Genomic DNA, 57671 nt, shown 5'->3' with positions numbered 1-57671 from the left:
AAGCATAATGAGGAAATGCAAGCATTGCTTGCAAAAGGATATGCAAAAGGCATCCTTGACAAATTCACTATCACATTACATCATTTACAAGCATTTCTCAACTGCAAGTTTAATACGTCTAATGTTGAGTTCTCAGATTTGAATCTTGAATTTGTAAAATATTTTGAATTTTACTTAAGGACGGTTAGAAAGGTTCTGTCGCATTTACCATATAAAAACAGAAAGAAATCGAAGATTTAAAATTATGCAGCTAATTTACAAAATGATTTAAACATAGCTGTTCCGGATCCAATAATTCTTTCTTAGCATATACAAAACTTCAATTCCACTCAAGGTTCCTTTGGCTGATTCAAATTTTTTAAAGCCTAACCCGTTTTGTATCCTCCATTTTATAAATAGATGGTCTTGTTCTACAATATTGTTGAGATGTTTACACTGTCGGATTTTAATCTTCTAGAACGAGCGCTTGTTATAGACTTTGATAGCGGAAGTATTAGAACTACTTTTATCAATATTTATTACTCTTGTCCTGTAGTTATTATTAAATGCTTTAATTAGAAATGACTGCACACTCATTCTCTGTCTTTTTCTGGTCAAAAGAAAGTGTACTGTATTGCCTAATTTATCTACCGCTCGATATAAATAACACCAAAAACCTTTTACTTTGATATTGGTATCATCCAATCTCCAACTCGCCCCTACTATGCCTTTTCTCTTCTTCATCTCTGACTTAACCAAAGGTGTAAACTTATAAACCCAACGCTGAATCGTGGCATGATCCACAAGCACTCCTCTAATCTTCATTATTTCTTCAACATCGCGGTAACTAAGTGTAAATCTTAATTTGAAATATACCACCTGAAGAATTATGTATTTTGGATAAAAATGACCTCTAGCACTCATTTTTGATCGGTTTAAAGTTCTAAGATAAAAGTTATTCCCAGATGCGACAGAACCCACAGTTGAATCTTGGCATGAAGTTATTGCAGAACAAACAATTGCAGATGCAATTTTAGATAGAATCGTTCAAAATGCTCTTCGGATAGAATTAAAAGAAGAATCAATTAGAAAAAAGAAAATAGAAAAACAACCCATAGAGTAAAATAATTTTATATTTTTAAACTACTTTTTATACACCTTTTTGAGTTCATTTATGCTGCTCAATTTCATCCAGAATTAGGTGCTCACTTTGTCCAGTATATCCAGTCAGAGCCTATTGAATACTTCATAACTCCATTATTTGAGTTCTTAAAATAGTACATGGGTTTCCTGAACTCTTATCAGATCATTCTTTGCAGTAATCGAGCAGTATTTGTTATCAATTTTAAAACTTTTTGTATACCAGGTATCACCATCATAAGTTGTATAACTTTTAACTACGTCTATTTCGGTCAGAGGAATAGTCATTCCTTTTCCAATAGCTTTGATAACGGATTCCTTTTTAGTCCAGAATTCATAAAATTTATCTAGTCCCAGGCTATTTATTTCTTCAAATTCTCTGGACGAAAAAACATTTTCGAATAAGGAATAATCGATATCATTGATCTCTTCTATATCGATTCCTATTTGTTGTTTGCTAAAAACACATACCACAGTATTGCCGCTATGAGAAATATTAAAGTTAAAGTTGCTGTCTAGCATAAATGGTTTTCCATATTTGTCCTTTATGATTTTCTCAAACTGAAAGGAATTAGATCCCAATATATAAGATCCCATGTAGACAAGTAGTTTTCCGAAAAGGCAGTTGTATCTGTCATCTAGTTTTCTATACTTAAGAACTTCCTGTTTAAATTTTTGAGGTAAGAATTCCAGATAATATTTTAAAATATCTAGATCGGTATTGCAATCATTAGAATATTGAAATAAGTAATATTCATCGTCTTTTAAATCAATTTTAGGTATCGATTTAAAATCACTAAAAGCTAAGTAATGTCTCGAATTTTGCATGATCGTATTGATGTGTTCTAAAAAATATACAATGAAGTTTCATTCTATATTTAGACTATCGATATTTATAATTTAGATTTCAACAATACAATAAGTACCATTGAATATATGTTTTCAGTATTTTATAATTTCATCAATGGTGATTAACCCATGACAAAACTTTTAACTGTATTATATTCTAACAGAATATAAAAGATCTGATGTAAATAAACGAAGTTTTAAAACCAATGAAACTCGTTAGAACATCTACTCATTTGAATTACAACTTCAGTGAGATTTTATTATCTAAGATGGATTGCTAAATAAAGCGGCCTTTAATGGACAAATTGTCTTATTTTTTACAGCAGCATCTGATACGGATTCTCCTTGTTTCATTATACTTAATTTAAGCGGACATACTACTCCTTTATTAGCACAATTACATTTTGGCTTACGATCTTTCATCTTTCTGGTTTTTTAAGTTATCAATACGTTTTTAAGCCATTGGTTTGCTTCAGTTAGATAAACTGCCACATTAAAGCCTATTGCGCCAGTAGCGTTTTTTATAAATAAAAACGATTTGTCTATATTCAAAGGATAAATAACAGAACTGCTTGTCGGTGTAATTATCAGGGCATCGTCACCGTTTTACAGTCTGTTTTGAGCTATAATTCTTAAGAAGTCAGTGCCTGATTGTTTTTTACAAGTTTTCGATCTGCAACCAGCACTCCAAATTTAAAACCAAAAGCGAAGAGGATGGCTGTATTCAAAGCACTAAATAATGGAAACAACACGTAGATGAATACACTTGATAATCCGAGATTAACAAAGAGACTTTTTACATATACTACACGAGATTCATAGAGTAGAAATACAGCAGTAAATACGATAAGTCCAATAATAAAATGTTTCAAAAAAACTCTTTTACGTTCAATTTTAAAACCAGCCATAAAGCCTATTAAAATTGTAAATATCAATATAATGGTATAGTTATTTATTAAAAATTGTGCTAGCAATACAACTATAAAGGGTAGGTAATTCAGTATCTTTTTCATTAGTTAAATTTTATTACGTTTTTAATTTTTTCTAGTTTACCAGGATTGTTTTCAAATTGCGCTTCTTTGTATTGTCCTTTACTCCACGGTTCAATTTGATCTTTGTAATGTATTGAGTTTATAAGTCCGCTCTGACCTCCGGCCAAAATAGTATGTGCCTGTATTTTTCCGCCTTTCACTTCATACACAGCACGAAAAACAGGGTGAAATGTTTTGGTATTGATGTTGATTGTATTGATGTTTCCACCCGCATTCTCCACTTTTTCTCCAAGTCCGGGAATAAACAATATGTTATTGATATCAAAGTTCGAAATAGTCTTGTAGGTAACACTTTTCCATCCATTACCATATTGTTTGGTTAAAGTGTCCAGTGTTTTTTCGAAAATTCCGTCTACTATTTTTTGCTTGTTGTCTGCAGGAATGGTGTATTTTTTATCGTTCAGGTATTTTATAAAATACTCCAAAGAAGGTTCTTGCTTGACCTGCAGTTTGTTTTTTGCAAATTCCTTTGCTTCGGCTATCGATGCATTTCTTAATGTTTCATAAATCAGGGCCTGATTTTCCTGACCACTCATAGTACCATCCCAGTTTTTTAGCTCTTTGACAATATCGCTGTACTTGCTTTTTAATTTATAATTGTTCATTAAGGTTTTAAAATCTTCAAGCGAAATATCGACAATATCACTTTGCATTTTCTGAATGTCTTTTACAGTCCAGTTTTTATTTTTTTCTAATAAAGAATAAATACGTTTTGCTCTGTAATTGTCTTTAGCACCGTGCGCTCCAAAATAAACATTATTCTGAATAGGCTGTTGGTTGGCGGAGAACAAAAAACCTTTATCGGGATTGTAAGCCGACCAAAAAGAATTTAGGGGTTTTGCCGGTGTGTATTTTTTGGTACCATCAAGCAACTGACCTACATATCCGGAACTTCTTTCTGGTAATTGACCTGCGCATACAATTCCTATATTATTGTTTACATCGCTATAGGCAAAGTTTTGCGGCGGATAACTATACTCCTTTAAGGCTGTCGAAAATCCGTCCCAGTTTTGGCTTTTCATCACTTCGTACATGGCTTTTGTAGAATTGCTTTTTTCTGCAGCATACCAGTGTTGCGCATAGTACTGACCATCCTCTTCCTTAATCACTTTACCGTGAACGGTACTTTTGGATTTTTCGATATAATCAGGTTTTCCTTTTATTCTTATAGTGTAATTTTTGATTGTAAAAGGAATCCATTTTCCTTCATAAAGGTATAAGCTGTCATTTTTTACCTGAAGCTTGTATCGGTCAACCAGATCCCATTCTCCGTTGGTAATTCCCCATGAAATTTTATCATTATGACCGCTTACAATTACCGGGACACCAGGAATTGTAAATCCGTAAACTTTAAAATTATCTGTTGCGAGGTGCGCTTCATAAAATGCTTCGGGAAGCGTTAAGAACAAATGAGGATCATTGGCCAAGATATTCTGCTTGCTTTTTGTTTTTGTATTATTAACCACCCAGTTGTTACTACCAATACCCTGATAAAATTTATGATTTCTCATTAATGCACCGCCTAAATCAAATATAGATTGTTCTTTTTTCTCACTTTTAACAGCAGTAATATTTGAAGAGCGTACTTCTAAATTGGGTGTCCTTAAGCTTGAGGGTACTAAATTAGCCGGCAGAATGGCATTGATTCCATCTGGTCTTAGCGGATAAAAGTAGTTTCTAATTTGCTCCGGCAATTCCTGATAAATTTCCTGCTGATCGATATGATGGTCAAAATAAGTAAGTGTATAGCTCATATACCATGTAGAAAGCAAAGAATATTCTGTTTTCCATTTTCTTGGTGCCGTTCCTAATGCTTTATAGATAGGGTCTGAATTTTCATTATTTTGCAAATAAGCATTTACACCGTCAGAATAAGCCTGAAGATAGGCATAGAACTCCGGGTTTTCTTTTTTATACGTTTTCAGAAGCGCTACCGACTTTTGCTCAAATTCGTATTGTTTCCAAAACTTATCAGACTTTAGTGTTCCTGCCCACAAAAGTTCAGATACTCTTCCTTGCACAATTCTTGAAATCATTTCCATTTGAAAATAACGGTCTTTTGCATGCATATAGCCTAATCCGTATGCTACTGCATTTTTTGATGCAGCATAAATATGAGGAATTCCAGAATCATCAACATATATATCTAATTTTCGATTCGTATGCAGTTCTCGTGTCCCGTTACTTTGTAACGGTACCGATAATAAACCGGTTTTATAAGATGTTAATTCGCCCAGCGAACCAAATGGGCCCAAATTAAATGTCGTTACAAATATCCATGCTAAGAATAATAGTCCAACCAGTACTATTTTAATTCTTTTAATTGTTTTATTTTTTTTCATTATTTCATTTTTTGAGATTATATCTTTACTAATGGATTGGTTTTTATTTCATAACTATGATCTTAAAAAGTACGACGCATCCTTCTCCTTGTACTTTGCCGTAAAAGGACTATCGAATTGCCAATAAAGAAACTGTTAGTTATTTTTGAGTAATGCTAAAAAATGGCGGCCAGTTCTGAAATGTTTGTTTTTTCTAATTTGCCATATTCCATTTTAAGAAGCGTGTCTGCAACATGATAATATCGGTCGTCATGCGTTATGGCTATGATCGTTTTATCATAATCTTCAACCAGTATGGGGATAATTTCTGTGTAGAACTTATGTCTAAAATGCGGATCCTGATCTGCAGCCCATTCATCCAATACAATTATGGGCCTGTCTTCCAGTAAGGTATTGATTAATGCAATCCTTTTCCGTTGCCCGGTTGAGAGATGAATAGTTGAAAAGTAACCATCTTTTATTTGAACTTTTCCTTCCAACTCAAACAATTTCAAGTAGGTGTTTATTTTATCGTAATCAATATTTGAAATTCCATAAAAATCATCAAACAGATAAAAGTCACTAAAAACAGGCGCAAAAAGGTTTTTTATTTTTTCTAATTCTGCTAAAGGAACTAATTCACCGTCTATAAAAGCTTCTCCTTTGTCAAGATTGTAGAGGTTTAAAACCGTGTTGATAAAGGTTGTTTTTCCTTCTCCGTTTCCTCCATAAATAAAAACAACTTCATTTCTTTTAATATCAAAATTAATGGGGCCTACAGAAAATTGATCTTCTCCAAAAGAAAAGGAATAGTCGCGGACTTTTAAATTCGAAAAATTCCTGTATTGTCCTTTGTTCTCAATTTGTGGCAGCTTTTCAAGCCTGGTGAGGTCCTTTCTGAGTCTTTTCATTTTTTTAAGCGATACTACTGCCCTGTTCATCACAGGAATAATAGTCATCACACTTGCAATTGGTCCCATTAAATACAGTAATACAAAGGTAAAACTCACTTTAATGGCAATGGGGGTTTGAAACACAGATTCCGAAAACAACAGTATAAAAGAAATTAATCCGTAGAAGAGTAATTGCCCTATTATTTCACTGTTCAGATATTTTAAAAGTGCATTTACATATTTTATTTCCCCGGTTGCAGCCACTTTTAGAAGCTTTTGATCATAAATCTGGGTTCCTTTATCTGCATTGATATTAATTTCTTTTGCGCCATTTAATATGCTGTTAAAAATACCAACAAATGTTTTTTCTAAATCCCTTACTTCTTTAAGTTGTTTATTACTGGACTTGGATCTCAGGATATAAATTAATACACCAACAGCGATAACCACAGCGCTGACTGCCAGCAATTGTAAAGATAGAAAAGCCATATAAACCAGACATGCCGCTATTAGAATAATTGATGAAAAAAAAGTAATGATCATTAATGAAGCATTCGATATATTGTTGACATCTGTGGTTAATGTGGCATAAACCTCTTCCTTGTATTCCTGAAGTTTTCTGTAAGGTGCTTTAAGAATGAGTTTTATGACATCTTTTCTAATGTCCCAATATATTTTTTGAGACAATCTGATAATGCCTTCTGCCAACCACCTGCGTGAGATGAAAAATATAAAAATCGTCCCTGCAAATAAATAAAGGTAAGTTTGCGTTGATACTGTTTCGACACCCGTAATAGAATTACCTATAATTTTATTAATAATTGTTATAAAGGCAAAACCTGATAATCCTGAAATTATAGCCAGTAGAGAATATCCTATTAAGGGCCGTACAGGTATAAGTTTTGAATTGCTAATTTCTGATGTATTATTTTCCATGTCTATTGGTTTAAAATTAGAATAATCCTCTGCCGCGCTGCGCAGCTTAATTATTATTCGATTGAATTTCAGGCAGGCTTATGCGCTTTGTATGTCGACTAGTGAATAATCGGCGCACTCATTAATAATTTTTGCGAGTGGCTTTACCTGGCGATGAATAAAAAAATGATTTCCGGGAAGAATTGTGTAATCAAATTTTCTGTTGGTGTACTTTCTCCAGTTGGCAATATCGGTAACTGTTTCTTCCTTATCTCCCATTATGGCAAAGATTGGTGTGTTTACGATAAGACCTATTTCTGAATGTTTGTATTTTTCTAAAATTTCAAAATCGGCTCTCATTATCGGACTGAAATAATTGTATAAGTCCGCATCTTCCAGTATTTCTTCGGGCACGCCACCTAAGGATCTGAGTTCTATTTTAAAATCAGAATCGCTTAAGGCATGTCTTTCCTTATCGTTATGAGAAACACCTGGTCCCGGATTACCGGAAACAATTAATATGAGAGGCGGATCAAGATGTTCTTCCATTTTTTGCACAACTGAAAGTCCTAAGGTTGCACCCATGCTATGACCGTAAATCATATAGGGCTGATTCGTATTTCTCAGTTTTTTAATCTGATTGACATAATCCAGTATTGCATCTGCTTTTTTTAAAAGGTGTGCTTCCTGATTTCTTTTGCCTCTCCCCGGAAGTTCTAAGGCGTGACATTCAAAGTTATTTTGAATGTCATTTTTTAGAAAATCAAAAGAGTAACAACTTCCTCCTGCAAAATGCAATAAAAATATTTGTGTTTTTTGATTTGAATGCATAGGCTTATTTTTTAGTATGAAGCATGAAAAATATCATAATATCCTGATTTGAGTTTTAGCAATTAGGTTATTGTCTGTTACTTTGATGTTCCTTTCTGTTTTTTGCTTTATTAAATCTGTAATTAAAGTTAAGATTCCATCGCGCCGCATTGAAGTTGGTCATTTGGTTTACGATAAAATTATTACCAAAAGTTGTTTCTCGTTGTTTTCTGGTATTAAAAACATTACTTACTGCAAATGTGATGGCTCCGTTATTCTTAAATACTGATTTGCCAACTGCCATATTCAGATAATAATAGGATTGAGTTCTTGTCTGTGCATTATTTTGCGGAGCCTGGTATTCGAATTTACTTTGAAACGTAAACTCTTTAAGAAACTTAATCTGGCTTGATAATGTCGCGGTCCAGGTCTCATTAGAATAATCCATATCGACTGTTCCTACATTTCCTTCCTGCTCAAATTTATAGGCATTGATTTCGGCATTTAGGCCCAGCCATTTTACAGGCGCATATTGAGCCGAGATCTCAACACCATAGCGTGTTTCGCTATCCAGATTTACTAAAAAGGTTTCAAAAACACCTTCAGTATTTTGTGTTGTAAAATATTGAAAATTATTTCTGGTTTTTGAGTAGTACACTGAAGGGTTAAGTACTAATCCTTTTCTTTTATTTAAGATACTAAATTCAACACCATCTGTTAAGGAAGGCAATAAATTAATGTTTCCAAAAACACGTGAGTTAAAATCCTGAAGTTCCGGAAAAGGATTTAACTGGTCTAAATTTGGTCTGTTGATGCGCTGGCTGTAATTTAACTGAGCAGTCGTTTTTTCTGTTAAGGGATAACTTAAATTTACAGAGGGAAACAATCTTGTATACGTGCTATCCCTCAGGATTTCTCCTGTATTTTGATCTTTAATCTCAATTTTTGTATATTCTGTACGTAATCCTAATTGATAACTAAATTTCTTGATCTTGTTTCCGTATTGAATATAGGCTCCAAAAATTTGCTCTTTATAATCTAACCCATTATTAAAACCATCTATTGGCTCTACAATTCCATTTGATTCCTCATTGGCAGCAAGGCCAGTTGATACCAGCCGGTTTTCAACCTTAACTCCGGCTTCAAAATTTGCTGTTTCACTTAACGGAGTTACATAATCAGATTGTATCACAATATCATCACTTGATCGGTTTGATCTTGTATTGATAACAGAAAGATTATCTGTGTCTGGAACAATTGTTCTTCTTTGGATAATAAAATCTTTAGCACTATTCCAGAAATCATATTGAAAATCTACTGTAAATTTTCTTTCCGGTTTTTTAAAGGTTTTTGTATAATTGAACTCCAATTGATTATAACTTCTGTTCTCTCTTGATTCTGCAATTGTTTGAATATGTGAATCGTCAATATTTTCTCCTGAAAGTTTATAATTTAAGGTATTTGTATCTAAATCTTTGGTACCATTTCTATAAAATGCAGTCGTAATTGAATTATTATCATTTATAAAATAGTCTAATCCAACATACAGTAATCGTCCATCATCATGTCTGTCCTGATCTTCACGCTGACTTAAATACATATCGCTTCCGTTTAATGTACTGATCTGATCTCTTGTATTAAGCCCAACATAATCTGTGTAGCGAACCCCGAAATTAGAAAACAAATTAAATTTTCCTTTTTTATAATTAATGCTTCCTAATGCCCTGCTATCAAAAGGAACTCCTCCTAACAGAGTTAAACTACCGCTTAGGTCTTCTTTGGTGTTCTTTTTTAGCACGATATTTATAATTCCGGCAGATCCTGCGGCATCATAACGAGATGAAGGGTTTGTAATTACTTCTACCGATTTTATTGTTTCTGCAGGAATCTGTTGTAATCCCTGAATCGACGTTAGTCCTGATTTTCTTCCATTAATAAGAATGAGCACATTGCTGTTACCTCTTAAACTTACCGCGCCCGTAGGTTCTACCCTGACGGAAGGAACGTTATCCAGTACTTGTGTTGCAGATCCTCCTCTTGAGATTAAATCTTTCCCTACATCAAAAACTTTTTTATCCAGTTTTAAGGATACCTGCGATGTTTCTGCTGTAGTAATAACAACTTCGTTAAGAGAGGTTGTATCAGATTTTAACTGAACAGTTCCAAGATTAATATTGGATTTTGAACCGTCTATTTTTAATGGAATACTTTTCTTCTCAAAACCTAAAAATTGAAATTCAATAGTATAATTCCCCACTTTAATTCCCTCAATTTTAAAGTCACCTTTATCATCGGTAATTACAGTTTCTACAACTAGAGCATCGTTTTTTACAACAACTGAAGCATATGCTAATTTTTCGCTTATATTATCTGCAGAAAGCGTTCCTGATATTTGCGTCGGGGACTGGGCGTATATGGTAGACATACATAACGATATTAATGCATATATGAATATTGATTTTATCATGATCTCTTTATTAATTATTAAATTATTGGTTTTTCGACATTAATCTTTTTATAAATGCCTGAATTAATTCCTGCCTATAAAAGGGCAAGTTCATTTTTATATTCGATAATTTTTTCTCCATACAGTCTTTCCGGCGATATATTATTGGCTAAACAATAGTCTAATAATTTATTTGATTCTACGATTGGAATAGATTCATCTGTATATTTTATAGAGCTTATGTATTTCAGCCAAGGTTCCATTCCCATAGCATATACAAAGACTTCACTTGGTTTAAAGACATCGACCAATGCTTTAGCCTGTTCAAAATTACATCCGGCAAGTCGTCTTGATTCGTCTTTGTCTCTGGCTAAGTTTTCTGGCATTAAGGGTCCGTACAACCAGGTTAAGGGCGCTCCCTCGCATTCCATTCCAAGAAAAATAATGTCTATATCTCCCATTACTTTATGGATACGTTCGTATAATTTTGGAGTTACATTGCAAGAGTCTGCTGCAAAAAGCACCTTTAATCCGTCCTGATAAGCTACGTGATGACATAATTTGCTCCGAACATCTAAATCGCAATGTTCGCCCACAAATGGTAATCCAGTAATCGAACAATCGTCAAAATGAATGGTTTCCATTTCTCCCAGTTCTATAATGTTTTTAAATCCTATTCTTTCAAACATTAATTTCAGATTTGGATCTTGTAGGAAACCGCCATTGCTTTTTGGAACGATGATATTTTTAATCTTACGTCTTAACCTCAACAAAGTCTCAAAAAGAATATGATCCTGATGATTGTGTGTTACTAAAACATAGTCTATCGATTCCGGTAAATCATCATAGGAATATCTTGATATATCAGACTCGTAACCGTAACTCACTAAAGGGTCTGCCAATATGGTTGTGCTTTTAGTCTCGGTAAGAATACAGGCGTGCCCAAAATATCTTGTTAGTACGCCATCTCCTGCATATCTTTCGTATTTTTTAGATTTTTCTGTGGTGAAAAACGATTTAAATAAAGGAATGTCTTCCGGTTCTACATCAAATATTCTTGCGATTTCGCCAAATGTTTTAGGATGGTCTTCCATTTCAAACAGCTGGTCAATTTTTTCACTTTTAAAAGGTAAGTTTACTCGCAAGATGCCTTCTCCCGGAAGTTTTGGTGTGCTCAGTACAAAAGATCTTGAATCATCATCATGTACTAAAAACAGGTTGAAACTTTGAAGTGACTCATTATAAAACTCTGTTTCATATAATAAAGATTCAAAAAAACGAAAAGAAGGATTGTTATTGATGTCGTACACCAATTCAACAAGTCCCTGCAAGTTCTCCGGCACCTTATCGTACAATGATGTCAGTGCATATCCTTTAGCTTCATTTTTAAGGATATCATTCAGAGCAAATATATCTTTTCGCAATTCTAAAAGAGGAGCACATTGCTCATTTGTGTTATCGATAAGACCTTTAATTTCATCTACCCTTTTTCCGTCATAATCGATAAAAGGACCGCCCAGCATTTTAGGTGTTTTTACGGCTGCGGCATGAATCATTGGATTCTGAACATACGATGTCATAATTTTCAAATGCCTGTCTTTAATGTTCATTGCAGCAGTTGCCGGTGATACCAGGTGAGGCCAGGCATACCAATTGTCTACTAAAGGCTCGATTGCTAAATTACGCTTGATATAGACAAGATCTTCATTTCTAATTTCCATGATATTGTTATTTTTTGAATTAATTATGATTAAAATTTTGGATGGTTACTAACGATTCTTCTAAGAGCGGATGCAAACAGGAACTAAGAAAAAAATCGAGATCAAACAGTTGTTCTGAAGTTTCTCTGTAGCTAATGGGATAGGTTAAGTCTAACAGTATTCCGTTTTCATAAAGCAAACACTTAAGGTCTAAACCGGTATTGAAATTATTCTTACTGTAAGAAGTAGTGATTACCGCTCCCGAAGTCGTATTCTCTGCTCTTTTGTTCGCAAATACCTGATAATTAAATGTCCCTGCTATCGCCGCTTCTATATCAATTGCTGTCATTTCTTTATAATCCTGTCTTATGATTTCGTAAGGAATGGTCTGATAAAGACGCGATTGGATATAATCCGTATATACCGCAAGGATAAAATCTTTGTTGGATGGATAAACAGAAGGATCTAAAACTCCCAGGGGCAAAAAATTATTAAGGACTCCCAGAATCTGATCCACTTCAATTTCTTGCGAAACCTCTTCTCTTCCGTTGACGATTGTTAGCTGTAAATGTTTATCGCTTTTCTTTACTTTACTTAACAATTTTTGATGTGCCGCAATAAATATTGCTGTCAATGGAAGACCTGCCTTATCTGCTTTTTGTTTTAACTTCTGGAAATCCTCTTCTTTAATGATCACCTTTTGAGTCACACATTCTATAAAGCCGTTCTGAACCTCATTTTGTTTTGTAATGCTAAAACCATCCAAATAATCTGTCCAGTATTCGCGTTGCTCCCTGGCCATTTCTGATTTTAAAAATTGTTTCTGCCATGCGACAAATTCATAATTCGATTTGTATTTATTTTCTATCGTTTTATTAGCATAAAAATTTTGCAGATTTTCATGTACAATCGAGTTCGTGTACATATCCGTAACGGCGTGATGAATGCTTACAAAGAGATAGGCTTTATTAGTGGTATCAGCTATTAAGAACAATCTTATAAGGCTGCTGGTATCAAACAAGTCATATGGCTTTATAAAAAAAGCATCCAGTTCTGCTTCCGTCTTATCTCGATTAGTTTCATGGTAATCCTCAACCATGCGTACCTCCAAATTAACGTCCGCAGCGGATACATATTTTTGAAAAATTAAAGCGTCGGTATCTTTTTTGAATTTGACATTTAAAAAAGGAAAAAGCCCTAAAAATTCTCTGAATGTACCTTCAAACTTATCTTTCGCAAAATCTGAAATAACAATGGGGCCAAACCTTCCATGTGACTGTGGGAATTGCAAAATCCTTTTCTGATTCTCTGATATATCCAGCCATTCCTTTTGAACCAGTAATTGTTCTGATGCTTTATTTTGAAACTCAGATATTGGATTTTTCTTCGGTTTTTTTTCTGATTGTATCAGATCATCTATCGTTTGCTCCAGTTTTGTTTGATACGTTTTTACAAAACGCCTAATTGTTGCTTCTTTATAAACCTTAGAAGAATATCCAACAGTGATTATTAATTGTCCGGATGAAATGATTCCGTTTATGCTTAGTTTTGCATCACTGCCATTTTTCTCGCTAAAAGAAGCTCCTATTGATTCGGTTGAGAAATCAAAAAGGGAAGTTTCATTCGTTCCTATTTTGTTTCCAAAATCTCCCAGATAATTAAACTCAATACACGTCTCTTTTTTCAGATTTGATTTTTCATCCAAAAAATTAAGTATTCCATATCCTATTCCTTTTTGAGGTATAGCGTTCAGGTCTTTTTTAATTTCAAGAATATTTTCTAAAGGATCTGATGATGATACTTCTAAAACAAAAGGAAAAACAGAGGTAAACCAGCCAATAGTTCTGCTAATGTCCATTGCTGGTAAAATTTCCTCTCTGCCGTGGCCTTCCATTTTAAGAACGGTTCTTTTTACTTCAAAAACTTCCTCCAATGCGAGACCTAAACCGTTGATCAAGGCTTCATTAATTTCAATATTGTACTGTTTCGAAATCTGAGTCTGTAATTTATTGGTATTGGCTTTATCCAATATAAAACTCGCTTTCTGATCGTGATAATGCACGGCAGCCGTATACTCAAAATCGGTAGGCATTGGCGGGATTTCTGTCGAACAAAGCTCTTCCCAGAATAACTTTTCCTTTGCTAATTCCGGGCCCGTAGCATATTGATGCAGCCCCTTAGCCCAATATTGATAAGAATCTGTTTTTAATGGTAACTGATACGGTTCTCTTTTCTCATGTTGAGTGTAGGCTTCAGATAAGTCCTGTAACAATATGCGCCATGATACTCCGTCAATAATTAGATGATGAACAAATAAAGCTAGTCTGTCACCCTCTTTTAATTTAAAAACAACAGCTCTTATAAGTCTCTCCTTTTTTAAATTAAATCCGGACTGAACCTCTTCTCCTATTATTTTCATAGCAGTAAGTGCATCCTGCTCGTCCCTTAAATCATATAGTCCAATATCAAAATTAAAGGCAGCACTGGATAGATTTTGCTGTTTCCAGACTTCATTTTTATTTTCAAAATGAATACGCAGGGCATCATGATGATTGACAACCTGTGTCAGTGCCTTTATTAGCGTTACCGAATTAATCCCTTTTTTTGCTCTTAGAAGAACAGATTGATTGTAATGCTGTTTTTCTGTAATGGCAGGATTGGCAAAGAAATAGTGTTGAATTGGTGTCAGTAAAATTTCGCCCGTAACTTCTGACTGGTCAATACTTCTCGTATTTAAAGTCACTAATTTCGCAAGATCTTCCAGTACCGGATTTCTAAGAATATGATCTACTTTGAGTACTAATCCTTTTTGCTTTAAACTTGCAATTAACATTACTGCTTTTATAGATTCTCCCCCTAAGCTGAAGAAGTTGTCTTTTATACCGATGTTCTTTTTATCCAATACCTGCTCGCAAACCTGAACAAGAATCTTTTCTTCGGTTGTAGCTGGTGCTACATATTCAACTTCACTATACAACTCTACACCGGCTGTTTTTACGAGTGCTTTTTTATCCACTTTCCCATTTAGTGTCAGCGGTATTTTATCTAAAAAAATAAAACTGGTTGGAATCATATAATCCGGGAGAATTTTTGATAGAAAAGATCTTAGTTCTTCTATACTCAACGGGGCTGTTATGATAATGTAGGCCACAAGCTCTTTATTTCCCTTTTCGTCATTTTGTGCATTTACTACAGCTTCATCTATATTTTCATGCGAAAGTAATTGATGCTCAATGGCACCTAACTCTACACGATGTCCTCTTATTTTTACCTGCTCGTCATTACGGCCTATATAAATTATGTTTCCTTCCTTAGTCCATTTCCCTAAATCTCCGGTCTTGTAAAGCCTGTCAGTTGCATGAAACGGACTTGGTATGAATTTACTTTGTGTCAGTTCTTCTCTGTTGAGATAACCTCTTCCAACCCCCGTTCCGCCAATACATATTTCCCCTGCTACTCCTATAGGAACCAATCGATTATTTGCATCCAGAATATGAATTTTAGCGTTTGATATCGGTTTTCCAATAGGGATAATATCATAATCCGGCTTACTCTTTTTTGGCATTTTAAATATGGTCCCGCAAATACTAACTTCTGTAGGGCCGTAGGCATTATAATAGGTGCCAAAGTGTAAAAACGGTTTTATAATTTCATAATCTGGTGCTTCTCCTGCGGTAATCAGGTGCTCGACCTGCTGTAGAGCATCAATGTTCATTAAAGCCAGATAAGAAGGTGGTAATGTAACAATGGTAATTTTGTTTTCTTTTATGTATTTGGCTAGTGTACTAACATCCTTACGTGTCTCTTCAGCCACTATATAGAGACTTCCACCGGATAACAAGATCATGAATATTTCCCACGCAGAGGCATCAAAAGAAAAAGGTGCAAACTGTAAGCCTCGGCTGCTTTCGTTTAAATTAAAATAATCAATTTGAGAAAGTATTGTATTTACAATCTGTCCCTGTTCTATCATGACCCCTTTTGGAAGTCCGGTTGAGCCGGAAGTAAAAATAATATAAGCTAGATCTGAAGGTCTTACCTCAATCGCTGCTGCTTCATCATCACCGGCATCAAAACCGGTATCTACTTTCATTATGTCTCCCGTGTAAAAATCCAAGTCAGGCAAATATGAAGTTGTCGTAATCAATAACCTTAACTTTGTATCTGAAATAATATGCTCTTTTATGTGGATTGGCATATCCGGTGCGATAGGAACATAAGCGCATCCTGATTTTATAATGCCCAGCATAGAGATAACACTCCATTCATCCCGATTTAGTTGTATTCCAATCAGGCTCCCTTTTGTCAGCTGATATTGTTTCTGAATATAGCGGGCAAAATTGGTTGAGATTTTATCCAGCGCCGAATATGTAAATTGTTTACCGTCAGCAACCAGGGCAATGGCATCCGGGGTTTGTTTTACCTGTTTCTCAAACAGTGATACCAAAGTCTCTTCAGGCGAATATTTCAGTGTAATATTGTTGAAATCGAATAGGAGTTGTTCTTTCTCTTTTTCAGACAAATACTCCAGTTCCTGAATTGCTGTCTCCGGACTTAAAACGATGGCTTCGAGCAGCTGCTTAAAATGTGTCAGCAGATCTCTCACATATTCCGGTTCAAAAACATCTGTATTGTATACTAAGTGACAGGATAAATAATCTCCTTCTTCAATAAAATTAATATCCAGATCCGTTAATGCAGAAGTCTTACCTACTTCTCTAATGGATGTTATTTGTTTTTCATCCAGAATAACAGAACCATGATCCAGTGCATTTTGCAATAAAATCATGACATCAAATAAAGGAGATCTTGATCTTTCTCTGTTATAGTTTATCATTTTTACCAGACGGTCGAACGGATAAAACTGACCGTCTAAAGCGTCAAGGGTATTTTCTTTTACACTATTAAAAAATGCATTAAAAGTTTGCTCAGGATCTATTGTATTGCGCAATGGCAATGAGTTTATGTAACACCCTACCTGCCCTTTCAGATCGGCATGATCTCTTCCTGCTACCGCTGTACCAATAATAATATCTTTACTGTTGGTGTATTTGTAAAGCAGTACATTCCATACGGCCAATAATCCCATGAAAATACTTCCTCCATTATCTGCACAAAGGTTTTTAAATGATGTTGTTGTTTCTTTAGAAATATAAGATTTAAGAGCAAATCCGTTTATCGTCCTTTCGGCTGGCCTTGTTTTATTGTTGGTAAAATTAAGAACGGGAATTTCTCCTGAAAACGTGGCTTTAAAATAGTCTTCCTGTTTCTTAAAAAGACCTTTCGCAAGCTGCCTGTTTTGCCAGGCCGCATAATCCTTGTACTGAATATTTAGCTCCGGCAGCTGATGTGCCGTACCCGATTCAAGAGCAGAGTAAAAAGCAAAAATATCTTTGAATAAAACATCGAGCGACCAGGAATCACTTATTACGTGATGAATATTGCAATACAAGATAAATTCACTGTCTCCTAATTGAAACAAATTAATTCTTAATAATGGCCCTTGCTCGATATTAAAAGGTTTTTCTTTATCATTTTTCGTGATATTTTTTACTTGTTCTTCCTTGTTTTCCAGTGTCCTGAAATCCAAAAATTCAATCTTAAAATCTATGTATTTCTTTTCGAGAACATATTGCCTTATTTGCCCCTCTTCATTGATTCTGAATACGGTACGCAATGATTCATGTCGATCGATAGTATTGTATACTGCCTGTTTAAAATTACCAACGTTTATTTTTTGCTGCAAACGGACAGCATTAGGAACAGAATAGTTATACCCTTTGGTACCGGTATCGATCAATATAGAGGATAGCATACGGAGCTGGCTGGAAGAAACTTCGTAATTTTCCCCTACTTCTATTTTTGGAATCCTGCTCTCCTTATTCAGAAGTGTATATTTACTCAGGTATGCAACAATTTCTTTTTTGTTGTTTCTTATTTTATTGATAAGCCCCTCATCAATCACATCATCTTTAAAACCAAGTTTAAGATCTTCGCCATCCAGAGAGAGTGTTATATTATTCTGATGTATTTCGTTTAATAAATCAACCATGACAGAGTGTTTTTTAGAAGCAAAAGCGAATTGCCTTCAAATCATTAATAGAAAGTAATGTGGTGTAGTTTTACGTTGAAAGGGAAACAAAAGATTTTATTCTTTTTAGATCGTGATTACGGTTTTACTCGTATTTTCTTCTTCCTGAACCGTAACAAATTTTAAGGCCAAATCGATTTCGGCAGCAAGTCCTTTTATGGTAGACTTTTTATAAAAGTCCTTAATTTTGATATCGATTTCAAATGTTTTCTGAATTAGCTTAAGCATTGTAACTCCTTTTAGAGAGTTTCCTCCCAAAGCAAAAAAGTCATCCAAAATTCCGATCTTATTAATACTGAAAAAGTCCTGCCAAATTTCTACCAATTCTTTTTCGGTAGCGGTTGAAGGTTCTTTATAGGGAGTATTCATTAATTCCCTGTCACCGTCTTCTTCATAGATTTCTTCGTCTTCTTTAAGAGTATCGCCTGCATTATACTGAACAGTACCAATTGAATTAACATCTAAATTATCGAGCGGATTAACACGTGCCAAAAATTTAGTTTTGTGAAAAACGTAAGCAGGAGCTGAAATTTTATTCGGTAAATAGTCTCCATAATAGTTTTCCCAATTAATATCAAAACCCTGAAACCAAAGTTCTCCCAATCGCTGTAGAAAAAACCTGGTGTCATTTATTTCCTGACTTGGGTGCCTCACCATATTTAGGGCAATATGATCGTGTATGTTTTCTTCACTGTGTTGTTTGAAGACGCTGGTTAGTACATTTCCCGGTCCAATTTCTAAAAATACCATATTCTTAATCGCCAGCAATTGTTGCAGTCCATTAGAAAACTGAACTGTATTTCGCAAGTGATTGACCCAATAGGATACCGAAGTAGCCTCTTCATTCGTAAGTATTTCTCCTGTATAATTGGACAATATTGGTATTTTTGGTTCTGATAAGGTTATACTGCTGAATACTTCTTTAAATTCTTCTAAAACGGAATCCATCAAAAAGGAGTGCGCTGCAAGAGATACTCTTATTTGGGAACAGGCAATATCTTTCTCTTCCAAAAGATCTTTAAGTTGGTCGATACCTTCTGTGGTTCCGGACACTACGCAGGATTCCGGCGAGTTTATTACTGCAATACTTACCTGACTGTTTAAATAAGCCGTTAGTTTTTCTTTTGAAAGTCCAATACTAAGCATCCCGCCTTTTGGAGCTGCCGACATTAACTCTCCCCTTTTAATCAATAGTGATAAGGCCGCTTCGAAGGAGAATATTCCACTTAAACAAGCCGCTACATATTCGCCTGTACTGTGGCCAATCAGGTAATCCGGATTAAGCCCTAATTGAATTAACGTTTTAGCGATTGCATATTCAAAAACAAATACCAAAGGTTGTGTGTGCCTGTTTTCGTTTATATCTATCGTTTGCTTTTTAGTATCATTTTCGGCAAATAATATAGCCGCGTAATCTATTCCGGTTTCTTTTTCTAAAAAGGCAAAACCTTTGTCGATAAATTCTTTAAAGAACTGATTATCCCGGTACAGGTCTTTCCCCATATTTAAATATTGAGATCCAGATCCTGAACACATAAAGGTTATTTTATGGGCGTTCTTTAACTTTCCGGAGAATACTTCTTCCTGGTCTTCGCTCTCCAATATTTTAATTGCCTCGTCTTTGCTTTCACATACCAGAAATCTACTGTACTTAAAATGATCTCTTCCTGTTTGCAATGTATAGGCTAAATCAGATAATTTACTATCCTCTTTTGTGACCAAAAATGTCTTCAGCTTTTCCTGAAACTTGTCCAATGACCATTGCGATTTAGCAGAATAACGGAGTAAATAATAAGGATTACAGCTATCAGACCCTGCTCTTTCCGGGGCTTCTTCCAGTACCACATGTACATTATTTCCTCCAATACCAAAAGCACTAACCCCTGCACGCAATGGACTTTCATTTTTCCAGTTCTTCAGTTTTGTATTGACGAAAAACGGTCCTTTTTTAAAATTTATTTGTTGGTTTGGTGTCTCAAAATGCAATGATTCCGGTATACTTTTTCGATGAATTGACATTGTGGCCTTAATTAAACCGGCAATTCCTGCAGCTGAATCCAAATGTCCAATATTGGTTTTCACAGATCCAATGGCACATGAGTGATTGGTATTATAATTAAAAGCTTTGTTTAAGGCTTCTATTTCGATGGGATCCCCCAATTTTGTTGCAGTTCCGTGTGTCTCAATATATCCTATAGATTCCGGAGTTACGTCAGCCATTCGATGGGCAAAATTGATACATTCGTACTGTCCCTGAACACTGGGTGCGGTGTAACCTACTTTTCGGTTTCCATCATTGTTAAGGGCTGTTGCACGAATTACAGCGTAAATATTATCGCGGTCTTTTAAGGCATCTTCCAGTCTTTTTAGCACTACAATTCCAACACCTTCTCCATTTACAATTCCGGATGACGAATCATCAAATGCCCTGCAATGACCATCTTTAGAATAGATCATTCCTTCTTCATAATTGTAACCCGTTTCTTTTCTGGTTAGTATTTTCACACCACCGGTAACAGCTATGGAACATTCTTTTAATAACAAATTTCTACAAGCCAAGTGTACTGCAGCGAGAGAACTGGAGCATGCAGTATCTACAATAAGACTTGGTCCCTTTAAATTAAGCTTGTAAGAAATTAAGGTATTGGCAAAACTCCTGTTTGCTAACTGATTGGCGTAAAAAGGATTAACTTTATTATTGTTCGATATTTTAGCATGTAATCTCCAGTTAAAATTATCGTTTACAGCCGTATACAAACCTATTTTCCCTCCATAATCTGTGGTCTTGGTTCCGGCATCCTCAAGAGCAAGCCATATGTGTTCGTGAAGCAATCTGGTTTGCGGATCCATAATTTCAGCTTCATTTTTAGTGTAGCCAAAAAACTGATAATCAAAACATTCTGCATTATCAATTCTCGATGAGGCAGCCACAAAGTTTGTGTCTTTTTCTTTGATATTAACCCCCAATTCTTTAAGTTCCTCATCAGAATAGAAGTGTATCATCTCACGGCCTTCCTGCAGATTTTTCCAGAAATGCTCAATATTTTCTGATTTTGGAAATTTTCCGGACATTCCTATAATGGCAATGTCTTTTTTTATTGAAGTATTTTTCATGTTTAAAAAAGTATTTCTAATTACATTAAATCAATCATTTCATCTAAAACCGCCGACAAGTCGTCTTCCTCTTCTTCAGTTGCAATTTGAGGAGCTTTATGTGCTTTGATATATTCATTAAGCTGATCTATATTGGTGTATTCAAACAGCGTTACCACTGTTATTTCTATCCCGAATAACCCGCTTAGGTCTCCCGCAATAGTCATTAACCGTATAGAGCTCGCGCCTATGTCAAAAAAATGATCAAACACGCCGATGCTGTCTTTGTTTCTGCCGAGCTGGAGCGCTAAAACCTGGACTATATTTTCCTCATTTTCATCTCTCGGCGCTACATATTCTTCGCCAATTATAATGGTGGAAAGATCGATTGCATCTAAATCATTTTTATCAATTTTTCCATTAGAGGTTAGTTTAAACTGATCTACCTGAATGAAATAAGACGGTATCATATAATCCGGCAAATATTCTTTTAACAGAGCTCTTAGTTTATAAGATTTTAGCTTTTTTGAGGCGGTGATAAATGCCACTAAATCATTTTCACCAGTTGTATTTTTCCTAATCTGGACTACCGTATTTTCGATGCTTTCAAGATTCAGAATAGCATGCTCTATTTCTCCTAATTCTATTCGGTATCCTCTAATTTTTACCTGATCATCTTTTCTGCCTATAAATTCTATTTTACCGTCTGGTAATCGTTTTCCTAAATCACCGGTTTTATATAGTTTTTCGGCAGTATTGTAGGGATTCGAAATAAACTTCTCATTGGTTAATACAGGATTGTTGAGGTACCCTCTTGATAATCCGGCTCCACCAATATACAGCTCTCCTATCATGCCTTTTGGAACCAGTTTCCCTTTTGTATCCAAAATATAGACAAAGGCATTATCAACCGGGTTTCCAATTGGGGCAAAAACATTTTTACCTTCCTTTTTAAGCTGATAATGTAAACAGGTTACCGTAGCTTCCGTAGGGCCATAATGGTTGAAAACCTCGAAGTTGTTTTTGTTGGTATCTTCGATCTTTTCGCCTCCCGCGATCAACATTCTTAAGGTAGTATTGTTACATTTTCTAAACTCCTGCAACATTACTGCAGGAAGAACTAAGACTGTTATGTTGTTGTTTATTAAATATTCGTTCAGTCGGGGAACATCTGTCAAACAATTTTCCGGGATGAAATTCAATGTGGCTCCGGATAAAAGTGCAGGATAAATTTCTTCTGCCGAAGCATCAAAAGCAAAATTCAGATATTTAGCAACATTATCTTCCGAGGAAAACTGATACTTTTTTATACTCCATCTGGCATAGTTGAGTATGGATTTGTGCTCAATCAAAACCCCTTTTGGCATACCGGTCGTTCCGGAAGTGTAAATTACATTGATGAGCTGTTCCGGATTAATTTTAGCCGTAAAGCCGTCTGTATTTAACTCCTGAATTTCTGCTAATACGCTATCTATTTGTATGACATTTTTTTCAGTAATAAAATCATTAAATAATGAGGATAGTTTTGCTGTTGTAACTATTATTTTAGCGTTGGTGTCATCGATAATAAAATCTATTCGCTTTTTAGGATAGTTCGGATCAATTGGAACATATGCTCCGCCTGCTTTTAAAATTCCTATCAACCCAATAACCATCTCTACAGATCGGTCCATACAGATCGGTACGAGAGTCTCTTTTTTCACACCATGATTAATCAGGTATACAGCAAACTGTGTTGATTTTTTGTCCAGCTCGTTATAAGTCAAACGCTCGTTGTCTGCAATTACAGCAATGGCTTCCGGTCTCTTTTGAACCTGATTGTTAAACAAATCCAGTACTGTTTCCCCAACCGGATACTCCTCTTTAGTATTATTATACGCATATAACAATTCGGTTTCTTCCTCTTTTGATAAGTAAGAAATAGAGGCTAATGCTAGTTTTGAAGACTTTAATATGTTTTTTACTAATTGCTTATAATGCCCCATTAGTCCTGAAATCATGTCTTTGTCGTAAACATCATTGTTGAACGAAATTTCATAAGACAAATAGTTACTAAACTCTTTGCAATTGATATCAAGATCAAATTTTGTTACGGTTTGTCCAAGGTCCTGAATACTGTCAATATTTGAGGCATTGATATTCGCGTTGTCTTCTCTCGATTGCTGTGTGTTTTGTAAGATCAGCATAATATCAAATACGACACTTCTGCTAATGTTCTTCTTAATTTTCAAATCTTCTACCAAACGATCAAAAGGGTAATTTTGATGTTCAAATGCTAAAAGTGTAGTATCTGTCAATTCTTTATAAAATTGATCAAAACTACTATTGGGCTGAACCTGATTTCTTAATGCCAGCGTATTAACGAAAAAACCAATCTGATCTGATAAATCTGCATGGTTTCGTCCGGCAATTGGCGTACCTATTATGATATCATCAGTTGCTGTATAATTGTACAGCATAATATTCCATGTAGCCAATAAAAAAGTAAATAAGCTTCCGCCATTGGTTTGCGTATAGGCTTTTATTTGAGAGAGTTCTTCTTCTCCAAGATGTGCCAATAGCTTAGTACCGTTATAGCCCTTTTTGTTAGGTCTTACTTTTGAAGAAGGCAGATTCAAGACAGGCAGGTCACCCTGAAGTTTGTTCAGCCAGAATATTTTATCTTCATTGATTCCGGCATTCTCTAAAGCGTCTAATTGCCAATGGGCATAATCTTTATACTGAATTCTCAAAGCTGGTAAAACATCATTCCGTTGATTTCTGATACTTTCATAGTAATACAAAAAGTCTTTTTTCAATACATTCATAGACCAGCCGTCACTAATAATATGATGCATATTAAAATACAATACATATTTTTCATCTTTAGTCTGAAGTACACTTACACGTAATAATGGGCCTTTCTCCAGATTATATATTTTAAAAGAATCCTGCTGTATATAGGCTGCTGCTTTATCAGTGCTTAAGGTTTGAAAATCAACTTTAAATCGCAGTTCATCTGTAGTCAGAATATGCTGTAATACTGCTCCATTATGATGAACTTTAAAAACTGTTCTTAATATTTCGTGTCGGTCTATTACTAAATTAACTGCTTTTTCTATGTCTGTTATATGATGTTTTCCTTCCAGTGTAACTTGTGCAGGCATATTATAAGCAACAGAACCTTCAGGAAACTGACTTAATAACCACAATCTTTTTTGGGCATCAGATACCGGATAGGCTTCACGTTCTGAAATTTTGGGAATACTTGAAAAAATAGCGGGCTGCGCGGCTATAATTACTTTTGCCTGTGTTTCAATTGTCGGATTTTTATACAATTGTCGAAGTCCCAACCTGACACTGAATACTTTATTAAATTCATTTACCAGCCTCATCAAATGAAGACTATGCCCCCCTAATCTAAAGAAATTGTCATGTGTTCCGATAGTTTCCATTTCTAATATCTTCTTCCAGATCGCCTGTACTTTTTCCTCGGTTTCGTTGTGTGGTGCAACAAATACTTCTTCCGGTACAATTTCTTCCGTGTTCAAAAGCTTCAATGCTTTTTTATCTAATTTTCCATTATTGGTGATTGGAATTTTTTCTATTTGTAAAACCTGTGCAGGTACCATATATTCCGGAAGTTTATCCAACAGCGCATTTTTTATCGCTGTCAGTTCTTCTTTTTTGTGCGATACTATATAGGCAATTAGCTGTTTGTCACCTGATTCTGTTTCATTCACTAATACCACCGCTTTTACGATATCTTCAAATTCCTGCAGCTGATTTTCGATTTCCCCTAATTCAATTCTGTAGCCTCTAATTTTAACTTGTGCATCAGATCGCCCTATATATTCTATGGTTCCGTCTGCCAGCCATCTGGCTTTATCTCCCGTTTTGTAAAGTCTTCCATTATAATAGGGGTTATCAATAAATTTATCATTTGTGAGCTCAGAAAGATTTAAATAACCTCGCGATACCTGAATTCCCCCTATGCACAACTCTCCGATTACCCCTATAGGGATTAATTTCATCTGCTCATCTACAATTACAATTTGTGTATTTGCTACAGGTTCTCCAATCAGTACACGATCTGTATTTTTAAATCCTGAAGGAGCAATCCAGCTTGTCACATCAATCGCTGCTTCGGTTGGACCGTATAAATTACTTAAGCACGTTTGGGGTAATTTCTTTTGAAATTCTATTACCTGGCTCGTTTTTAAGGCTTCTCCACTACATACTACATTTTTTAAAGAAACAGCAGAAGCTGATTCTGTATCTAATAAAAACATACTTAACATAGACGGCACAAAGTGGATCATGCTTACCTTATGTTTATTAATTAATTTAACTAGATAATCACTGTCTTTATGTCCTTCCGGTTTTGCTATTACCAGTTTACAGCCCACCTGCAAAGGCAGCAATAATTCCCATACAGAAACATCAAAACTGAAAGTCGTTTTTTGTATTAAAACATCCTCCTCATTTAATTTATAGTAATCTCTTGCCCAAAACAATCGGTTTACAACTCCCAGATGTTCGTTCATAACCCCTTTAGGGACTCCTGTGGAACCTGAAGTATAAATAACATACGCTAAGTTTTCAGGGGCTAATTTTGTATGGACATTCTCTCCGGAATATCTTGAGAATAACAATTCGTATTGCTCCAAATTTACTATTGACCTGTTTTTTGATTGTTCAATTAAAGGCTGAGTGGCATTGTTAACCAGAAGAACCGGTGTATTTGTATCCTCCAAAATATAATCGACACGGCTTTTAGGGTAGTCCGGATCAATCGGAACATAAGCTCCGCCTGCTTTTAAAATGGCCAGGATTCCTACTAACATTTCAAAAGAACGCTCGATGCAAATTCCTACCAGTGTGTCTGGTTTTATCCCTTTTTCAATTAAATAATTGGCCAGTTGATTCGACTTGAAATTCAGTTCTGCATAAGTCATTTCCTGACCTTCAAAAAGCAATGCAATGGCGTTTGGAGTCTTTTCAACTTGTTTTTCAAATACATCAACCAAGGTAACATCTGTAGGATAGTCTACCACTGTATTGTTAAAGTTCTCTAATAATACCATTTTTTCCGGTGACGAAAGAATATCCAAAGAAGAAATAGTACTTTGTCCTTCCAGCAATTGATCTAACAATACTCTGATATGCATACACATCATTTTGATATAACTCTCGTCTATCAAATCGCTGTTGTAGGAAAAGTACATACCCAGCGTTTCCTGCAACACCACATGGATGGTTAATAAATAATTGGTGTTCCCCAGAGAAGTTTGATCCTGAATGGTCAGTTCTTCACTTTCAGCACTGGATTGCTCTGCTACCGGAAAATTATTAAAAATCCACAAAGAATCGAATAACTCTTCTTTAATACCATTCAATTCTTTGATCGTATTAAGAGCGGTGTGCTGAAAATTTCTTATGGCAACATTTTCCTGCTGTATTCTCTTGAAAAACGAAATAATATTTTCATTTTGATCAAACTTGCATCGCAATGGAAGCGTATTGATAAATAACCCTAATTTTTGATCATAATCCAATTCAGCCGGTCGGCCTGAAACAGTTACCCCAAAAATAATATCCTGAAGATGTGTGTATTTTGACAGAAGAATTGCCCAGACACCCTGCATAACGGTATTGGTAGTTACCTGAAAAGATTTTGAAAAATCTATTATCTTTTCTGTGTAAGCTTTATCAAAAACAAGCGTTTCTTTTTTATACTCGCCTTTACCTTTATTTCGTTCTAATAATTCAGACGTAAACGGAATTAATGAAGACTGTTCATACCCGCTTAAATAATTTTTCCAAAAAGTTTTTTCTTTATACGAATCAATTGATTTTAGATATTTGATGTGCTCTTCAAAAAGATCTTCCTTCTGCACTGCGGGTGTGATACCATTTAAGATTTGGCTGTAAAAGGTTAAAATCTCTCTGATTAAAATTTGATTGGACCATCCGTCTAACAAAATATGATGTCTGGTCCATATCATTTTATACTTAAATTCACCAAATTTCACCAACGTAATACGCATCAAAGGAGGGTTTGTAATGCAAAAAGATTTCCTTGAATCCTGAATACGATACACTTCAAATTTTTCATTTGCCTCTTCTTCCTGCAATTGGCTGTAATCAAAAAATACAAAAGGAACCTCTACTTTTTTATTGACAAACTGAATTGGTATTTTTACTTTATCCGTTATAAAGCCTGTTCTAAGTATGGTATGATTTTCTATTGCCATCTGCCAGGCTTTTTTAAAGATTTCTGCATCTACCTGTGAAGAAAACTCTACTGAGTTTTGTGTATGATTGGTAGAGTTATCTTCTTCCTCCATACTCGATAAGTATAAACTGTGAAAAAGAATTCCTTCCTGAGCCGGACAAAGTTCATAAATTGAAGATACGTTCGCTTTTTCAAGTTTAAAATTAGTAGTTTTTAAAAAATCAAACAGCTCCTTTTTGTTCTCCTTAATAAAAGAAACAATATTGCCATGGTGCTTAACTTTTTCCAGTTCGGAAGCCGTTAACTTTCCCTCTTTACCCATAAGCAGTAAATCACTGCCACTGATCTTAAGATGTAAATCGAGTTTTTTTAATTCCTGAATAAACTTTTCCATAATTTTAAATATCTTTTCTGATCGTAGTGAATCCACTTCTTACAATTAATGATCGACTATTTTGCTTTTGTTATAAAATCGCGATTTGAAACACCGCCGCCATTTTTAAAAAACACCGGAGTTATATGTCCTAAAATCTAAGGACTCCTTCATCCTCCAGACTTTCTTGTGTTTCTGATTCAAACAGCTCATCAAATTCTTTGAAATCTAACACATCACTTAATCCAAAATCTGAAGGTGTTACTTCCCTGCCTTCTTTATTAATACAGTGTTCGATAAGCTGAGTTAAATTCTCTATAAATTGATTTGCCAGCTTTTTGACTGTTTCCGGACGGTAACGGTTATTAGAATAATCCCAGGAAATTCTAAGTTCATTACCGGCAATAAGGGCTTTTATAATAAACTTTTCTTCTATTAATGAAGCAGGACTAATATGTGCTCCCGAGTTTTCTGAGGCCGCTGTGAAGCTTCCCTTTTGATTCAGTACATTGTCGATCTGTCCCAAATAATTGAACACAACATCCCATCCGCAATCTTTTAAGGAAGTGCGAATTTCTTTAGAAGAATGCAGGTAACGCAGGCAGCCGTACCCCATTCCTTTGGTTGGAATTTTTCGCAGGGCTTCTTTTACCGATTTAATAGTATCTCCTTCTGTTTTGGCGCCCTCTCTGGATAAAATCACCGGATATTTATTGGTAAACCATCCGGTAGTTCCGGCAAGGTCAATGTCTGGGAATATATTTTCTCTTCCGTGACCTTCAAAACCTAATGCCAGTCTTTGTGTATCAAAAACGTCTTCGAAAGTAATTTGCAAGGCACTCAGCATCAAATCATTGATTTCTGTATTATAAGCAGCGTTTGCTTCTTTTAATAAATAATTAGTATACTCCTGATTAAGAATAACTTCATGGGTTTTCATAGTCTCTCTGGTTGGCCTCTTTGTCGAGAAATCTGTTGGAAGAGGCGTATAATCACTGTTGATTTGCTGCCAGTATTCTAATTGAGATTCTATTTCCTCAGTCTCTGCAAAATTTCTCAGCTTGTTAATCCAATCTCTGAAAGAATTGTTTTTATTTTCTAAATACAAGGTTTCGTCCACCGTCTCTTCTTTAAGCAGGGTTTCCAGATCATCGATAATAAATCTCCAGGAAACACCATCTACTGCAAGGTGATGCGATACCATAAAAAATCTGTTATGTACTTCAGAATCCAGAGTTTCAATTAGAACAAATCGTGCTAAATCTCCTTTTTCTATGTCCAGTGATTCCTGATATTTTTTACAAATTGCTGTAATAGTTTCACCCGTACTCATTCCTTCTTCAATGGTTTCTGTTCGATACAAATTGCTATATTCTCCATAAAACTGTTTCCATTTGTCTTGTTTTATGGTATATTTAAATCGAAGCGAATCGTGACGTTTAACAATTAGGCCTATGGCTTGTTCCAGTTTTTCTTTGGTAACCTTTTTACTTATACTTAAAAGAACGGCCTGATTGAAATGCGATACTGCCTCTTCTCCTCGCTCAAAAAACCACTGTTGAATTGGCGATAAAGGCACTTCACCTTCTAAAAGACCTTGTTCTGCTGTATTAAGTTTTTGGCTGTTTTGTTCTACGGCTATAGCCAATTCTGCAATAGTCTGATAATCAAACAGATCCTGAACCTGAATTTGATATCCTTTTTTCTTTGCTCTGCTGACTACCTGAATCACAACAATAGAATCCCCTCCCAGTTCAAAGAAATTATCTGTAACGCCAATTTGTTCTAGACCAAGCAAGTCTTGCCAAATAGTCACCAAAGTTTCTTCTGTTTTAGTACTTGGTTCAACATATTCGCGTTGGCTCGACATTTCAGGATCCGGCAATGCTTTTCGGTCTATTTTACCGTTTGAGGTCAATGGCATTTGATCTAAAACAACATACGCCTGAGGGATCATATAGTCCGGTAAAATTCCTGACAGATAAGATTTCAAATCAGATTCTGCAAAGCTGTCTTCTGCAACTACATAACTTACCAGTCTTTTGATTCCTGTTAAGTCTTCCTTAAATAAAACCTCACTTTGCACGATACCGGAATATCCTTGTATCACGCGGCTGATTTCTTTTAATCCTACACGGTAACCTCGTATTTTAACCTGATCGTCTACGCGTCCTAAAAATTCTATTTCTCCCAGGGTGTTTCTGCGTACCAAATCTCCGGTTCTGTATAAAACCGAACTTTTATTGGTAAACGTATTGGTAATAAATTTTTCCTGGGTGAGATCCTCACGGTTTAAATAGCCTTTTGAAATCCCTGCTCCTCCCAATAACAATTCTCCGGGAACCCCTAACGGACAAAGCGACATATCGCTGCTCACAATAAAGGCTTCGCTGTTGGAGAATAATTTTCCGACAGGAATAGTAACATAATCAAAATCAGGATCTACTTTATGCAACAACTTGCCGATGGTACTTTCGGTTGGACCGTAATGGTTTACGATTGCCACGTTGGAGTCTTGCGCCGTTATGTCTTTTACAAATGATATTGGCAATACATCGCCTCCAAATATGATCGTGCGTTTTGGCAAGAGCAATTCCGTATCGATGCGCAAGGCCTGCCAGTGGCTTGGTACTATTTTGATGCAGTCAATGTCATGATTTTTAAAGTAGGATTGCAGTTTAACCCCATCCATTAAGGTTTCTTTGCTGAACAAGTGCAGTGTTCCCCCGCTTAGTAATGAACCGTATAAAATCGTATTTCCTAAATCTGCCGAAAGCGAAGACATTAATCCGAAGGTTTTATTGGCGCTGATCAAAATTTTGGCCTCTAATCCTTCATAATAATCGACCAGGTTTTTATGGCTCACCTGAACTCCTTTCGGATGTCCTGTCGTTCCTGATGTATACACCACATAAGCCGTGGTATCTTCTGTAGCTAATGTTGAAAACGTAATTCCTTCTGGAATTTCTGCTACATCTGCATACTGAATATCAAGGGAAAACACCGGAACCGCAAATTCGATTACATCAAATAAACTGCTGGATTCGATAAGCAAACATTTTACCTTTGCTTCCTCGAGCATGTATTGCTGGCGTTCTTTTGGCAGGGCCGTATCTATTGGTACATAACCTGCTCCAGATTTTAAAATAGACAGAATACCTAACAATGACCAGTTCGAAGTATCCATCATGATACCAATCAAATCATTTTGCTTTAAGTCATAATTTTGTTGGTAATAATAAGCCAGTCTGGTAGAAGCTTCATCGAGTTCCTGATACGTCATACGGATGTCATTATAAACAAAAGCAACCGCATCAGGAGTTTTGGAAACCTGCTCTTCAAAAAGGGACAATACGGTTCCTTCTCCTTTTAGTATATAATCAACTGTATTATAATCTACAAGTAATTTTTGCTCTTCCTCAGGGCTTAACATCTCCAGGTTGCCTATCGATGAAGTGCTGCTCGTTAAAATAGTCATCAGCAGGTTCTCATAATGAGAACGTAAGGCTGAGACAGTATTCGAACTAAACAAATCAGTGCAATAGTTGAAAGAGATTGAGATTCCCTCTGCGCTGTCTTCTGCAAAAATAGTCAGGTCAAATTTGGCAATGTCATACTCTGTTGCTACAGCTTCTATGGTAATATCACTGAACTCGGCCACTTTGGAATCTGGATTATTATTTAAGACAAACAATACCTGAAATAAAGAACTTCTGCTTTTGTCACGTGTTTTCTCTACACGGTCGACTACTTTCTCAAACGGAACCGCGATATGGTCGTAAGCCTCTAAAGTGGTTTGCTTTACCGATTGCAAAACAGCCTCAAAAGAAGGATTGCCCGATAAATCGCTTCGAAGCGCCAGGGTATTGACAAAGAAACCAATCATCGACTCCAGTTCCTGCTGCGGACGATTGGCAACGGTAGTTCCGATACAGATGTCTGACTGACCGCTGTAACGGTATAACAATACTTTATAAACACTTAGCAATACCATGAACAAAGTCACGCCTTCTTCTTTGGCATACGCTCGTAAAGCTTCGCTGCGCTCGCTGTCCAGCCTAAAACTAACATGATTCCCCCGGCTGCTTTGAACCGAAGGTCGTGGGTAATCTGTTGGAAGTGCCGATGGTGCAACGCCCGAAAGTTTGTTTTCCCAATATTCTAATTTATCTGCTAAATAAGTGCCTGTTATTTGAGAACGCTGCCATACCGAATAATCGGTATACTGGAAAGAAAGAACCGGTAAATTGGCCTCTGTTCCGGATTCATAAGAAGCGTATAGCGCTTTAAATTCATTTACAATCAGCGATGAAGACCAGCCATCGGTAGCGATATGATGACGCACCAATACTAAAATATGTTCCGCTTCTGATACCTTGATAATCGTCGCGCGAAGCATATAATCTTTCGAAAGATCAAAAGCTTTGCTTATTTCTTCGGATAAAAATGAGTCATAATGATCCACGGAAGAAAGAACATTCAATTCCCAGTTCTCTGAAGACTGTACTTTTTGATACGCCACTCCGTCTTTTTCTACATATACAGTACGCAATGCTTCATGACGTTCTACAATCGTTTTTAAGGCTGTTGCTAAATATGCTGTGTTAAGATTCCCTTTTAAATTTAATACGACAGGAATGTGATAATGTTCACTTCCTTTTAATTTATCAATAAACCACAAACGCTCCTGGGCATATGATAACGGAATATCGGCAGGCAGCTCTTGTTTGGTAATAAAAGGAAGTACCGATGTATTGTCCTGGCTTTCGATAAACGATGCTAAAGCAGCAATATTTGTATGATCAAAGATGTCTGTAATCGTCACAGCGACATTCATTGTGCTTTTAATAGCTGATAATAAACGGACTGCTAATAAGGAATGACCACCTAACTCAAAGAAATTATCTGTAACGCCAATTTGTTCTAGACCAAGCAAGTCTTGCCAAATAGTCACCAAAGTTTCTTCTGTTTTAGTACTTGGTTCAACATATTCGCGTTGGCTCGACATTTCAGGATCCGGCAATGCTTTTCGGTCTATTTTACCGTTTGAGGTCAATGGCATTTGATCTAAAACAACATACGCCTGAGGGATCATATAGTCCGGTAAAATTCCTGACAGATAAGATTTCAAATCAGATTCTGCAAAGCTGTCTTCTGCAACTACATAACTTACCAGTCTTTTGATTCCTGTTAAGTCTTCCTTAAATAAAACCTCACTTTGCACGATACCGGAATATCCTTGTATCACGCGGCTGATTTCTTTTAATCCTACACGGTAACCTCGTATTTTAACCTGATCGTCTACGCGTCCTAAAAATTCTATTTCTCCCAGGGTGTTTCTGCGTACCAAATCTCCGGTTCTGTATAAAACCGAACTTTTATTGGTAAACGTATTGGTAATAAATTTTTCCTGGGTGAGATCCTCACGGTTTAAATAGCCTTTTGAAATCCCTGCTCCTCCCAATAACAATTCTCCGGGAACCCCTAACGGACAAAGCGACATATCGCTGCTCACAATAAAGGCTTCGCTGTTGGAGAATAATTTTCCGACAGGAATAGTAACATAATCAAAATCAGGATCTACTTTATGCAACAACTTGCCGATGGTACTTTCGGTTGGACCGTAATGGTTTACGATTGCCACGTTGGAGTCTTGCGCCGTTATGTCTTTTACAAATGATATTGGCAATACATCGCCTCCAAATATGATCGTGCGTTTTGGCAAGAGCAATTCCGTATCGATGCGCAAGGCCTGCCAGTGGCTTGGTACTATTTTGATGCAGTCAATGTCATGATTTTTAAAGTAGGATTGCAGTTTAACCCCATCCATTAAGGTTTCTTTGCTGAACAAGTGCAGTGTTCCCCCGCTTAGTAATGAACCGTATAAAATCGTATTTCCTAAATCTGCCGAAAGCGAAGACATTAATCCGAAGGTTTTATTGGCGCTGATCAAAATTTTGGCCTCTAATCCTTCATAATAATCGACCAGGTTTTTATGGCTCACCTGAACTCCTTTCGGATGTCCTGTCGTTCCTGATGTATACACCACATAAGCCGTGGTATCTTCTGTAGCTAATGTTGAAAACGTAATTCCTTCTGGAATTTCTGCTACATCTGCATACTGAATATCAAGGGAAAACACCGGAACCGCAAATTCGATTACATCAAATAAACTGCTGGATTCGATAAGCAAACATTTTACCTTTGCTTCCTCGAGCATGTATTGCTGGCGTTCTTTTGGCAGGGCCGTATCTATTGGTACATAACCTGCTCCAGATTTTAAAATAGACAGAATACCTAACAATGACCAGTTCGAAGTATCCATCATGATACCAATCAAATCATTTTGCTTTAAGTCATAATTTTGTTGGTAATAATAAGCCAGTCTGGTAGAAGCTTCATCGAGTTCCTGATACGTCATACGGATGTCATTATAAACAAAAGCAACCGCATCAGGAGTTTTGGAAACCTGCTCTTCAAAAAGGGACAATACGGTTCCTTCTCCTTTTAGTATATAATCAACTGTATTATAATCTACAAGTAATTTTTGCTCTTCCTCAGGGCTTAACATCTCCAGGTTGCCTATCGATGAAGTGCTGCTCGTTAAAATAGTCATCAGCAGGTTCTCATAATGAGAACGTAAGGCTGAGACAGTATTCGAACTAAACAAATCAGTGCAATAGTTGAAAGAGATTGAGATTCCCTCTGCGCTGTCTTCTGCAAAAATAGTCAGGTCAAATTTGGCAATGTCATACTCTGTTGCTACAGCTTCTATGGTAATATCACTGAACTCGGCCACTTTGGAATCTGGATTATTATTTAAGACAAACAATACCTGAAATAAAGAACTTCTGCTTTTGTCACGTGTTTTCTCTACACGGTCGACTACTTTCTCAAACGGAACCGCGATATGGTCGTAAGCCTCTAAAGTGGTTTGCTTTACCGATTGCAAAACAGCCTCAAAAGAAGGATTGCCCGATAAATCGCTTCGAAGCGCCAGGGTATTGACAAAGAAACCAATCATCGACTCCAGTTCCTGCTGCGGACGATTGGCAACGGTAGTTCCGATACAGATGTCTGACTGACCGCTGTAACGGTATAACAATACTTTATAAACACTTAGCAATACCATGAACAAAGTCACGCCTTCTTCTTTGGCATACGCTCGTAAAGCTTCGCTGCGCTCGCTGTCCAGCCTAAAACTAACATGATTCCCCCGGCTGCTTTGAACCGAAGGTCGTGGGTAATCTGTTGGAAGTGCCGATGGTGCAACGCCCGAAAGTTTGTTTTCCCAATATTCTAATTTATCTGCTAAATAAGTGCCTGTTATTTGAGAACGCTGCCATACCGAATAATCGGTATACTGGAAAGAAAGAACCGGTAAATTGGCCTCTGTTCCGGATTCATAAGAAGCGTATAGCGCTTTAAATTCATTTACAATCAGCGATGAAGACCAGCCATCGGTAGCGATATGATGACGCACCAATACTAAAATATGTTCCGCTTCTGATACCTTGATAATCGTCGCGCGAAGCATATAATCTTTCGAAAGATCAAAAGCTTTGCTTATTTCTTCGGATAAAAATGAGTCATAATGATCCACGGAAGAAAGAACATTCAATTCCCAGTTCTCTGAAGACTGTACTTTTTGATACGCCACTCCGTCTTTTTCTACATATACAGTACGCAATGCTTCATGACGTTCTACAATCGTTTTTAAGGCTGTTGCTAAATATGCTGTGTTAAGATTCCCTTTTAAATTTAATACGACAGGAATGTGATAATGTTCACTTCCTTTTAATTTATCAATAAACCACAAACGCTCCTGGGCATATGATAACGGAATATCGGCAGGCAGCTCTTGTTTGGTAATAAAAGGAAGTACCGATGTATTGTCCTGGCTTTCGATAAACGAAGCCAAAGCAGCAATTGTTGGATTACTAAATATATTCGTAATTGTTACAGTAACATTAAAAGTCTTTTTTAGTGCCGAAATCAATCGAACTGCTGACAAGGAATGACCGCCTAATTCGAAGAAATTATCTGTAATTCCTACTTGTTCTGCGTTTAGCAAATCCTGCCAGATGACAGCCAATTTTTCTTCTAATGGCGTACCCGGAGCAACATATACAAAGTCATTGTTAATTTCAAGGTCTGCCAATGCCTTCTTGTCCGTCTTTCCGTTAGGGGTTAGTGGAATTTTTTCCAGAAAAACAAAATAATTAGGAATTAAATACCCAGGTAGAGCCGTACTTAAATTTAATCTTATTTTTTGCAAATCTAAAACCACAGGACTAACTATATAAGATACGATTGCATCAGTACCTCCAATAGATTTTACCAGGGCTACGGCCGCTTCAACATTTTCCAGAGAGAGTATTGCCTGTTCAATCTCTCCCAATTCGATCCTGTGGCCTCTAATTTTTACCTGATCATCCAAACGTCCTCTGTATTCTATATCTCCAGTGGAAAGCCATCTTGCGTGATCTCCAGTTTTATAAAGTTTTCCTTCTCCGAAAGGATTGTCTATAAATTGATCTTCCGTTAATTCTGATTTGTTCAGATAGCCTCTGGAAATACCGTCACCGGAAATACATAATTCTCCAATAACTCCAATAGGAACTAACTTTAAATCAGCAGACAAAATGTACATAGAGGTATTCGATATTGGTTTTCCGATAGGAACAGAACGTTTATAAGTTTTATCGAGAACATAACAACTACTGTATGTTGTATCTTCTGACGGACCGTATAAATTTCTCAAAACCACATTTGAAGTACTAAAATAATCCGCTATAAATACAGGAAAAGGTTCTCCTGCTAAATTTATAGCGACCGCATTCTCAAAGGAAACATTTTGATTAATTAGTTCCTGGATTACAGAAGGAACGGTGTTAATTAATACTTTTTCATCATTTTCTAAGTAGTTTCCTATTGATAATCCATTCTCTAATAATCGTATTTTTTTACCAATGCTCAGTGGATAAAAGAACTCATAAACAGATAAATCAAAACAATGTGAGGTCACTGCATAAAGTGTATCAAAATCTGTAGTACTAAATTCATCTATTGCCCAATAAAGCATGGATACAACGTTATCATGCGTAATCATTACCCCTTTAGGTTCTCCAGTCGATCCAGACGTGTAAATAATATAGGCTATCTCTTTTGAATCAATTTTTATTTTTGGATATTCCTCTGGTAGTGCTTCAGAATTTTCAAAGAATGAAAGTACAGACTTGTCAATAATCAGTTTACATTGGCTGTCCTTTTCAATATATTCAATTCTTTTGGCCGGATAATTTATGTCTATAGGTACGTAGCCGCAGCCCATTTTTAAAATTGCCACCATTGAAATTAACAACCATTCATTTCTTTCTAATTTTACCCCGATTAAATCAGTAGCCTCTATGTCATGATGTAAGAATAAATAATTTGCTAATTGGTTTGAAATTACATTCAAATCTCTATAAGTAAACTCTTTACCCTCACAGATCATCGCTATAGTCTCTGGATTTTTGGCTACTTGTTCTTCAAATAAATCTATTAATGTTTTATTTGAGGGATATAGAACTCTTGTATTATTAAAGACATTTAATACTATATCCTTCTCCCCTTCTCCAATATATTCTATGGTGTTTATATGAGTTTCAGGACTTGAAAATGCAGAGATTGACAGCTTTTTAAAATGTGTCATCAAGCCTTTAATCATTTCAACATCATATATATCAGAATTATATACAACATCAAAACAAAAATAGTCCCCCACCTCGGTAAAATTAAACTCTAAATCAAACTTAGCCATCTTCGCGCCTAAATCTGTTATTTTTTCAACATCTTCGTATTCTATCTTCGCATCATCTATTGATACTCCTGTATTTTGAACGGTGAATAAAACATCAAAAACAGCACTGCGGCTTACATCTCGTTTGATATTCAAATCCTCTACTAAACGATCGAACGGATACATCTGATGTTCAAATGAATTTAAGGTATCCAGCTTTACCCGGTCATAAAACGAAGCAAAACTTTCTTCCGGATCAACTGTATTGTGCAAGGCTAATGTATTGACATAAAACCCTATCTGATCTGCTAAATCGGCATGATCACGTCCTGCAACCGGGCTGCCAATAATAATATTGACATTGGAGGTATACTTATGCAAAAGAACATTCAAAGCTGCCAGCAGACTAATAAAGATACTTCCTCTTTTCTCTTCTGTAAAATTTTTAATTTCTTGCGTACTTTCCTTAGAAATATACGATCTCAGATGTTGTCCGTTATTTGTTTTCACAGTAGGTCTAAATCTTTCTGAAGGAAGATCTAAAACTGGTAAATCTCCGGAAAGACGCTCTAACCAGTATTCTTTATCCGCACCTGCCTTTGTAGTCCCTAATTGTACAGCCTGCCAATTTGCATAATCTTTATATTGAATGGCAAGAGGTGCAAGATCCGTAGTAATACCTTTTACAAATGACTCGTAAAATGCAAATACATCTTTTGACAATACATTCATAGACCACCCATCGCTAATAATATGATGCATGTTATAATAGAAAACATAAGTATCCTCTTCTGTTTGTAGTAAGCTTGCGCGGAATAAAGGCCCTTTTTCTAAATCAAAGTGTACATATGAGTCTGTATTGATATAATGAGCTATACTGGCTTGTTTATCATCAGCATTCCTGAAATCAACATAAGACAGTTCAAAATTTAATGCTGTTGTGGGTTGCACGTATTGCCTAATATCACCGTTCTCCTCCATTTTAAAAATAGTACGTAAGATCTCGTGACGCTCTATAGTCGCTGTAATTGCTTTTTGAAGACATTCAATATCATAATTCCCATTCAGAGTGGTATGCATAGGCATGTTGTACACGGCCGACCCTCCTTCAAACTGGCTTAAAGTCCAAAGTCGGCGTTGTCCCGCAGACATCTCATAACTTTCTGATGCTGCAACAGGCAAAATCACCTCAAAGTTCGATTCAATGCTGCTTTTACTCTGTTTCAGTAAAGTAATAAGTCGGTCTTTATTGGTCGAAATATCGCTTTTATCTTCTGCTGTAAGAGCGGCTGTATTTCCGGTTACTCTCAAATTTTCCTGGGCGTCATCCAGGAAAATTTGTACTTCTTTATTAGATAAACCTGTAAGTATTGATTTGATATCTTTCATCTTAAAATATTTTCTTAAATGCTGAATATTTGAATTAATAATGGAATTAATAAGGGTATAATTAAAATGGATAAGGCATGGGTATCCTGACACATCGTTTTAAAACAATGCGGAATGTTTTTTTTATAAGATTTTGGGATTATGAACAGAACTAAAATTTCAAATCCAGATCACTGATAAAGTGTTGATTATTTTTTTGTTCAAAATACGGCCGCTTACAGATTAGTTATGCTTTTGCAAAAACGTTTTCGGCCGGAGCGGATAAATAAGACAATGGAACGATTGCCGATATATTTTGGCGTAAAGAACGTAGTCTAACACTAATTCTGTTTTGATTGTCGATTCTGAAAACTTCACATTCAAGACCCGATAATTCGCCGTGCTCTATTTTAACATGCTCTCCAATTTTAGGAAGTGCTGTCATAAGCTGAACGTCACTTATTTCTTTTCCTTCAACAAAAAGCTTTATCTGAGAGATCTCACTGTCCGAAACAAGTCCATATTCACCACCAAAAGACAAATAAGAACAGCCACTGTCTACAGTTAAAACATCGTGAAAATCCTTGTTTGATTTGATGTTCACAAAAACATAACTTGGAAATAAAGGAACCTGGATTTTTTTGGTTCGGTCACTCCATTTTCTGATGCTTGTTGCCATTGGAAGAAATGCTTCAATGCTTTTTTCCGTTAACTCTCTGTATACTTTACTTTCATGTCTGTATTTCACATAAAGAACATGCCAACCGTGTTTTCTTTCCATAATTGCAAGTTTTTCGTGAAAGGATATAGCTGCGCTGTAACCAGTCACATGGTTAATTATTTAGAAAAATGTTTTTTTTAAACGGGTAACTTAAAAAGGTAATAAGGGTAATCGTATTTTAATTTAATTCTTAAAAAGACTATTTTTATGTAGAAGTAATTTTCCTGTAAAACAACTTTCTTTTTAAGAGCTTCATAAAAATCAAGGAGCTATAAACGAATAACTTAACTGATTTTCACTGAAGTAAACTTACAATACAAAATAGCACTTCTTACTACACCAAAGTGTAGTTGAGCGTATCTGTACTAAATACTACCTTATTGGGTAGTTTATAGTTTTCGCCCGAAAGCACAATGTTTTTTTGAGTTGAAACCATATGCTTATTTTCGTTATAAAAATCAATCAACCCATGATATGATATACTTACAGGAATGTTGTCGCAACCCAGATACTCTCTTGACTTACCGACAGTTTTAGCTTTAATGCCCAGAAGTCTTAACACACGAAGCATTTCTGCATCTATCTCGGCAAAGGCAATATTATCTTTATGGGCACAAACCGGAGCAATGGCACAAACCAACAATTTTTTAAGGAGGTTGGTATCCTGAATTCCTTTTTTAATGGCAAGACGGCCAATGTGCCAGATGTCATTAATAGCCTCACCTTCGATGCATAGAAAAGGATTTACTCCATAGCTTTTTTGAATTGGAAGCGGACTGATAAAGTCCCATCTTAATACTCGTATCGTTCCTATCAATTCGTCAAGTTCATTTTTGAAAATGAATATTTTTGAATTCTTCAGCAATTCCATCTCTTCATGATAAACAGCATCAATATCTTTTTGACAGGTATTTGAAAATGCTTTTATATGAGGATTTAAATTTTCTGTTATCACAAATTTTGACATCAAGAAAATTTCATTTTGACTAATTTCGAATAAAGGGCTATTTTTGAGTATCATGATGGTCGTTTTTAGTACCTCAAAGCTATCAACTCAACTTATCTTTTTTATTACACAAAATGCTAGTTTTTATAAACTCTACCAAAGCTATACTTTAGGGTAGTTCACAGGGATTGAATTATTAAAAAGGGATTTCAAAAAAGCATAATTGGCTGTCATATGGAAATGAAGTTAAATTCGCATAGATTTTAAAAAAAAATCAACAGCATATCTACAATTTTCCCTATATTCATACTATACTAAAAATATTAGGATATGGTAATTGAAAACGACTTTTTTTCATCTAACAATACAGTGCAAAAAATTTCTGAAGATGAAGCACTTAAACTGGCCAATTATTTAGAACTTGTCAAAGCGTTTGCCAGAACAACTTACAGCAGTATCTACATTATAGATTACGAAAAAAAAGGATTTGAATATGTCTCTGAAAACCCACTTTTTCTGTGTGGCCATACACCGGAAGAGGTGCAGGAACTGGGCTATGCCTTTTACTTTAAGTATGTAATAAAAGAAGATCTGGACTTACTCTTGAAGATTAATACGATAGGATTTGATTTCTATCAAAATATTCCCCTGGAAGAGCGAATATATCATACTATTTCATATGATTTTCGGTTGAAGAATCCGAGTGGAAAAACCTTTTTGGTCAATCAAAAACTGACTCCCGTTTTTTTAACCAATGACGGTAAAATCTGGAAGTCAATTTGTATCATTTCACTTTCCTCAGAACTGCAGTCCGGGAACATTAAAATTTATAAAAAAGGAGAAAATAAAATCTTTAACTATGACCTGGAAGGAGATTTTTGGAAAACATCTGAAAAGATAGTACTTACCAGCCGTGAAAAAGAGGTTTTGCAATATTCTATTAGAGGATTTACGATTGCCAACATGGCCGAGAGCATGTTTGTCTCGGCAGATACAATCAAATTTCATAAAAGAAAACTGTTTACTAAATTAGGTGTAGGCAATATTGCCGAAGCAATAGCGTACGCCACCAGTAACAAATTGATTTAATTTATACTTCCTGGTCTATAATAGTGGACAAATAAAATTCTGGAAATTTTTTAAACTTTTTACCGGTAGCAATATTATAAAGCAAATGCGTACATACCGCAGCTACTGACCATGATGCAATAGACAATTGTGGCGGAGGTAATGGTTTGTCCTCATTTCTGTATTTTTCGATAATATCGTCAATCCATTGTTGTGGATTTCCCCAAAATCTCATATAACTCGAGGCGTATTCTACCAGGGTTACCTCATTAAATGTTTCATTGGAACTTGCTATTGCATTTAACAGAAGACCATCTTTGGCAATTACCGTAACAAGACTCCCCCACCCTATGTTGTACGGATGTATGATTGGTATGTCTAATTTTTGGCAGGCCGTATCAAATATCAGCGGTACGGGAGATGAAAAATCCAGTGCATTAATGGCTGCTTTATGTCCTTTAATATGATCGCCAACATTTTCAACTGTTAAGAAAAAATCGAGACAGTTGATTTGGGCATTTTTATTAATGGATTTCAATCGTCTGGCTATGGCGTCTACCTTATTTGTATCGACATCATCTTCAGTATAATTTTGTCTGTTTAAATTGGAGCGTTCCACCTGATCACCATCTACAATCGTAATTTTTTCAAAACCAAAACGAAGTGCACACTCGGCAATTACACTGCCAATACCACTTCCTGCTAACAAAATTGGAAAGTTTTTTATAATTTCTTGTTCCTCTTCAGTTAAGTAAAGTCTGTTTCTTGAATATCGATCTTCCATAAGTTAATTTTTAAGTCAAAATTAAACATAAACCACTATTATCTTTTTAACCAAAAGGGTAGTCTTACTATTTAATCTTCCCGGATTAATAATTTTTAAAAAAAATATAGGTTATACTCCAACTAACGAAATTGTTGACGTTTAATATGACCGTAGGTTTTTTAAAATTTGTCCGCCTATTTAACAACTCTTTTTCATGAAATTTATTTCAGAAATATAATGATAATATAAGAAGAATCCTCAGAAAACAAAAAAACAGTTAGAAGAATAAATCTCGTAACTGTTGTTAAATTTCACTCATGAAAGCCTTTCAATACTACTTTAAAAAACCAATTCTTCTCCTGCAACAGATGAAATAAGCTGTTGGTTGTTGAGGATCTCTATAGATTCAATATAGCGTACTAAATTTGAAATGGTAGGTTCCTTGTAGAGTTCTTTAAGTTCAATTTTAATATTGAACTCTTTTTGAATTTTAGAAATCACATTCATTGCCTTTAAGCTATGTCCGCCAAGAGCAAAAAAGCTGTCTTCAATACCTATCTTATCTCTTTTTAGTATTTCCTGCCAAATTGCAACCATCTTTTTTTCCAGATCTGTCGTTGCAGGTATGTAGTTAACAATATCATTAAATTGTTCATTATCAATATTAGGTAATGCTCTGGTATCTACTTTTCCGTTGGTCGTCACGGGCATGGCATCCAAATAAATAAAGTAAGTTGGCACCATGTATTCTGCTAATGTTCTGCCTAAACGCTTTTTTAAGACCGCAGGCTCTATATCTTCCTCGCAGACAATGTAGGCGGTAATGTATTTTTCACCCTGAATTTCCTTAACCAGCACAACAGCTTCCTTAATTTCTTCCAGTTCCTGCAGTGCGACTTCTATTTCTCCAAGTTCTATACGATACCCCCTGAGTTTGATCTGGTTGTCTATCCTTCCCATAAATTGGATGTTTCCATCCGGAAGCCATTTAGCCAAATCTCCGGTTTTATAAAGTTTACTTGTTGTAGCTAAAGGATGTGTTATAAATTTTTCCTGTGTTAACTCAGGGCTATTCAAATAACCTCTGGCAAGACTTGCACCTGCCAAATGTAACTCACCAACAACCCCCTGAGGCACCAGGAGTCCGTTCTTATCCAGCATATAAACTTGTACATTTTCAACCGGCTTACCAATAGGAACTAATCCTGAATCTTCCTTATTTACCTTATAATGCGTACTTATAACTCCGTTTTCTGTGGGTCCGTAATTATTATAGATTTTAATTTTCTCGTGAAAATCTGTTACAATAAGAGCCTCACCACCTACCATGATTTTTAATGACTGTTGCAACTGTGCACTATTTTGTACCATATCCTTATACATTACCGTGGGTATAAAGGCCTGAGTAATTTTATAAGTATTAAAAAAAGTCACCAGATCTTCTGGTCTTAAGCGAATTTCTTCAGGAATAGGATACAGACATCCTCCATTGATAAGGGTTGGAAACAATTCCCATACAGATGCATCAAAACCTATACTAGCATATAAGGAGCATCTGCTATCTTTTGTAATGTCGTATGTTTTCTGATGCCAATAACATAAATTAAGCAACGACTTATGCTCTGCCATAACTCCTTTGGGCCTACCTGTAGAGCCGGAAGTATATATTACATAGGCAAGATTAGATGATCTTAAAGCAGGATTAGTATACTCTGACAGCACAGTTTGTTTTTTAAATGTATCTATAAAATTGTCATCAATTGTTAGCACACAATTACTGTTACTTTTTATATAAGAGATACGAGCCTCAGGATAATTGAGATCAATAGGCACGTAGGCAGCTCCCGTTTTAAGGATAGCCAGTACTGCGATGACATACCAACTGCTTTTTTCAAGCATGATACCTACCATATCTTCCAACTGTACAGCATGCGTGTTCTTTATATAATTTGCCATATAACCGGAGAGTTGGTCCAGTTCTGCATAGGTCATTTTTGTATCCTTATATACCAGAGCTAAAGCATGTGGTGCTTTTTGAGCCTGTTTTTGAAACAGTTTTATAAAATGATCTTCCTGAGGATAGTCTAATACATAGTCGTTAAGCGTATGAATCAAATGCAATTCTTCTGCTTTTGAAATATAAACCAAATCTGAAATCAATTGATTTGGATTTTTAAGAATGGCATCCCAAAGTTGTTTGTAGTGATTCATAAGATTCTGTACCATAAACGGATCATAAATAGCACTGTTATAGATTACCTCAAAAAGTAAACCTTGTCCCTTTTCCTGAAAGTTTACTTCTAAATCAAATTTTGCAGCTGCTTCGCCTAAATCTTCAATTGTGCTCTTGCTTTCTTTTGACACGATTGTATCAACATCAGTAGCATTTATATTCTGCAAAGAAAGTATCACATCAAAAACAGCGTTTCTTGAGGTTTGATGATGGATAGTCAGGTCATTCACTAACTGATCAAATGGATACATTTGATGGTTGTAGGCTTTTAAGGTTTGTTCTTTTACTTTTTTATAAAAGGAAAGAAAGGAGACTTCTGGCATTACCTCGTTTCTCAATGCAATGGTATTTACATAGAAACCAATTTGATCCAGAAGGTCAATGTGATTTCTTCCAGCAATGGGTGTTCCTATAATTATATCGCGTTCGCTGGTATATTTATGTACTAAAACTTTAAACACGGCTAATAAAGCCATAAATAAACTTCCGCCATATTCTGCTGTAAGCCCCTTAATGGCCGCAGTCTGTTCTGCAGAAAGATACGTTCTAAAACGATGTCCATCTGAGGTTTTTACAAGAGGTCGGCTTTGCTGGGTTGGCAAATCAATTACCGGAAGCGTCCCGCTAAGAACTTCTTTCCAAAAATCTTTATCCAGTTGTCTTGATTCGTCTTCCAATTGCATTTGTTGCCAGTTTGCATATTCTTTATATTGTATTTTTAGCGGCTGCAAATTAACAGTGGTATTATGCTGAAAAGCATCATAAAAGGCTAAGACATCCTTGTACAGCACCTCCATAGACCATCCATCACTTATAATATGATGCATGCTGTAATGAAAAGCATATTTTAAATCGTCTACCTGAAAGATACTGGCCCTGATTAATGGACCTTGCTCTAAATCGAACGGGCAAAGTATATCTTCTTTTCTATAAGAGTTAATTTTACGTTCTTTATCCTCATCATCTTTGATAATTATAAATGGTATCTCCAGATAAAAACAATCATTAGGAATAATTACCTGGCGCACCTCTCCCACTTCATCTTTCTTAAAAACGGTTCGCAATATTTCATGCCTTTTTACTGTGGCATAAATAGCTTGCTTGAGAACGGCAATATCATACTGCCCTTCTAATATTAAATGAAAAGACATATTGTACATATTGCCGGCTGTATCAAGCTGATTAAGGGTCCATAATCTCTTTTGACCTGCAGAGAGCGCGTAACTGGTACTGTCTTCGACAACGGGAATAGCGTGAAATTCTGAGTAGGTACTTTCTTCTAAAAGTAAAATGTGGTCTTCCAGAATGGGATTTTGAAAAATGGCTTCTAAGGTAAGCTTCACATTAAAAGTTCTTCGATATTCTTCTATTAACCGCGCAACTTTAAGACTGTGGCCTCCCAATTCAAAAAAGTTATCGGTCACGCTTACCTGTGATTTTTGCAGAATGTTGGACCAAATTCGCGTAATGGCTTCTTCTTTGCCATTTCGCGGTGCTGTATAACTTTCGACATTAGACAAACTGGCAGCTTCCGGATCCGGAAGCGATTTTTTATCTACTTTACCATTGGTTGTTAAATTGAATTTTTCTACTTGTACAAAATACGAGGGCAACATGTAAACTGCTAATTTTTTTCTTAATTCATTTCTCAATTCACTAACATTCAGAGCAATTCCGGACACCATATAAGCAATGATCTCTTTTTCGCCGTTTTTGTTTTTTCGAACCATAACAACAGCATCATCGATATTCTCAGCACTTAATAATGCATTTTCTATTTCTCCGAGTTCAATACGATGTCCTCTGATTTTTATCTGATCATCCTTACGTCCAATACATTCAATATCGCCGTTAACCATCCACTTTCCGATATCACCAGTTTTATAAATTATGGCTCCCTCGACAAGTGGATGTTTTACAAACTTACTTGCTGTGAGTTCAGGACTGTTGATATAACCCTCCGCAAGACCTTCTCCACCTACACATATTTCACCGGCTACTCCTATGGGAACCAATTTATTTTGAGCATCCAGAATATAACAGGTACTGTTTGCAACAGGTCGGCCAACAGAAATTGTTTTATCATGATCGCCAATACTTTCAATAGGATAAAACGTAGAAAAAACGGTATTCTCGGTTGGACCGTAAACATTAATAAGATTAACCGTTGGATGTGCTACTTTAAATCTTCTGGCATGTTTAACCGAGGCTGGCTCACCTCCAAACATTATATATTTTACCTGACCTAATGCCGGTAACTCTGCCTCTACAATGCTATTAAAAAGCGCCGTAGTCATAAAGAAGCAACTAATAGTATTGCTGACAATTAAATCATTGAATTTATGAAGATCAAGAAAAATACTTTTATCAGCGATCACAAGTTTTGATCCGTTTAAAAGCGGCATAAAAATATCAAATGTTGAGCCGTCAAATGCAAAATTCGAAAGTCCTAAAACGGTATGCGAAGTGACATCCAGGAAATTGGTATTCATTACCAGTCGCAAAATTGATTTTTGGTTTATCAGCACTCCTTTTGGTTTGCCTGTAGACCCTGACGTATACATAATATAGGCAAGCGGATTTTCTACCCGAATAAAACTAAAATCAGCGCTTTCTATTTCTTTGCTGCGTGCTGCAAATCTCTCAACTTCTTGCCTGTTGACACAACAAGTGCTTCCAGAATCAGCTTTTATAAAGTCTATTTTATCCTGCGGCAGTTCTGAATCAATAGGAACATAAACTGCCCCTAATTTTAATATACTTAACAAAGCTACTACGAACCATTGATTGCGCTCCAGTTGAATGGCGACCTTGTCATTTGGACTGATTTGGCAGGTCTCCTGCAGATGTTGAGCAAATTGGTTTGAAAGTGCATTTAATTCTCCATATGTGAGGATTTGGTCTTCATACACAATTGCAATGGCGTCCGGAGATTCTTCTACCCTTTTCTCAAATACTTCAGGAATGGATAGTGAATGTGGATAGGGTGCTGCCGTCCTGTTGAAATCAAGCAGTAATTGCTGCTCTTCCTCTTCTGTTATATAATAGATTTCAGTAAGAGCAATATCAGGATTATTTAATGCTGCTTTCCATAATTTTTTATAATGCAATATCATTCTCTTCATACTGGCGTGATCGTATACCGCTGTGTTAAAAGTAATATCAAAACATAAGTTATTACCCACTTCTGCAAAACTTAATTCTACATCGCACTTCGACGCTTTAACGCCAAGATCTTCTATTTCTTTGCATGAAAAGTTCTCTTCATTGTCTGTAATTTGACTTCCTGCATTTTGCAAGACCAATAAAACATCAAAAATGGCATTTCTTCCGACATTTCTTTTGATATCCAAATCTTCAACAATACGATCAAAAGGATATGCCTGATGATTGTATGATTCTATTGTACGCTCTTTGATTTGCTTGTACAGGGTTCTAAATGTCATTTCAGGATCTACTGTATTTCGCAACGCAATCGTGTTTACATAAAATCCAATTTGGTTGAATACATCGGCGTGATTTCTTCCTGCTGTCGGACTTCCTATAATAATATCCTGTTCGCCGGAATATTTATGAAATAATATATTCCAAACCGCTAATAATGCTGTAAAAAGGCTGCCACCGTTTTCTGTAGAAAAATTTTTGATGTTTTTGGTGGCTTTTTCAGAAAAATAGCTTCTATAGGCATGCCCTTCATAACTCATAACTGCCGGACGCGCGATTTCAGAAGGTAAGTCCAATTCCGGCAAATCACCAGACAACTCTTTCGCCCAGTAATTTTTAGAAATTAGACTCGACTCACTGTTGATTTGTCCTAATTGCCAATTGGCAAAATCTTTGTATTGAATCCTGAGCGGTTCTATTTGCAATGGCGTTTCATTAACGTAAGCGTTGTAAAAACTAAGAACATCCTGCGATAATAGGTTCATAGACCATCCATCACTAATAATATGATGCAGGTTATAATAAAAAACGTAGCGATCGTCTTCTGTTTGTAATAAACTGGCTCTTAATAAAGGTCCGTGTTCCAAATCAAAAGGTTTAAAAACATCAGTGGCTATATAATCTTTTACCTCTTGTACTTTATTAGCCGAATTTCTATAATCAATATAGGTTACATTAAATACAAATTCTTCCTCTGGAATTACAACCTGACGAACTTCTCCTATTTCATTGGTTTTAAATACTGTTCGCAAGATTTCATGACGTTTTATGACATCTTGTATTGCCTGGTTAAAATAGACAATATCATAACTCCCTTCTAATTCAATATCATAAGGCATATTATAAGTACTTGCACCAGACTCAAATTGACTTAGCGTCCATATTCTTTGCTGACCAAAAGAAAGGGCATAATCTGCTGCTGCTGCAAGAGGAACAATTGCCTTTGCAGCGTCTTCATTTTTATTTAAAGTACCTGTATCTACTAAGTATTTCGTAATGCGTTCTTTATGCTGCTTAATTTCTGACAATAGCTCCGGGGCTATTTCCTCAACTTTTCCAAAAATTTTTAGTTTACCATCGATGATTTCCAGTGCAATTCCTGCCGCTGTTATTTTATGTAATAATTCAATCATAACTCTATCTCTTTAAGTGATTCTTTTTCAGATTTTATTTTTTCCTGATCTTCTATAAACTTAATTTGTGCTGCCAGATATTCAATTGTAGGGGACATAAATAAATTTTTAATGTTTATGTCGACATTAAAAGTTCGGTTTATTTTTGATAGAAGCCTGGTTCCTTTTATGCTGTGGCCTCCAAGTTCAAAGAAATCATCGCGTACTCCGATCATTTCCCTTTCCAGAACTTCTTCCCAAATACCAACTAATTCTTTTTCGATAGCATTTCGGGGTGCCACATATGCTACTTTAGTAGAGATTCCATTTGTCAGAGGGTCAGGCAAAGACTTATAATCGATTTTTCCGTTAGGAAGAGCCGGAAAATTATCCAACTGTACAAAATAAGCAGGAATCATATATTCCGGCAGATTTTTTTTTAGCAATGTTCTCAGGTCCTGTACATCTTCTTCTTCTGTAGAGATAAAATAGGCAGCAAGTTCATTTTCCTTAGATCTGTCATTCTCAACCACAGTAATTACAGCCTGGGCTATCTCACGCTTTCTGAGTAACGAATTTTCAATCTCACCCAGCTCAACACGATTGCCTCTAATTTTGACCTGATGATCTTTTCTCCCCATAAACTCAATATTTCCATCATCCCATTTTCGGCCTAAATCTCCTGTCCTGAACAGGCGTTCACCGTGCAAAAAGGGATTGTCAATAAATTTGAGAGCAAACTCTTCTGAAGTGTTGGTATAACCCGCAGAAACGCAATCGCCACTAATACAAATCTCACCGATAACTCCTGTTGGTAAAACATTTAAAAAATCATCGAGTATATATACCTTTACATTCTCTATCGGCTTTCCAATAAAAATATTTTCACTTTGAATAATCTCCTGAGACTCGTTTGGTCTGTTCTCTACAAAAGCAGCTATGCTCAGTTGTTCTTCAAGCAATGCCTGTAAAGTTTCTCTTGTTGTGTAGGGATTCATGAAAACGGTACGGAACAGGAGATGTCTTTGCGTATTTTCTTTTTTCTTGATCTGTGTGTAGGATACAAAAGAATTTCCTCTTTTAAATTGTTCCTTCTGAATCTTTAGATTTATTTCGTTTATGAATTCTAAATCGTGATCTGTCAGCTGTTTCTTGCCTCTGTATTCTCTAGGTAAATAGCGGTAGAGTACAATATTTAAGTCTGGTTTATAAGCCAGCTCAAAATCCGGATGATTGGCAATCTCTCTGGCGAAAAATTGGGCTGTATTGTAATTGTGTCTGATAACCTGCGCAAAGCCTTCTTTTCCAAAAATTTTAAATACGGCATGTAAAGCAAAGCTCATGAAATTTTTAGAACCCTCTATTGTAAATTTACCTAAGTCATAACTGCCTTTTCTGGCTTGATAATGTGTATTATTTTCTGAAGAATTGACAAAATTGGGATCTTTAAAAACACAAACACTCAAACCTATTGGGATGTACAATTGCTTATGGGCGCAAATAGACACAGAATCTGCCAGTTCTATACCTTTCATTTTTAACCTCAAATTGTCATCGGTTAAAAAGCTGCCTCCAAAAGCCGCGTCGACATGATAATGGACTTTTTGTGAATTTGCTACTTTTCCCAGTACATCAAGTGGATCTATGTTACCGGACTCCGTTGTTCCCGCAATACCGACTAAGCCTAAGATAAGCGTTTTTTCACTACGCAATTTTACAATTAGCGACTCTATTTCTTTTTCAATTGTTTGCGAATCTTTACCTTCATAATCCATTGAAATGAAAGCATCTGTCCCCAAACCTAAAAGCTTCAATGCTTTTCCGAATGAATAATGGCACCAATCTGAGCCCAGTAAAACTACTCTATCATAGTTATATGCTTTTAAACCAGCGATCAATCCTTCTTTTTTAATACCGCCAAACCCTTCTTTTGGCTGCAACACACTATTTAAGGAATAGCTCAATGCCATTAGATTAGACATGGTACCTCCATTGGTAATGACTCCCAGTGACTGGTCAGGTGCCTGAACAAATTCATTATAGAAATCAGCACTATTTGTATATACCAAATTATGAAAGATTCCGATAACTTGTTTTTCGATCAAAGTAGCCACCATTGAAGTCTCTATCTTAACCTGATTTTGATTTAAAGCAACGATCAACGCATTCATTTCCCTGATAATTTTTGGGATAGGGCTCGTCATATGCCCAATAAATGCCGAATTGCTAACATTTATTATGTTGGGAAGCACGGTCGTTTCAATAAATTTAAGATATGAATCAGTATTGCATTGAGAGTCCAGATTCACATCTTTGAAATCATCGCGGTCTAAAAGAAATTGAAGTTCTTCAGCTACAATTTTTTTCGACACATCGTGTTTTGTAATCAGACGTTCTATTTTTTGATCTGATGTAGCATCAAAAAGTGCAAAATCCTTATACAGATTATACTGTTCATAGGTGTCATAATAAGTAGCATCTGCCGTTACTTCGGTAGAACCATATATGTTCATTAATTTTACATCTCCCCTTTGATGTACTGCGTAAAAGTGCTGTACATCGCTTTTTTTTAATGCTGCTCCGCTGCTAATCCAGACTTTAAGTTGTGTTAATTTCTCCTTGCATAATTCAGGATATGCCAGCATTGCCCTTAAAAGTGAAGGTACCAACACAATACGGCTGACTTTTTTGTCGCTTAAGCTTTTTATAAAACCTTCGACATTCAGGATATCGGTTTTTTGAAAAAACACTAAGGGAATTCCTTTTAATAATGGCCCGTATATTTCCCAAATATGATCTACAAAGCTGATAGCCGTTTTTGCACAACATACTTCATTTTCCTTAAACGGATAATTATTCCACATCCAGTAAAGCCTGTTGCATACACTTTCTGATTTTATCAATATGCCTTTTGGATTTCCTGTAGATCCGGAAGTGTAAATTAGAAACTCAATGTCATTATTGTAGGCTGGACTTGCTTTTACCACTTTTCTTCCTTTGTAATTAAAAGAATTCATTTCAATCAAAAAATCTTTATTAATAATCGTGGCGCTTTCACTGTCTTCTTTTATAAAATCAATCCTGCTTTGAGGTGTATCAAGGTCAATAGGTACATAAATTGCCCCGATTTTTTTGACTGCTAAAAGCACGGCCAGAAGATTTTCGTCGTGTGGAAGTGTAACGATAATCCTGTCGCCGTACTGCACATTAAATACAGACGTCAGATAAAATGCAAAGTTGTTTGCGATCTCATTCAGGTCTGAATAGGAGATTGTTTTATCCCTATAAATAACGGCAATATTATCTGGTGTTTTTTCTGCCTGAGCCTCAAATAAACTGATGATATCTTGTCCTTTGGGATAGGAAACTCCTGTATCATTAGATCCGTATAACTGTTCTTTTTTCTCTTCCTGCGAAAGGAACTCAATTTTAGATACTTCTTTTTCCGGATCGTCAAAAATATTTTGAAGCAATTCCTTAAAATGATTGGTGAATTTTTTGATAAATTCAGTATCATAAATATCGGTATTGTACTCTACTATCAACTTGAGGTAACCTGCTATTATCTCAAACGTAAAGTCGATGTCAAATTTTGGATTTGATGTTCCCAAATCAATAATCTCCGGAAGTTTTTCTTCTTCTAATTTTAGATTGTTATTCTCATTGTCGAAATTTTGAAATACCATCATAATATCAAAAAATGAATTACGGGAAGTACTGTGTGTTTTTTGCGTATCCTCAACAAGCCTGTCAAATGGATAAGATTGATGGGTATAAGCCTGAAGTGTATTTTGTTTTACTGTATTAAAAAAGCTTGTAAAATTATCCGTGGCTGCAATTTTATTGCGCAATGCAAGAGTGTTGGTGTAAAATCCAATTTGATTTTTCAAATCGGCATGTTCTCTTCCTGCAATGGGAGATCCAATAACAATATCACTAATATTTGTATATCTGTAAATCAGGATATTTAAGGCCGATAATAACCCCATAAAAGGTGTTCCGCCTTGTTGTTTGCAATACAATTCAAGCTTCTCTACGATATCTTTGGAGATAAAAGTGCCTATTTTATGTCCATTATTGGTTTTAAACAATGGGCGTTTTTTGGTGCTTGGCAAATCAATAGTTGGGATACTTTCACTGAGAAGTTCCTTCCAGTACGATTGGCTTATTTTATAAGAATCTGTATCGAGCTGCGAAAGCTGCCAGCTCGCATAATCCTTATACTGAATTTTTAATTCCGGTAAGTCGAGCTCTTTATTATTTGTATAATGGTCATAAAAAGCAAAAACATCATTCGATATAATATTCATCGACCAGCCATCGGTAATAATATGATGCATATTAAAATAAAAAGTATAGCTGTCATCTGTCATTTGCAATAATGCAGCCCTGATGAGAGGTCCTTTTTCTAAATCGAATTTCAACTGATTGTCCTCTTCAATATATAAATTGATTGCTGATGCCGCTTCATCTGCTAAAGACCTAAAGTCCTTATATTGAAATTTAAAATCGAGATCTTCCTTTGTAAGAATATATTGTTCTACAGTTCCAGAATTGTTTTCCTTAAATACTGTCCTTAATATTTCGTGACGATCAATCGTTGCCAGAATTGCTTTTTTAAAATTTTCAATGTTATATGTTCCGTTTAGAACTATTTGCGATGGCATGTTGTAGGCAACGGTACCATCTTCAAACTGACTAAGCACCCATAATCGGCGTTGCGCATCAGAAATAGGATAACTAGAAAGGGTAGAAACTCTTGGTATTTCTGTATACGTATCAGCATTCAGAAAAGAGCGTAGATAATCTTTCAGATGATCTTTATTTTCTCTAATAAGCGTAATCGTTTCGGTATCTATTTCATCCCTGAGTTGTGAAATTTCCAGATTATCACCCAATAATGCAACACCAATGCCGCGTGCTCTTAAATCTTTTACTAAATAAGCGATATTCTCCATAACTATTTTTATTATTTGTAGGATCTATAATTGTACAAACCTTATTACTAAATCTTTTTTCTTTTAAATCACAATTCTTTTGACTGTATCTGTTCTTTGAATTTCTTTTAACCATATCGAGTTTTCGATTTCCATGGCTAAAAAGTTAACTGTCGGATTGGCGAATATTTTCTCTATATTAATTTTTGTATTAAAGGTTTGATGTACGATGTACAAAAGTTTGGTGGCATGAAGACTATTTCCGCCTAATTCAAAAAAATTGTCTGTAATACCAATTCTTTCCAATCCCAATATGCTCTGCCATATCGTAACCAATTGCTCTTCTGTTTCATTTGCAGGAGCCACATACTCATGCTGAATTACATCGTCTGTACTCACTGGCGACAGTGCATTTTTATCGATTTTGCCATTTGGTGTGAGAGGCAACTTGTCCAGAAATACAAAATAACCAGGTATCATATATTCGGGAAGTTCATTTTTGAGGGATAATCGAAGCTCTTGTTTGTCTACCAAAACAGAGCTCACCAGATAAGCAACAATAGCCTGTTGTCCGTTAACCGTTGCCGTTATCACAGATGAATGGTCAATTCCCGACTGAGCTGACAATACATGTTCAATTTCACCTAGTTCTATGCGATGTCCCCTGATTTTTACCTGACTATCTTTTCTGCCCAGACACGCTATCGTACCATCAGGAAGCCATTTGCCTAAATCTCCTGTTCTGTAAAGTTTTCTGTTTTCAATAAATGGATTTGCAATAAATTTTTCTGCTGTTAATTCCGGCTGATACAAATATCCTCTCGATAGTCCGTCGCCGGAAATACAAATTTCCCCAATCACACCAATGGGTTGCAGGGCCAAATCATCCGAAAGAATATAAAACTGGGTGTTGTCTATGGCTTTTCCAACTGGAACTGAACCCTCATACAATCCTTCAACCCTGTAATAACTGCTGTAAGTCGTATCTTCTGAGGGTCCGTACAAATTTCTGAGGGCAATGCCCGAATCCTTAAAATGATTGGCAATGCTTACCGGAAAAGCTTCCCCTGCAAGATTAATCCCCACGGCATTCTCAAATGAAATTCCTTTGTCTATAAGAGCGTGAACTACAGAAGGAACCGTATTGATCAGGACATTTTTGTTGTGATGTATGTAATCTGCTATTGCTAATCCATTGGGTAATAAGCGAATTTGTTTTCCGATACTCAGGGGATAGAAAAACTCATATACCGATAAATCAAAACAATGGGAAGTGACTGCATACAGTATATCAAAATCAGTATCGCTAAACTCCCTTTGCGACCAGTACAGCATTGCCGAGGCATTTTTATGGGTAATCATAACGCCTTTTGGCTTGCCGGTCGAGCCGGAAGTGTATATAATGTAGGCCAGATTATCTGAATTAATACAAATTTGCGGAAGTGATTTGGATATCGTATTCGATTGTTTAAAAGCAGAAATGACATCCTGGTCGATCGTTACCTTGCACTTGCTGTCCTCCTCAATATAGGCAATACGTTGCGCCGGATAATTGGGATCAATTGGAACATAAGCGCAGCCAGCTTTTAAAACCGCCAATAAAGAAATTGGCAGCCATTCAGTCCGATCTAATTTTACACCTACCAAATCTTCTTTATCCAGACTATAATTGCTTAACAAATAATGGGATAATGCGTTAGACAATTCGTCCAGTTCTTTATAGGTAAAACTTTTCGAGTCGGTTACCAAGGCAATATTTTGTGGCGTTTTCACCACTTGATTTACAAATAAATCTACCATCGTACCAGACGGATATTCGCATGCTGTATCATTAAAAGCATACAACAATTGCGATTTCTCATCAATACCTAAATAATTAAGGGTGGTGATTTTTTGGGTGGGATGTGCGATAGCTTCCCCAAGGAAATTATCAAAATGGGAAATCAGGCGTTCTGCAAAATCAAGGTCATAAATATCAGTATTGTACTCTAGCTGAAGCGATAACTGACCCTGCTTTTCTGAAAATATAAAGCTTAAGTCGAACTGGCTAACCTTTCTCTTGTAACCTTTATAGGGTTTTAATGAGAGATTCTGCAACTGCAGATTATCCGATTCAAATAAATCCTGTTGATTTTGCAGTACAACCAAAACATCAAAAAGAGCAGATCTGCCTGTATCTCTTCCTAAACCTAATTCTTCTACCAGATTATCGAGCGGATAATCCTGATGCGAATAGGCATTCAGTAAAGTTTCTTTTTGAATGACCAATAAGGCTTCAAAACTTGATGCCGGTTCGAAACTGGTTCGTATGGCAAGGGTGTTTAAATACAATCCTATTTGGTTTTCTAAATCACTATGTTCTCTACCTGCTATTGGAGTACCCAGAATAATATCACTGCTGTTGGTATATCGCGACAAAAGTCCGTTTACCGCAGCCATTAAAACCATAAAAGGACTCGAATCATTCTTTTCTGAAAACAATTTTAAATTGAAAGTTGCATCTTTGGGAAAATCATAGCGAACCGAATTTCCATTATACGTTCTAATTTTTGGTCTCATTTTGCTTGAAGGAAGTTCCAGTACCGGAATAGAACCGCTGAAAATATCAAGCCAATAAGCTGCTGAGCGTTTTAATTTAGAAATCTGATGTTCACTGTTCATCCAGGTGGCATAATCCTTATACTGAATAGTAAGTACGGGCAGATGTGTTTTTTTTGCCTGAACCAAATCATTATATATAGTTATAAATTCCTTAGCTAATATGCCAATTGACCAGCCATCACTAATAATGTGATGCATATTGAAAAGCAGGATATGTCTATTTTCTGATAATTTGATCAAATGCAAACGTATTAAGGGTGCCTCTTCTAAATCGAACACACGCTTATAGCTATCAACAACCCTTTTTTCCAAAGTTGCTTTTTGATCTTTCATTTCACTACAGTCAAAATAATCAATTTTACAATCCACAGAAGAAGCCTCTAGAATAAATTGACGCACTTCTCCCTGATCATTTCTTTTAAAGAATGTTCGCAAAATTTCATGTCTGGATATGACTGCCTGAAACGCCTGAGATAGTTTTCCTGAATCGACAATACCTTCCAGTTCAAATGAACCTGGAATATTATACGCCACATTACCTCCTTTAAATTGGCTCAACACCCACAATCGGTGCTGCGAGGAGGTTAAAACATAGCTTTGCTGGTATTCTGCAACTGGTATGGAAATAAAAGAGGAAGCTTTCAATTTGGATATAATCCCTGAAATGGTAGGATTTAAAAACACTTCTTTTACACCAATTTGATATCCTAACTGGCTTTTGATCTTGTTTACTAATAAGTTCACCTTTAAACTATGACCGCCCAACTCAAAAAAGTTGTCTGTAACACCTACTTTTTCCAATCCCAATATAT

Annotated in this window: 21 protein-coding genes and 1 pseudogene (1 of these 22 running past the window's edge); 3 read left to right on the top strand and 19 right to left on the bottom strand. The window is 35.9% G+C overall.

Features of this window, described 5'->3' with window-relative positions; translation table 11 throughout:
- On the top strand, positions 1–240 hold the 3' portion of the coding sequence (locus ABI657_RS04585) for a phage integrase SAM-like domain-containing protein (protein ID WP_348096065.1). 93 nt of this gene lie to the left of the window's left edge; the window shows 240 of its 333 coding nt (coding positions 94–333); its start codon lies beyond the left edge, outside the window; it ends in the stop codon at positions 238–240.
- 27 nt (positions 241–267) lie between these two features.
- Here the strand turns inward: ABI657_RS04585 and ABI657_RS04580 are convergent.
- Positions 268–903 (bottom strand): annotated as a pseudogene (locus tag ABI657_RS04580) (IS6 family transposase).
- Between the two features lie 79 nt (positions 904–982).
- On the opposite strand from ABI657_RS04580, the gene ABI657_RS04575 reads away from it, so the two are divergent.
- A complete protein-coding gene (locus tag ABI657_RS04575; protein ID WP_348096094.1) occupies positions 983–1102 on the top strand; it encodes a hypothetical protein in 120 nt (39 codons plus the stop codon).
- 146 nt (positions 1103–1248) lie between these two features.
- On the opposite strand, the gene ABI657_RS04570 is transcribed toward ABI657_RS04575, so the two are convergent.
- The 14 genes from ABI657_RS04570 to ABI657_RS04505 form a co-directional block, all read right to left on the bottom strand.
- Complete coding sequence (locus ABI657_RS04570; protein WP_348096064.1) at positions 1249–1947, bottom strand: 4'-phosphopantetheinyl transferase superfamily protein; 699 nt, start codon at positions 1945–1947, stop codon at positions 1249–1251.
- 285 nt (positions 1948–2232) lie between these two features.
- A complete protein-coding gene (locus ABI657_RS04565; protein ID WP_348096063.1) occupies positions 2233–2391 on the bottom strand; it encodes a hypothetical protein in 159 nt (52 codons plus the stop codon).
- 209 nt (positions 2392–2600) lie between these two features.
- Complete coding sequence (locus tag ABI657_RS04560; RefSeq protein ID WP_348096062.1) at positions 2601–2981, bottom strand: hypothetical protein; 381 nt, start codon at positions 2979–2981, stop codon at positions 2601–2603.
- Positions 2981–5362, bottom strand: coding sequence for a penicillin acylase family protein (locus ABI657_RS04555; protein WP_348096061.1), 2382 nt, complete (start codon positions 5360–5362; stop codon positions 2981–2983). Before ABI657_RS04555 ends, ABI657_RS04560 begins: the two co-directional genes overlap by 1 nt.
- Positions 5363–5517: 155 nt before the next feature.
- A complete protein-coding gene (locus ABI657_RS04550) occupies positions 5518–7170 on the bottom strand; it encodes a cyclic peptide export ABC transporter (protein ID WP_348096060.1) in 1653 nt (550 codons plus the stop codon).
- A gap of 78 nt (positions 7171–7248) precedes the next feature.
- On the bottom strand, positions 7249–7980 hold the full coding sequence (locus ABI657_RS04545) for a thioesterase domain-containing protein (protein WP_348096059.1): 732 nt from the start codon (positions 7978–7980) through the stop codon (positions 7249–7251).
- 67 nt (positions 7981–8047) lie between these two features.
- The gene (locus ABI657_RS04540) at positions 8048–10384 is read right to left on the bottom strand and encodes a TonB-dependent receptor (RefSeq protein ID WP_348096058.1); all 2337 of its coding nucleotides are present in this window, start codon (positions 10382–10384) and stop codon (positions 8048–8050) included.
- 116 nt (positions 10385–10500) lie between these two features.
- Entirely contained in the window at positions 10501–12126 is a 1626-nt protein-coding gene (locus ABI657_RS04535; RefSeq protein ID WP_348096057.1) for an MBL fold metallo-hydrolase, read from the bottom strand.
- A gap of 19 nt (positions 12127–12145) precedes the next feature.
- The gene (locus ABI657_RS04530; RefSeq protein WP_348096056.1) at positions 12146–18157 is read right to left on the bottom strand and encodes an amino acid adenylation domain-containing protein; all 6012 of its coding nucleotides are present in this window, start codon (positions 18155–18157) and stop codon (positions 12146–12148) included.
- Between the two features lie 105 nt (positions 18158–18262).
- Positions 18263–21310 carry a beta-ketoacyl synthase N-terminal-like domain-containing protein gene (locus ABI657_RS04525; protein WP_348096055.1) on the bottom strand — a complete coding sequence of 1016 codons (3048 nt, stop codon included), beginning with the start codon at positions 21308–21310 and terminating at the stop codon, positions 18263–18265.
- A gap of 20 nt (positions 21311–21330) precedes the next feature.
- Positions 21331–27900: an amino acid adenylation domain-containing protein gene (locus tag ABI657_RS04520; RefSeq protein WP_348096054.1), complete on the bottom strand. Its 6570-nt coding sequence runs from the start codon at positions 27898–27900 to the stop codon at positions 21331–21333.
- 130 nt (positions 27901–28030) lie between these two features.
- The gene (locus tag ABI657_RS04515; RefSeq protein WP_348096053.1) at positions 28031–39052 is read right to left on the bottom strand and encodes an amino acid adenylation domain-containing protein; all 11022 of its coding nucleotides are present in this window, start codon (positions 39050–39052) and stop codon (positions 28031–28033) included.
- Positions 39053–39278: 226 nt separating this feature from the next.
- Positions 39279–39812 carry a UpxY family transcription antiterminator gene (locus ABI657_RS04510; protein ID WP_348096052.1) on the bottom strand — a complete coding sequence of 178 codons (534 nt, stop codon included), beginning with the start codon at positions 39810–39812 and terminating at the stop codon, positions 39279–39281.
- Between the two features lie 274 nt (positions 39813–40086).
- Positions 40087–40773, bottom strand: a complete 687-nt coding sequence (locus tag ABI657_RS04505; RefSeq protein ID WP_348096051.1) for a hypothetical protein — start codon at positions 40771–40773, stop codon at positions 40087–40089.
- Between the two features lie 255 nt (positions 40774–41028).
- Between ABI657_RS04505 and ABI657_RS04500 the strand changes: the two genes are divergently transcribed.
- Positions 41029–41787: a helix-turn-helix transcriptional regulator gene (locus ABI657_RS04500; protein WP_348096050.1), complete on the top strand. Its 759-nt coding sequence runs from the start codon at positions 41029–41031 to the stop codon at positions 41785–41787.
- Between the two features lies 1 nt (position 41788).
- Here the strand turns inward: ABI657_RS04500 and ABI657_RS04495 are convergent, their stop codons facing one another.
- The 4 genes from ABI657_RS04495 to ABI657_RS04480 all read right to left on the bottom strand — a co-directional run.
- Positions 41789–42550, bottom strand: coding sequence for a ThiF family adenylyltransferase (locus ABI657_RS04495; protein WP_348096049.1), 762 nt, complete (start codon positions 42548–42550; stop codon positions 41789–41791).
- Positions 42551–42871: 321 nt separating this feature from the next.
- Entirely contained in the window at positions 42872–49342 is a 6471-nt protein-coding gene (locus tag ABI657_RS04490) for an amino acid adenylation domain-containing protein (RefSeq protein WP_348096048.1), read from the bottom strand.
- Entirely contained in the window at positions 49339–54279 is a 4941-nt protein-coding gene (locus tag ABI657_RS04485; protein ID WP_348096047.1) for a condensation domain-containing protein, read from the bottom strand. Before ABI657_RS04485 ends, ABI657_RS04490 begins: the two co-directional genes overlap by 4 nt.
- 63 nt (positions 54280–54342) lie before the next feature.
- Positions 54343–57671, bottom strand: a 3329-nt coding sequence (locus ABI657_RS04480; RefSeq protein WP_348096046.1) for an amino acid adenylation domain-containing protein, incomplete at its 5' end; no start/stop codon positions are given.

The sequence above is a fragment of the Flavobacterium sp. genome (genome assembly GCF_039930565.1).
Lineage (GTDB): Bacteria > Bacteroidota > Bacteroidia > Flavobacteriales > Flavobacteriaceae > Flavobacterium.
This window is presented reverse-complemented; position numbering and strand designations above follow the sequence as displayed.

Coding starts and splice junctions, on each gene's coding strand:
- ABI657_RS04570 (WP_348096064.1), bottom strand. CDS start 1,947: ATGCAAAATTCGAGACATTACTTAGCTTTTAGTGATTTTAAATCGATA.
- ABI657_RS04555 (WP_348096061.1), bottom strand. CDS start 5,362: ATGAAAAAAAATAAAACAATTAAAAGAATTAAAATAGTACTGGTTGGA.
- ABI657_RS04510 (WP_348096052.1), bottom strand. CDS start 39,812: ATGGAAAGAAAACACGGTTGGCATGTTCTTTATGTGAAATACAGACAT.
- ABI657_RS04520 (WP_348096054.1), bottom strand. CDS start 27,900: ATGGAAAAGTTTATTCAGGAATTAAAAAAACTCGATTTACATCTTAAG.
- ABI657_RS04485 (WP_348096047.1), bottom strand. CDS start 54,279: ATGGAGAATATCGCTTATTTAGTAAAAGATTTAAGAGCACGCGGCATT.
- ABI657_RS04550 (WP_348096060.1), bottom strand. CDS start 7,170: ATGGAAAATAATACATCAGAAATTAGCAATTCAAAACTTATACCTGTA.
- ABI657_RS04490 (WP_348096048.1), bottom strand. CDS start 49,342: ATGATTGAATTATTACATAAAATAACAGCGGCAGGAATTGCACTGGAA.
- ABI657_RS04565 (WP_348096063.1), bottom strand. CDS start 2,391: ATGAAAGATCGTAAGCCAAAATGTAATTGTGCTAATAAAGGAGTAGTA.
- ABI657_RS04505 (WP_348096051.1), bottom strand. CDS start 40,773: ATGATACTCAAAAATAGCCCTTTATTCGAAATTAGTCAAAATGAAATT.
- ABI657_RS04545 (WP_348096059.1), bottom strand. CDS start 7,980: ATGCATTCAAATCAAAAAACACAAATATTTTTATTGCATTTTGCAGGA.
- ABI657_RS04535 (WP_348096057.1), bottom strand. CDS start 12,126: ATGGAAATTAGAAATGAAGATCTTGTCTATATCAAGCGTAATTTAGCA.
- ABI657_RS04495 (WP_348096049.1), bottom strand. CDS start 42,550: ATGGAAGATCGATATTCAAGAAACAGACTTTACTTAACTGAAGAGGAA.
- ABI657_RS04515 (WP_348096053.1), bottom strand. CDS start 39,052: ATGAAAGATATCAAATCAATACTTACAGGTTTATCTAATAAAGAAGTA.
- ABI657_RS04500 (WP_348096050.1), top strand. CDS start 41,029: ATGGTAATTGAAAACGACTTTTTTTCATCTAACAATACAGTGCAAAAA.
- ABI657_RS04540 (WP_348096058.1), bottom strand. CDS start 10,384: ATGTCTACCATATACGCCCAGTCCCCGACGCAAATATCAGGAACGCTT.
- ABI657_RS04530 (WP_348096056.1), bottom strand. CDS start 18,157: ATGGTTGATTTATTAAACGAAATACATCAGAATAATATAACACTCTCT.
- ABI657_RS04525 (WP_348096055.1), bottom strand. CDS start 21,310: ATGAAAAATACTTCAATAAAAAAAGACATTGCCATTATAGGAATGTCC.
- ABI657_RS04560 (WP_348096062.1), bottom strand. CDS start 2,981: ATGAAAAAGATACTGAATTACCTACCCTTTATAGTTGTATTGCTAGCA.